Below are 43249 nucleotides of genomic sequence, written 5' to 3'. Positions count from 1 at the left end.
TGCAGCCACCGCGCCCGCTGTTCCTCGGTGGCGAACAGGTGCAGCGTCTCCATGTTGCCGGTGTCGGGGGCCGCGCAGTTGATCGCCTCCGGGGCGATCTCGGTGCTCCACCCCGAGATCTCGGCCAAACCGGCATACTCCAGGTTGGTCAGACCCGACTCCGAGGGCAAAAACAGGTTCCACAGGCCCCGCTCACGGGCCAGAACCTTGAGCTCCTCGACCACCGGAGGCACCGTGAAATCCTGCGGGCCGGCCTGCGCGCGGTACTGCTCGTAGGAGACCTCCGCGGGCAGGACATGCTCAACCATGAACTCGGTGAACCGTTTCTGATAGTCCTGAGCCTTGGCCGACAGCGCGAAGTCCATACAGCGTCCCTTCGTTGTGCGATAACGACACCTGCCGGTGTGCATTCGGATGATCCGCCAGCCGGGCCCGCTCCGATCGGATCCCTTTGGTGTGCAGCACTTCCGGAGGGTCCAGGACCATACCGCGCCATCACCGGCGCGACGACCCACCGTCGCCGCGGCGGCCCAGCCGGCGACGCCAGTCGTGAGCGCCGAGCAACCGGGAGACCCTCGCCACCACACGTGATTTCGCCGGGATGATCGGGTACCAGAGCGGCTCGGTCTTCAACGAGACACGGTCTTGCACCACCGACTGTTGCCGGCAGTATTTCAGCACTCCCTGCGCCCCGCCGAATCGGGTTCCCAGGCCCGAGTTCTTCCAACCACCCATCGGCACCGGCAGTTGGAACGTCGCCACCAATGCGTTGTTCACCGACACGGAGCCGGCCTCGATCCGGCGGGACAGCCGGTCCGCACGCCGGGGATCACGAGTCCAGAGACTCGAACTCAGCCCGTAGTCGGAATCATTGGCCAACGCGATGGCCTCGTTCTCGTCGCCAACCTCCATGATCGCCATAGTGGGACCGAACGTCTCCTCGCGCATACACCTCATCGAATGGTCGACGTCCACGAGCACGGTCGGTTCGAAGAAGTTGCCGTCCGTCCGGCGCTGTCCGCCGGTCAGCACGCGCGCACCCTTGTCCAGCGCATCCTGTACGTGGTCGGCCACGATGTCGACCTGTTCGGCCGTCACCATCGCGCCGATGTCAGTGGTGAAGCTCCCCGGCGCGTCCATACCCTGGCGCAGCGCGGCCACCTTCTCGGTGACCTTGGCGACGAATTCGTCGTAGACCGGCGCCTCGACGTAGACACGTTCGACTCCGATGCACGCCTGGCCCGAATTGGTCATCGCGCCCCACACGGCGGCTGTGGCGGCCCGCTCGACATCGGCGTCGGCCAGGACGATGAAGGCGTCTTTTCCGCCGAGTTCCAGGCTGCAGGGGATGAGCCGTTCGGCACAGCGCACCGCGATGTTCCGGCCGGTACGGACCGACCCGGTGAACATCACCATGTCGACCCGATCGACAACTGCCGCACCCGCGGCACCGCCTCCGGTCACAACATCGAGCACCGGCGGGGCGCCGATGTCCTCACGCCAGCCACGTACCACCTCGCGCCAGGTCAGAGGCGTGACCTCCGAGGGCTTACTGGCCACCGCGGCGCCCGCAACCAGGGCGCCGACCACATCCATCATGGGTCCGGCCAACGGACCGTTCCACGGCGTAATGAGACCGACCAGCTGGTGGGGACGAACCTGAACACGAAGACGGCGGATCGCGTTGGCGAGGCCGGCGGGCCTGACGGCGCGGTCGGCGAGGAAGGATTCGGCGTTGTTGGCGAAGTAGTTGATCACATCGATGGCCACCGCCATCTCCATCGACGCATCCGCCCACGACTTGCCCGCCTCCGCCTGGACCAGCCTCAAGAGCCGCTCTTCATTATCGAGCAGCCAGTCCAACCAGCGCAGCAGGTACCCGATGCGCCCTCGGGGACCCAGCGCTTCCCACTCCGGCTGCGCGGTGCGCAACTCCTCGCAAATCCGTGCCACCTCAGCGGCATCGAGGTCGTCGACGGCTCCCACGATTCGCCCGTCCGCCGGACAACGCACAGCTATCTGCGGCCGGTCGTCGTCGCGATGCCCGGGCGCAGCGTCTGACACGGTGCGGTCGATCGTCATTGACTTCCCTCTCCATGCGGTGGTGACTTACCTAACACGATAAGATTCGTCGTCGCCGTCATGCAATGCACGAAACCTCCGCCGCTCCCGACGATTCGGTCCGGACGGCCTCTGCACCAGATCACTATAGTCGACATAAAGCTAATGACAATAGGTTTATTGAGCCGGTTCGCGCGTCCCCGGCGCGACGCACGTGCGCCGGCGCCAGGCCCGGTGCTATGTCCTGTGTATGTCCAGGATCCCGGGCAAACTCCCCACGGATGATTTTCCGCCCGGGCGGCTCACGTCGTGGACCCCGCCGCCGGAGAACCCAGATCAGTCGAACACCGCCGTGCCGTCGGGGTTGACCCGCACCGGGACGCCCGCCAGGTCGCGGTGGACGGCATCGGCCACCACGGCGAGGTCGTCGAGGGTCGCCAGGGTGCGCCCACCGTCGGGAGTGCAGACCGCGACGAACAGCCGCTGCGGACGCCCTTCGCGGTCGAACTGCGCGGTCCAGCTCTCGACGTGTCCCGCGCCCTGCCACGTCGTGTGCAGCACTCGGACGCTTTCCCGGTCGACCTCTGCTTGCACATCTTCCCAGCGGAATTCGCCGCGGGGAGGTTCCGTTCCATACACACCGAAGCTGTGCTTGGTCAGATAGCCGCCATTGGCGGTCACCAGCGCCCGCCGGCCCGCGCCGTTCCTCAACCGATCGGCGACCGTCGCGATCGAATGCGTGACGTAGTTGTTCCAGGGACCTCCGGCGAACGTCAGCCCGCCCGTCACCGTCACGGGACGCCCGGGATCGTCCAACGACAACCCGAGTTCGTCCGCGGCCACCTGCACCGCCGACGGGAAACACGAGTAGATGTCGATCAGGTCGATCTCGTCGGCGTGGAGCCCGCTAAGCTCCTGAACCCGCGCACCGGCGACACGGATCGCCGGCGAACGGTGCAGCTGCGCACGCTCGCCGACCGCACAGGTGTCATGGGCATCGCTGCCGGCATAGGGGAACACCCACCGATCAGACGGGATCCGCAACCGTCGGGCCATCTCCGCCGACGCGAGGATGACGACGGCCGCCTGATCGACCATGTTGTTCGAGTTCATCAACTTGGTGTACGGCCACGCAACCATGCGGTTGTCGGGGCGTGGCCGCCAGATCTGCTCCGCGGAGAGCTTTTGCCTGGACCAGGCATGGGGATTGTGCTGCGCCACGAAACTGAATCGCGACCACAGTTCGCCGATACGCCGCCGATGAGCGTCCATCCCCTCCCGGTTGGCGATCCGCAGCGCCTGTTCGAACAGGGGGTACACGTAGGCCGGGCGATCCAGCCCGATCCGCTCGTCCGCCTCCCCGACGAACGGAACGTCTGCTCCCCGCTCGGCCGGAGCGACCGCGTCGTCCTGCCGCGGCCAGTCCGGTCTGCGGCCTTCGGCACGCAGTTTCATCCTCGTCCGCCACGCTTCACCACCGGCCACCAACACCACATCGACACGTCCGGACTGGATGTCGAGGCATGCCTGGTTGACCAGGCTCTGCGGCACGTTACCGCCGACGCCGCTGTAGGTCGTCCTGTTCGGGCGGGCCCCCAGCAGCTCTGCGAGCAACCTGCCGGGGTCGCGATATCGCCACGACAGCAGGTTCACGACATGGACCGTCTGGACCGACTCCAACAGGTGCGCCGGTGCGGCGGCCCGCGCCGCCAACTCCATGAGGCCCACCGGGTCGAGCGCCTCGTCGGGAGCCGAGCGCTGATTGACCTGACCGGTGCCCACGATCACGGGCGTGCGGTTGTCCATGGCCGATTTGTCCTTTCTGCCGCGAGGCAGTCATGCCGAACGTCGGCATCGAGCTTGTTGTTTCTGCGAGAGAGCGAAGCACGATCGCGAACCGGGCTGCGAGGCACCGGATACGCCTCCATCGGCATGTTTCGACGGTCGACCCTATCAGCGAGCGTCGGGTGATTGACGGCATATACCTATTCACGTAAGGTTTATCGGCGAGGTGGTACACATCACACGCGCGGTCCGCTGAGTCCCCCGCCACAGACACGTCGGTGCGAGAACACCGACAGCGCAGCGGTCGCCGATCCCGAAGGAGAACGATGAAGCTTGACGGCAAAGTTGCGGTGATCACCGGCGCCGGATCCGGACTCGGTCGACACTGCGCACAGCTGTTCACCGCCGAGGGCGCCAAGGTCGCCATCGTCGACATCGACGGCGACCGCGCCGAGCAAACCCTCAAGCTGGTCGAGGAACAGGGCGGCCAGGCGATTGCCCTCACCGCCGACGTCGCACAGCACGATCAGATCGCCAGCGCGATCGACGCCACGGTGGAGAAATTCGGAAAGCTCGATATCGCCTGGGCCAATGCGGGAATCGTGTCGCGTGGTGGCGTTCCCACCGTGGCCGGTGGCGAATTCGTGGCGTTCGAGGATCTGACCGAGGCGGACTGGCAGCACGTTCTGGGCGTGAATCTCAGTGGTGTCGTCTACACCGCACAGGCGGCCGTACCCCACCTGAAGACAAACGGCGGCGGCACGATTCTGGCGACTTCATCAGCCGCATCCCTTGTCGCCTACCACAACATCGCGATGTACTCGGCGACCAAAGCCGGGGTCAACGGACTGGTGCGCGGCCTGAGCCTCGATCTGGGGCGCTGGGGAATCCGGGTGAACGCGATCGCCCCGACCCATGGCATGTCACCCAACTTCCTGATGCCGCCGGGCACACCCGTCGTCGGCCAGTCCTACGAGGAGGTGGCCGGGCCCTGGAACCCGACGGTCTCGCCGATTCCGCTCAAGCTTGCTCGTCCACCGTCACTGTCCGACAACGCGAAGGTTGCGTTGTTCCTGGTGTCCGACGACTCTGCCTACATCTCGGGTGCCACCATCGGCGCCACCGACGGCGGCACCCTTGCCCGTGTCGGCATGTGGTTCGACGAAGACCTCAACCCCGAATCCGTGACATAGGTACCCGAACGGAAGCCACGCCCACTGCGGAACGTGTTCCCTCGAACCTCGACTTCGACTTCGATGCCGATGTCGATGTCGATGTCGATGTAAATGTCGATGTAAATGTCGATGTCGATGTCCACCACCGACCCCGAGACATTCTCACGCCACCCCGACAACCCGGTCACCAGCGATATCGGCAGGGGCGTCCCGGCGGCAGGATCGCCAGGGCAACCATCCACGGTGACCATCGCGATACCGCCGAACGGTTTCGGCGAGCCCGGTGACGCTCGACGCGCGGCCCGCAGGGGCGGGCCGCGCGGCGTCGGTCAACGATCGGCATCAACGGTCGGCATCAACGGTCGGCATCAACGATCGGCGCAGTAGATCGACTTCACCGCCAGGTAGGCATCCAAGCCTTCCGGCCCCAACTCGCGGCCCAGGCCGCTGTCCTTGACTCCGCCGAACGGGGCACGCACATCCAGCTCGTAGCCGTTGACGCCGATCGAACCGGTGTCGATGCCGCGCGCGACATCGGTGGCGCGTGCGGCATCGGCCGACCACACGGTTCCGGCCAGGCCGAACGGACTGTCGTTGGCGATCCGCACGGCGTCCTCGTCGTCGCGGTAGGGCGTCACCGTGACAACGGGTCCGAAGATCTCCTCCTGGGCTATCCGCTGCGCGTTGTCGACGTCGGCGAAGACCGTCGGCTCGACATACCAGCCACGTGTCGTCTCAGGCGGAATCGAGCCACCGACAACGCATCTGGATCCCTCACGCCTACCGATGTCGATATAGTCGAGCACCCGGGCACGCTGACGCTCGCTGACCAGTGGACCGATTTCGGTCTCCTCGTCGAGCGGGTCGCCGATGACCAGGTCCGCGGCCATCGCGGCCACCGCCTCGACGATCTCGTCGTATCGCGACCGAGGAGCGAGGATTCGTGAACTGATGTGACACGTCTGACCGTTGTTGACAAAGGATGCCTCGCGAAGTCCGGCGATCGTCGAGTCGAGCTCGGCGTCGTCGAGGACGATCGCCGCCGATTTGCCACCCAGTTCCAGGGTGACCGGGCGGATCAGACGCCCACACACCTCGCCGATCGCCCGGCCCGCCGCGGTGGAACCCGTGAACGCCACCTTGTCGACACCGGGATGAGAAACCAGATGCGCGCCCGCCACGGTGTCACCCGGAACCACGTTGAGCACTCCCGGCGGCAGGCCCGCCTCGATGGCGGCCTCGGCGAACACCAGCGCATCCAGGGCGGTTTCGGGCGCGGCCTTGAGAACGACGGAGCAGCCGGCGGCCAGCGCGGGAGCCAGCTTCATGACCGCCAGCGCCTGTGGATAGTTCCACGGCGTGATGGCCGCCACCACGCCCACGGGTTCGCGGCGCACGATGGTCCGGCCGATTCTGCTCGGACGGACGTCCTCGATGGCGGTGTTGGCCATGAGCTTCCCGTAGTAGGCCACCAGCGCGGCCGGAAACACGCCGTTGACCGCGCGCGACAACGTGATCGGCATCCCGTTCTCGCGGCTGACCAGCTCCGCGGTGGCCTCCGCCCGGGAATGCAGCGCCCCCGCGAACCGCTTGAGCACCTCGGCGCGCTCGGCAGGCTGGCAGCGCCGCCACTGCTGCGCCGGGGCAGCACGCGCGGCGGTTACCGCGGCGTCGATATCGGCCTCGGTCGCGCACGGGCCGTCGGCGAGCAGCTCACCGGTCGATGCCTCGAGAACCGGTATCGACCCGGCCGCCTCGCGGAAACCGCCGTCGATGAACAGTCCAGTGGTCGTCGTGGTCACAATTGGCTCCCTGCGGTGGATGTCGGGAGCGGGTCCTCGAAGAGCGCTCCGTCTGCTACGAGTTGATCGATCTCGGGATCCGGCAGTCCCAGCAGCCGCCTGCAGACCTCCCGAGTCTGTTCCCCGGGCATCGGTGCGGGAGACAGTCGCGCCGGTGCGATGCCGCCGAACCCGGCCGCAGCCGTCTCGGTCGGCAGCGGTGATTCCAGCAGGGGATGCACCATGTCGGTGTAGAGGTTGCGTGCGCGCAGGTGCGGGTCGTCGAGCACATCACCGGCCCGGTTCATCGGCGCGGCCGGTACGCCGGCGCACTGGAGTTCTTCGGCCAGCGACCGCCAGCAGTGTCTGGTGGTCCAGTGCGCCAGGACGTCGGGCAGTTCGATACGCGAGACCCATCGGTCGTGCTGCGTTCGCCACCGTGGATCGGCCAACAGTTCGGGTGCCGAGAGCACCGAGGCCAGCGCGCGCCAGTCGGCGTCGTCGCGGACGGACACCACACCCCAGTCATCGTCGCCGCTGCCGGCGACGACAAGATGAACGCCTTCGTCGTCGCGGACCGGGATTCCGGAGAGGCGTGCCGACTCGGCCGCATAGACGACGTCGAGCTGGTTGATGGCGACCTCGGCCTGCGAGACGTGAACGTGGCCGCCGAGACCGGTGCGTTCGCGGCGGATCAGTACCGCCAGGGCGGCTGTCGCAGCGACGCGTGCGACGACGTGGTCCGGGAAGACCGTGGTGGAGTCGCAGAAGGCAACGTCGCCCGACCGCTCCCGATCGGTCCACAGCCTGGTGATGCCCGTGCTGGCACGGACCAGCGGCCCGTAACCGAGGTGGGTTCGCCATGGTCCACCGTCGCCGTAGGCGCTGCTTTCGGCCAGGACGATCTTCGGGTTCAACGCGCGCAGTCGCGGATACGAGAAACCCAGTGAGGCCAGTGTCCCCGGTTTGAAATTGGCCAGCACCATGTCTGATTCGGCAACCAACCGTCCGAACAGTCGGGCACCGGCGCGATCGCGCAGGTTCAGTCCGATGCTGAGCTGGTTGCGGTGCGTCCACGCGAACGATTCACTGATGGCCTGACCTGCCCGGGTTTGTCGCAGTCCGTCCGGGTAGGCGGGACTCTCCACCTTGATCACTTCGGCCCCGAGATCTGAGAACAGCCGTCCCAGCTCACCGCCGGCCACGATGACACCGAGATCGAGAATCCGCAGGCCCTCGAATGGCCGCGATACACCGTCGCCGCGGCCGGCCACGGGTTGGTCGGGTCGTGTGGCAGCCCAGCGCGCCTGCCCCGCTTCGGCCGCGGGCATCATGTGACGCACACCGGTTCTCACACCGTCGACAACCGTGCATCCGTCGGGAGCGGTGACTGTCGTCGCCGGGTCGAGGTCGAGATCGGCAAGGGCCCCGGTCGCGCGGAAGTGCTCGTTGTGGAGCACCTCCTCCGGGGTGGCCACCGCTGCGATCGGTACGCCGAAAGTCAAACCCTCGTTGACCAATTCGTCCATTGTCCGGTCGGCGAACTTCGTCGATACCAGCCTGCCGATCTCATCGAACACCGCGAACCGAGCCCCGATCGCATCGTATGCGGGGTCCTGGAACTGCTCGGGCTCGCCGAGCCAGGCCCGCAGTCCACGCCACTGCCGCGGGGCAAGTACACAGATCCGAACCCAGCCGTCGGCGCAGGCGAAGACCGGATACGGGTCCGGTCGGCGGCTGCCCCGCCGGGGCGGGCCGCCGAGCCTGCGTGCGGCGGCGGCCTGCCCCTGGGAACCGAAGGGGGGGTCCAACGCCTGCAGCACGGCCTCATAGCGCGAGAAATCGATGTAGTCGCCCCGACCGCACCGTAACCGGCGGTGGTACGCGGCCAGGCCGGCCCAAGCGGCTTGCGCTGCCGCGGTAGCCGTGGCAATCCCCGTGGGCGGCAGCACGGGCCGTCCGTCCCGCCGGCGCGACCTCGTCAAGGCCGTGGACAACGCGTAGTACACCGCATCGGTGGCCCGCCAGTCCGACTTGGGGCCGCTTCGTCCGAAATCGGTCACCGACATCGCGACCAGATGTGGATAGCTGGTCACCAGGTGGGCGCATGACAGCGCGAATGCCGCCACGTTGCCCGGGTCACCGCTGTCGACGACGATGTCGGCGCCGGCGATCAAGTCCAGCAGGCGGTTCCTGTCGCCCTCGCTGCGAGGGTCCAGAGCGGTGGCCCGTTTGTTCGCATTGTGCAACGCGAACGGCAGGCTGACCACGTCGGCGAACGGCGGGCCCGGGGCCGGTGACCGGCCCGAGATCTCGACCTTGAGCACGTCGGCACCAAGATCGGCCCACGCACGGGTGATCAGGTCGGCATCGGGGTCTGCGAGGTCGAGTACGCGCACCCCGCGCAGTGGTAGTTCCGCACCACGGTTCGGTTCCTCCACGCTTATGCCTTCAGGACAACGTGGTTCTCGTCGGCCGAGAATCGGCCGTGGTGTTCGCGGGATGCGGTGGACGGCAGGCAGCGGCGACAGGACCACGAAAACTCATGTCACTAGGTTAAAGAGCTGGCCGCAAACGCGTCAATACCTTATTTGGTTAGGTTTATTGCCGGCCTCTCGGCCCGTGCGCCGCCTGGAGCCGAGTGCCGGACCCGCCCGCTCGTGGCCGCAGTCCCCGGCGGTGTCGGGGCGCTGTCATACAGCTGCCCTACAGTGGCTGCTGTGCTCGTCGCCGACGGCCGCGTCCTCTACAGCGCATCCGACCTCGCCGCAGCCGCGCGCTGCGAGTACGCGCTGCTGCGGGCCTTCGACGCCAAGCTGGGGCGCGGTCCGGCGGTGGCCGAGGGCGACGCCCTGCTGGCCCGCACCGTCACGCTGGGCGAGGAGCACGAGCGCGGACGCCTGGAGGTGCTGCGGGAGAGCTCGGCGCGCGGTGAGCACGACGTCGCCGTCATCGGCCGGCCCGCCTACACCCCGGCCGGTCTGACCGCGGCCGCCGAGGCCACCCGGCGCGCCGTCGAGGACCGCGTCCCGGTCATCTACCAGGCCGCCGTGTTCGACGGCCGGTTCCTCGGCTTCGCCGACTTCCTAGTCCTCGACGGCGACCGCTACCGGGTCGGGGACACCAAGCTCGCACGGTCGGCCAAGGTCGAGGCGCTGCTGCAGCTGGCCGCCTACGCCGACGCGCTCACCGCCGCGGGTGTCCCCGTCGCTCCGGAGGCCGAGCTGGTCCTGGGCACCGGCGTGGTGCGCCGCTACCGCGTCGACGAGATCGCCCCGGTCTACCGGCGCCGCCGCGCGGCCCTGCAACGCCTGCTCGACACCCACCTCACCGGGGGCCACCCGGTGCGCTGGGAGGACGACCGGATCCGCGCCTGTTTCCGCTGCCCCGAGTGCGCCGCCAAGGTTCGCGAGACCGACGACCTGCTGCGGGTGGCCAACATGCGGGTCAGCCAGCGCGCCCGGTTGATCGACGCCGGGATCACCACCATGTCCGCCCTGGCCACGCATCGCGGCCCGGTACCGGGATTGCCCGTCCGCGCCGTGGACGGCCTCACCGAGCAGGCGCGGCTGCAGATCGCGCCCCGCGACGACGACCGGCCGCCCTACCGGGTGGCCGACGCCCAGCCGCTGATGGTGTTGCCCAACCCGGACCGAGGTGATCTGTTCTTCGACTTCGAGGGCGACCCGCTGTGGACCGACGACGGCCACGACTGGGGCCTGGAGTATCTGTTCGGGGTGCTCGACGCCGGCGACGGATTCCACCCGCTGTGGGCGCACGACCGTGCCGGCGAGCGCCGGGCGCTGCTGGACTTCCTGGCGCTGGTGCGCAAGCGCCGGCGCCGCCACCCCGGCATGCACATCTACCACTACGCGCCCTACGAGAAGACGGCGCTGCTGCGGCTGGCCGGCCGGCACGGCGTCGGCGAGGACGACGTGGACGACCTGCTGCGCAACGGTGTGCTCGTCGACCTTTTCCCGCTGCTGCGCAAGAGCATCCGCGTGGGAACCGAGAACTACAGCCTCAAGTCGCTGGAACCGCTGTACATGGGCGCCGAGCTGCGCTCCGGCGAGGTCACCACGGCCACCGATTCGATCACCGAGTACGCCCGCTACTGCGAGCTGCGCGACGGCGGCGCCGACGACGAGGCGGCCACGCTGCTCAAGGACATCGAGGAGTACAACCGCTACGACTGCCGGTCCACCCGCAGACTGCGGGACTGGCTGCTGGCCCGGGCGATCGAGTCCGGGGTACCGCCGCTGGGCGCGGTCGCCGTCTCCGGGGCGGTCGCCGGCGCCGGCCCCGGAGAGGCACGGGGCGGCACCGAGGATCCGCTGAGCCGGGCCCTGTCCGGATTCGCCGGCGAGCACGGCGCCGAGCGCTCCCCCGAGCAGACCGCGGTCGCGATGCTCGCCGCCGCCCGCGGCTATCACCAGCGCGAGAACAAACCCTTCTGGTGGGCCCACTTCGACCGGCTGAACAACCCGGTGGACGAGTGGGGCGACCAGAGCGACGTCTTCCTCGCCGAACACGCCGAGGTGGTCGCCGACTGGCAGGTGCCCGACGGGGCGCGCAAGCTGCAGCGGCGGGTGCGACTGACGGGGGCCATGGCCGCCGGTGAGCTGCACCACCGCCCCTTCGCTCTCTACGAGCCACCCGCGCCGGCCGGCCTCGCCGAGGACACCGAGCGACGCGGCTGCGGCTCCGCCGAGGTCGCCTGGTGCGATGACCCCGACACGCCGACCGAGGTGGTGATCATCGAGCGAGAACCCAAGGGCGCGGGCGTGTTCGACCGGCTGCCGTTCGCGCTGACTCCGGGACCGCCGATCAAGACCGACGCCCTGCAGGCCTCCATCGAGGCCACCGCGGCCGGGGTGGCCGCCGCGCTTCCGGTGGTGCCGGCCACCGCCGTGACCGACATCCTGCGGTGCGCCCCGCCGCGCACCCGCGGGGGCGCCGCTCTACCCCGCAGCGCAGATGCCGTGGCGGACATCACCGGAGCACTGCTGCAGCTGGACGGGTCGTATCTGGCGGTGCACGGGCCGCCCGGCACCGGCAAGACCCATACCTCCGGCCGGGTGATCGCCCGGCTGATCAACGACCACCACTGGCGGATCGGCGTGGTCGCCCAGTCCCACGCGGTGGTGGAGAACCTGTTTCGCGACGCCGTCGCCGCCGGAGTGCCCGCCGACCTGATCGCCAAGAAGGACAAACAGGACCGTGACGCGGCCTGGCAGGAGATCGCCAAGAACGCCTACGCGTCGTTTCTCGATGAGCACCGCGGCTGCCTGGTGGGCGGCACCGCATGGGATTTCGCCAACGCCGGGCGGATTCCGCGGAACTCGCTGGATCTGCTGGTGATCGAGGAGGCCGGCCAGTTCAGCCTGGCCAACACGATCGCGGTGGCCTCCGCGGCGCACAACCTGCTGCTGCTCGGCGACCCCCAGCAGCTGCCCCAGGTCAGCCAGGGCACCCACCCCGAACCGGTCGACGAGTCGGCGTTGGGCTGGCTGGTGGCCGGGCACGACACCCTGCCCCCGGAGCGCGGCTACTTCCTGGACCGCTCCTACCGGATGCATCCGGCGGTGTGTGCGGCGGTCTCGCAACTGTCCTACCAGGGACGACTGCGCTCGCACGACGCGGTGACCGCCGAGCGCCGGCTGGCCGGGTGCCCGCCCGGCGTGCGGGTGCTTCCCGTGACCCACGACGGCAACTCCGTGGAAAGCCCGGAGGAGGCCCGCGCCGTGGTGGCGGAGGTCCGACGCCTGCTGGGGCGGGACTGGACCGAGGCACCCGGACGCACCCGCCCCCTGACCCAGCGCGACGTCCTGGTCGTCACCCCCTACAACGCCCAGGTGGTGACGCTGCGCCACCACCTCGACGCGGCCGGGCTCGACGGGGTTCGGGCCGGCACGGTGGACAAGTTCCAGGGCCAGCAGGCCCCGGTCGTGCTGTTCTCCATGACGGCCTCGTCGATCGACGATGTGCCGCGGGGAATCTCCTTCCTGCTGAACAGGAATCGGCTCAACGTCGCGGTCAGCCGCGCCCAGTACACCACGGTGATCGTGCAGTCACCGACGCTGACGGAGTATCTGCCGGGCACCCCCGACGGACTGCTGGACCTCGGGGCGTACCTGCGTCTGATCGAACCGGACCCGTCGGCGGCCGCCGACGTTCACAGCGAATTCTTCACCGGAGATAGCCCGGCACTCATGTCGAGTCGACATCCTGGCTGACATGTCTGCGGTGCGGATCGTAGCGTCCCGTCGGGCCGGCCGTGGTGTGGTGAGCGGCCCCGCTCCCGCACACCGCACCGAGCCGCACGTCGGGCGCCTCGTCGTGCAGCTGGTCGTCACGGCAACGCTGCTGGTCGCCGTCCTCGCCTGCCTGCTCGCGCTTCTGTAACGCCGACGGCCCGGTATCGGTCGGCAACCTAAGGCCTTTCGCGTGCGCCCGGCCGGCCGCGCGGGCGTGACGGCCGGCAGGGTAGGGACTTCCGGCCCTTCCCTCCCGGCAGCGCGCCGGTGTGGAATTGAATCCGATGATCACCGGCACGAACACAGCGGCGCACCGGGCTCCGCGCGGGCCTCTGCCATCGGGTCTGCCATCGGGTCGACCTTCGGGTTCGGCCGCAGACTCGCCCCACCGACCGATGCCGCCGAGCGACCGACGGGGGGCGTGCTGAGATGTCGATCACCGGCCCCGGGCGGGGCGTCGTCGTCGGTGTCGACGGATCCGCAGCGTCGACGGCGGCGACCACCTGGGCCGCAGACGACGCGGCCCGGCGCGGGGTTCCGTTGACCGTGGTGCACGCGGTGGACCCGCTTCCGCCGCCGTCGGCGACCTGGGGGCAGGTTCCCGTGCCGGCCGGCTTCACCGAATGGCGCGACAGCGAGGCCACCAGGATCGCGCAGGACGCGATGGACGCCGCCCGGCACCGTCTGCAGCCCGACGCCCCGGTGCCGCTCTACAGCGACATCGCCTACGGTGCCGCGGTGCCGACGCTGGTCGAGCGATCGGAGCACGCCGAGTTGGTGGTGATCGGCGCCCACGGACGCGGGGTCGTCGGGGCCGCCGCACTCGGGTCGGTGGCCTCCGGTGTGCTGCACCGAGCCCACTGTCCCGTCGCGGTGGTACACCCCCGGGAGTCTGCCGCTCCGGTGTCCCCGCAGGCTCCGGTGCTCGTCGGCGTCGACGGCTCCCCCTCGTCCCGGCTGGCCACCGACATCGCCTTCGGTGAGGCCGCGCGGCGCGGGGCCGGCGTGGCCGCCCTGCACGCCTGGAGCGACCTCGGCGAGCTGGGCCCCCCGTGGATGGGGTGGTCGCCGGCGGAATGGCTGGACATCTCCGAACGGGAGGACGAGACGCTGGCCCGCTGGCTGGCACCGTTCCAGGACCGCTACCCCGCCGTCACGGTGCACCGCCTCGTGGTCAGCGGCCGACCGGCGCGGCGCCTGATCGAGCACTCCGCCGCCGCACAGTTGACCGTGGTGGGCAGCCGGGGCCGCGGCGGGTTCGCCGGCCTGTTGCTGGGGTCGGTGAGCCGGGCGGTGGTCACCACCGTGCAGACCCCGGTGATCGTCGCCCGCCCACCCGCCGACGATCCGGGACCGGCGGCGTGATCGCGACGCCGCGAGGAGGTCGCCGTGCCGCAGTGGCGTGACTTCCTCGAACGCTTCCGCCCGGCGGGCGCCCCGGGCGCCGCGGCGCGGCCCGGAGTGCCCGCCGACCGGATCGCCGACGCATCCGCCGAGCTGACGCCCGTCCTGGGGCTGCTCGACGACGCCCAGGAGGAGGCGGAGAACATCCGCCGCCGCGCCGCCGAGCGTGCCGAGGAGATCCGCCGCGACGCGCGCCGCCGCGCCGAGTCGATGGTCGCGGAGACCCGCGGGCAGGCCGAGCGGTTGCGCGCCGAGACCGAGGCCCGCACCCGGGGCCGAGCCGAGGCCACCAACAACGGGATGCGCTCCGACACCGCCGCCGAGACCGAACGCCTGCGCGAGCGGGTGGCCGAGCGGATGCCGCGCTATGTCGACGACGTGGTGGCCGACGTGCGGGCCTGGCTCGATCGGACGGCAGATCCGGGGACCGGGGCCGAGCGACGGTGAGCGCGGGATGGGTGGCGGGCAATGTCCGCGCCAAGGGTCTGCTGCGGCGGCGGCTCGGGGTTGCCGGGACGCGCGCGGTGGCCTCGATGTCCTCACTGGCCGACGCCCAGCACGCCCTGGCCGAGGGCCCGTACGGGCGCGGTGTCGTGGCGGGGCAGACACCAGCGCAGACCGAGCACGCGGTGAGCGCCACCGTGCTGTGGCATCTGCGGGTGCTGGCGGGCTGGCAGCCGCGCGAGGGGGCCCGCGCGCTCCGTTGTCTGGCCGCCGGCTTCGAGGCCGCCAACATCGTCGCGCACGCCCGCACGCTGGCCGGCGCCGACCCACTACCGGTCTTCGACCTGGGTTCCCTGGCCACCGCGTGGCCACGGCTCGCCCAGACCGGGTCTCCGGGCGAACTGCGGATGGCGCTGTCGGAGTCGCTGTGGGGTGACCCGGGCGGGGAGTCGCCCGCCGATATCGCAGCCGCCGTTCGGGTTTCGTGGGCGGTGCGCGTGGCGACCACCGTCCCCGAGGCGGCGTCGTGGGCCCGGGGCGGGTTGGCTCTGCTCATCGCTCACCGGACCCTCGTGCAGGGGCGCCGGCTGCCCGAGACGGTCGCCACCCGCTCTGCGCGGGTCGTCGGTGCGGCCGCCGCGACCTCGAGCGATCTGGTGTCGCTGGTCGCGGCGCTGCCCCGGGCGGCGCGCTGGTCGATCACCGGCATCGACGACGTCGACGAGTTGTGGCGGGCCGAGGCCCGGTGGTGGGCCCGGCTGGACCGCGACGGCCTTCAACTCCTGACCGGCACGGGTTTCTCCCGCGCGCGTCCGGTGGGGGCGGCCGCGGTGCTGGCGGCCGACGCGTGGCGGTGCCGGGCCGCACTCGGCATGGCCGCCCGCGGCGGCGGACCGATGGATGCCTACGATGCCATCGCCTGAGACGCCATCGCCTGAGACGCCACCGCCTGAGACGCCACCGCCTGAGGCGCCACCACCTGAGATGCCACCGCCTGAGATGCCGGCCCCGAACACCGGCCCCGGACCGGTGCGGCAACGCCGCTGGACGCCGACCCGGATGCAGCGCATCGCCGTGGTCGCTCCGAACGAGTCGCTGCGCGGCGCGCTGGTGCGGGTGGCCGAGGCCGGTGTGGTGCAGCTGGACGACCCCGCCGAAGCCCCGGGTAGCGACCTCGGCGAGGCGGCGCAGTGCCTGCAGCGACTCGGTGGCCTGCCCACCGCGGCGACCGGCACCGGCGCGGCGCGGCTGTCGGCGGCCGCGCCCGACCTCGCGGGGTGGGAACACGACGGCCGTGCCGACCTGGTGGCCGGCGAGGCGCAGCTGCAGCACTACGCCGCCGCGGCGGTGCACCGCGGCGGCGTGGCCGCCGTGGCCGGTTGGTGTGCGTCGCAACAACTCCCGACCCTCGACGCGGCCCTTGCCGACGCCGACGCCGCGGTGGTGGAGCTGCCGATGCCGCGCTCCGTCGACCCGCCGACACTGCTGGCCGGGGGCGGGACGCTGCGCCGCAGCTTCGCCACGCTGGTGCAGACCTACGGGACGGTGCCCTACCGCGACCTGGACCCGTCGATCTGGGCGGGCCTGGTCTACGTGGTGATGTTCGGGATGATGTTCGGCGACGTCGGCCACGGCCTGCTGCTCGTCGGTGGGGCGCTGGCGATCAGGCTGGGCTGGATCGCCCGGCTGGCCTGGGCGAAGCGCGCCTGGGCCTTCCTCGCCGCCGCCGGTCTGTTCGCGATGGTGTTCGGCGCGCTCTACGGCGAGTTCTTCGGCCCGACCGGGGTGATCCCGGTGTTGTGGCTGGCGCCGCTGGAGCAGCCGCTGACGCTGCTGCTGGCGGCGCTGGCCCTCGGTGCGGTGCTGCTGGGGCTGGCCTACGCGGTCGGCGCGGCCAATCGGTGGCGCGAGGGCGGCCTGAAGCTGGCGTTGTACGCGCCGACGGGTATCGCCGGCGCCACCGTGTTCCTCGGCGTCGGGGTGGTGGTGGCCGGCGTGCTGCTGACGACACCGCCGGTGATGATCCTCGGCGCTGTGCTGTCGGGGCTGGGGCTGGCGCTGGCCGTCGTCGGGCTCTACGCGGAGGCCGGCGGCGGGGCGGCGGCGGCACTGCAGGCGGTGATCGGCGGATTCGACCTCGTGATCCGGCTGGGATCCAACGTGGTGTCGTTCGCGCGGCTGGCCGCCTTCGGGATGACGCATGCGGCGCTGGGCTGGGTGGTGTGGCGCGGCGTGGCGGCATTGTGGCCCAACGGCTGGGCCGGAATAGTGGCGGCAGTGCTGCTGTTCGTCGTCGGCAACATCGTGGCCTTCGTGCTGGAGGCCCTGGTGGCGGGCGTGCAGGCGCTGCGGTTGGAGTACTACGAGCTGTTCTCCCGGGTCTTCGTCGGCGAAGGCCGGGGGTTCGCACCATGGCAGCTCACCGTCGACCGATCGGAGAACTCGACATGCTGATGTTCCTCATCGCCCTTCCGGCGCTGATCAGCGGTTTCGCGGTGAGTCTGCTGCTGCTGCGGCGCCGCGGCCCACTGGCGCTGCGGCTGTTCTGGACCGTCAACGCGGTCGTGGTCCTCGCCGGGGTCGTGGTCCTGGCCGCGGCCCTGACCGCCGGGCCCGCCGTCGCCGACTCGGTCGCCGCCGCCGGCGAAGCACCCCCGGGCAGCAACTGGGCGGCCCTGCTGGGAGCGGCGATCTCCGTCGCCGGTTCGTCGATCGGGGCGGCGATCGCCGTCGCCTACACCGGCGCCGCGGCGCTGGCCGCGCTCAGCGAGCGACCCGAGCTGTTCGGCCGCGCGATGGTGATCGTTGGGCTGGCCGAGGGCATCGCCATCTACGGCCTGGTGGTCGCGATCATCCTGATCCAGCAGGCCTGAGATGGGAACGGTTGCCGTGATCGGGGAGCCCGGGCTGGTCGGCGGCTACGCGCTGGCCGGCGCGCTGGTGGTGCCGGCCGCCGACGCCGCCGAGGCGCGCCGCGCGTGGCGCGAACTGCCCGAATCGGTGGCCATGGTGATCCTCACCGCGGCGGCCGCCCGGGCCGTGACCGACGAAGCGCGCCGCACGGGGCCGCTCAGCGTGGTGATGCCCGAATGAGCGGCCTGGACACCGAACGCGCCGGGGCCGCCCTGCGGCCCGTACGGGCGGCGATCCTGCGCCGCGCCGACGACGACGCCGCCCGGGTGGTCGCGGCGGCGCGGGCCGAGGCGGACCGTGTCCTCGTCAACGCCGACCACACCGCTCGGCAGATCGAGGAGAACGCCCGCGCCGCGGGCCGGAAGGCCGGCGCCCGGGCGGCCGACGCCGACGCGGCGGGTCTGCGCAGGGGTCTGCGCCGCCAGGTCCTCTCCGCTCGGGACGACGCCTATCTGAGCTGGCGGCGGCGCGCCACCGAGGCGGTGCTGCAGCTGCGCGCCGACCCCGAGTACCGACGGTGGAAGGACGCGCTGGCGCGCACCGCGCGCGAGGCCCTCGGCGAGGAGGCGCGCGTGGTGGAGCATCCGGACGGCGGCGTGGTCGCCGAGCTGGGCGGGCGCCGGCTGGACCTGAGCCTGCCGGCGATCGCCGCGCGAGCCCTCGACCGGGCCGCCGTGGACGTCGACGGCCTGTGGTCGTGACCGCGCCGCCCCGGGTCGTTCGGGTGTCTGGTCCCCTCGTGGAGGTGGATTGCCCCGTCACGGTCGCCGTCGGCGAACTGCTCAGTCTGGGACCGCAGGGCATTCCCGGTGAGGTGGTGGCGATCTCCGAACGGCGCCTGACCGTGCAGGCCTACGAGTACACCGGAGGGCTCAAGCCCGGGGATGACGCCGCGCCGCAGGGGACGCCGCTGTCGGCGCTGCTGGGGCCGGGTCTGCTGGGCGGGGTGTTCGACGGGCTGCTCAGGCCGCTGGCCACGGCGCCGACCTGGTTGGGGCCCGGGAGCTACACGCACAGCGACGGCCGGCGCTGGCGGTTCGAACCCGGCCACGCGCCCGGCGCCCGGGTCGAGGCCGGCGCGGTACTCGGCGTCGTCCGCGACGCCGGATCGGTCGAACACCGAGTCCAGGTTCCGCCGGGGGTCTCCGGGGTGCTGCACGGCATCGCCGCCGCCGGTGACTATCCGGCCGATGAGACCATCGCGACCGTCGGGGACACGCCGGTGTCGATGACCACGACGTGGCCGGTTCGCCGGCCACGGCCCTACCGCGCTCGCCGCGACGACGTGGCCGCACTCAACACCGGTCAGCGCGTGGTGGATCTGTTGTTTCCCATCGCGCGTGGCAGCACGGCCGGGGTGCCCGGCGGTTTCGGAACCGGAAAGACGATGCTGCTGCAGCAACTCGCCAAGTGGTGCGACGCCGATGTCATCGTCTACGTGGGGTGCGGGGAGCGCGGCAACGAGATGGCCGAGGTCGTCGGCGACATGCTGGACCTGACCGACCCCCGCACCGGCGGCCGCCTCGCCGACCGCAGCGTCATCATCGCCAACACCTCCAACATGCCGATGATGGCGCGCGAAGCGAGCATCTACACGGGGGTGACGGTGGCCGAGTACTTCCGCGACATGGGACACGACGTCGTGGTCATCGCCGACTCGACGTCACGGTGGGCCGAGGCCCTGCGGGAGTTCGCCTCCCGGGTGGGCGAACTGCCCGCCGAGGAGGGCTATCCGGCGACGCTGGCCACCGAGCTGGCGGCGTTCTACGAACGCGCCGGGGTGGTGGACACCCTCGGCGGCGGCGCGGGTTCGGTGACGGTGATCGGCGCGGTGTCGCCGTCGGGCGGGGACATGTCCGAACCGGTCACCGTGCACACCGAGAGATTCGTCCGCTGCCGCTGGACCCTCGACCGCGATCTGGCCTACTCGCGGCACTACCCGGCGGTGTCGTGGTCGGCGTCGTTCTCCCGTGACGCCGAGCCACTGGCCGGGGCGTACGCGGCGACCGGGGACCTCGACTGGGGTGTTCACCGGGCCCGGGTGTTGACCCTGCTCAACGAATCCGATCGGCTGGCCGCGCTCACCGAACTGGTCGGCGTCGCCGCCCTGGCCGACACCGAACGGGTCGAGCTGCTGGGCGGCCGGCTGCTGCGCGAGGGCGTGCTGCAGCAGAACGCGTTGAACCCCAACGACGCCCACTGTTCGGCCGCGAAGACCGCGGCGTTGGTCGACGCCGTGCTGGCGGTGATCGACACCTGCCACGATCTGGTCGCCGCGGGCGTGCCGGCGGAGCTGGTCGAGCAGGTCGATTTCGGTCCCCTGATCCGGGCCCGTGACGACGCCGACCCCACCGACACCTCCGTGGCGGTGGCCCGCCGCGACGAGCTGGTGTCCCGACTACACGAGCTGAAGCGATGAAACCGACGAACTGGATCGATTACACCGGGGTGCGCGAACTGCGCGGGCCGCTGGCCGTGGTGACCGGTGTGGCCGGCGTGGGCTGGGACGAATACGTCGCGATCACGGCGGCCGACGGGACACCGCGGCACGGCGTGGTGCTCGACGTCGCCGACGACGTGGCCGTGGTCCAGGTGCTGGAGGGCACCGCCGGTATGGACACCTCCCACACCAGGGTCCGCTTCACCGGCGAGCCGCTTCGTGTCGTGATCGGCACCGACTGGCTGGGCCGAACCTGCAACGGGCGCGGCGAACCCATCGACGGCGGACCGCCGATCACCGGCGACAGCACCGCCTCGGTCAACGGCGACCCGCTCAACCCGGTGCGTCGGGACCCGCCTGCCGAACCGGTGCTCACCGGGGTCTCGGTGCTCGACGGATTGACCACGCTGGTGCGCGGCCAGAAGCTGCCGGTGTTCTCCCTGCCGGGGCTGCCGCACCTGCAGCTGGCCTGCCAGATCGCCGCCCAGGCCACCACCGGTGGCGAGCCGTTCAGTGTCGTCTTCGCCGGCATCGGCCTGACCCACCCGGACGCGGCCTACGTCCGGAACATCCTCGAATCACGCAGCGCCGCAGGTGAACTGGTGATGCTTCTCAATGCCGCCGACGACCCGGTCATCGAACGCATCCAGACGCCGCGGATCGCGCTGACCATCGCCGAACACCTGGCCTTCCGGGCCGGCCGCCACGTGCTGGTGATCCTGACCGACATGACCAGCTACGCCGAGGCGCTGCGGCAGGTGTCCTCCGCGCGGGGCGAAATCCCGGCCCGCAGGGCGTATCCCGGGTACCTGTACAGCGATCTGGCCTCGCTGTACGAGCGCTGCGGACGCATCACCGGCGAGCCCGGCTCGGTCACCGTGCTGCCGGTGCTCACCATGCCCGGCGGCGACATCACCCACCCCGTGCCCGACCTCACCGGATACATCACCGAGGGCCAGATCATCTTCTCCGCCCAGCTGCACCTGCAGGGCGTCTATCCCCCGGTCGACGCCCTGTCCTCGCTGTCGCGGCTGATGCGCAGGGGCGCCGGGGCCGGCCGCACCCGCGAGGACCACCTGGCGCTGGCCGGCCAGCTGCTGGCCGCGCTCGCGAAGGCCCGTCAGGTCCGCGAACTGGCCGAGCTCATCGGGACCGAGGCGCTGACCCCGATCGACCGCAGCTACCTGTTCTTCCAGGACGGCTTCACCACCGAGATGCTCGACCAGCATCCCGACGAGAACCGCAGCCTCACCGAGACCCTCACGCGGGCCTGGCAGGCCGTGCTGCGGCTGCCGCGCAGCGAACTGTCGATGCTGCCGGAGGAACTGCTGCGCCGTTACGGACAATCCGCCGACTGAAGGAGCCACGGTGCCCACGCTTCAGACACCGCCCGGACGGATGGGGCGGCTCTGGCTCACCGACCGCCTCGAGCTCGCCGAACGGGGCGTCTCGATCCTTGAGCAGAAACTCCGGCTGCTCGCCGAGCGGCGTGATGCGCTGCGCACCCGGGTCGAACAGTCCCGCCGGGACTGGCACGCCGCCTGCCGCCAGGCCGACCGATGGGGCCTTCGGGCCGTGCTGCTGGGCGGCCACCGCGCGATCGACCTGGCCGCCCCGCTCCAACGGGCCACCGTCACCGTCGAGTGGACCACCACCACGGGGGTGCGCTATCCCGAGCGGGCCCGGTGCGCCTTCCCGCCCGACGACGACACGACGATCGTCGACACCGGATCGGCGACCGTGCCGGCGGCCCGGGCCCACCGCGCCGCGCTCGTCGCGGCCGCCGAACATGCCGTGGCGCAGGCCGCTCTGGCCACGGTCGAGCAGGAATACCGCACCACCCAGCTGCGCGTGCGGGCGCTGAGCAAACACTGGTTGCCCCGGCTGCGCGACGAACTCAGGCGCGTCACCCTGGAGTTGGAGGAACAGGATCGCGCCGAGTCCAGCCGACTGCGGCTGGCCGGGATGGGGTACGGCACGTCGGCGGACGCCGCACGGGCCCCGGGAGACGCCCCGGAATCCCGGTGACTCAGTCCGGGTGCCGACGCGTGTGCCGTCCATAGCCGACCCCGTCGTCGGAGTCGGCGCGGTAGTGCCGGCCCGGCCGCGGGTTGTCGACCTCGGAGAGCCGGTGTTTCGAGCGGGACTGACCCGGCGCCGCGTCGGTCGCATCGGGCGCGTCGGGCGCGTCGGGCGCGTCGAGGCGCTCGTGCCGGGCCCGCCCGTCCCCCACCGCATTCGGGTGCGCACCGCTGTGGGAGCCGGCCTCGGGATCACCGCCCTGGTCGCGCAGCAGGTCGGCGAAGCTGGCCGCGAAGCTGTCGATCTGGCTGGCCAGCCTGTCGAAGCCGTCACCGGCGCCGTCGTGCGCGCCGGCGGGACGCCGTGTCGGCTCGGAGTGCTGCGCGACGGGCTGGAAAAGCTCGCTGTCATCGACGTGGAATCCGTTGTGGGCAAATCCGATCGGCTCCGCCGCCGGCGCCCTGGGCACCTCGAAGGACTCCTCGTCGAGCAGTGAGTGCCAGGCCTCGACGGGCGCGCTGTGCCACGTCCCGGCCGGGGCGGGGCGGGGATGCTCCACCCGCGTCCGCAGCGGCTCGGTATCACCCTCGTCGAGGTCCCCGTACTCGTCGAAGTCCCCGTACTCGTCGGCGTCCTCCCCGGCGGGGCCGTACCCGGCGCCCTCGTGCTCGGCGTGGGCGTCCGGTTCGTGGCTGACGGTGAATTCGACGTAGGCGTCGTCGTCGTCATTATCGTCCCGGTAGCCGTCCCGGTAGTCGTGCCCCAGCCCCGCGGCGTGGTCGGGACCCCACCCCCGGAGGTCATCGCGGAACTCGTCACCGTGATCGCCACCGTGATCGCCACCGTGATCGTCGTAGAAGCCACCGAACCAGCCCGAATCACCGGCGGCCGAACGCACCGGCGCCGGCGCATCCCGGAACTGTCGGCGGTAGGCGCTGTCGCCGACCAGGTCGGGGTCGACCACCGGGAGGATGTCGGTCGGCGCGGCACTGCGGTCCCGCAGCGATGCGGCGGCGCGGCCCGCCTCGGGCGCCGGGGCAGGGGCCGGCGCGTTCAACGCCCGGGCAAGGCTGAGCAGGAACAGCGCGGCAACCACACCGAACAGCGCGATGAACGCGGGCAGCAGCATCGACTGCGACAGCGCGGCCGAGAACGGCGCCCGCAGGAACTCGGGCAGCTCGATCGACGCCCCCTGCCCTTCGGGCCGGGTTGCGGCCCCCGGCATCTCCGCGGCGATCCGGGATGTCATGAAGGCCGCGATGCCGGCGCTGCCCAGCACCGCGCCGATCTGACGCGTGGTGTTGTACACCCCGGACCCGGCCCCGGCCAGGTGCGGCGGCAGGTTGCGGGTGGCGGTGGCGGCCAGCGGCGACCAGATGAAGGCCATCGACGCACCCATGGCGGTGATGGGCAGCACCAGTCGCCAGATCGGCGTCTCCGGCGTCATCTCGATCGACAGCCAGGTCAGGGCGACCGCCAGCACGGAGAAGCCGAACCCGATGACGGGGCGCGGATGGACCCGGTCGACGATCCGCCCGACCAGCGGCGCCAGCACGCCGGTGGCGATCGCCATGGGCGCGGTGAGCAGGGCCGCCCGGGTCGGCGAGAGATCGCAGACCACCTGGGCGTAGAACATCAGCGGCACGATCATCGCGGTCACCACGAACCCGATCACCGCCACACCCACGTTGGACAGGCTGAAGTTGCGGTCGCGGAAGATGACCAGCGGCACCAACGGCTCGGAACGGTTGACCGCCTGCCAGTAGACGAACCCCGCCATCACGGCCGCCCCGGCGGCGATCATCGCCCAGATCCACCCCGCCCAGCCGTTCGCCTGCCCCTCCTGCAGCGCGAACACGATGAGGAACATCGCCGCACCGGAGAGCAGCACACCCAGCAGGTCGAACCGGTGCACGTGTGTGGGCAGCACCGGTACCAGCCACCAGGCCAGCGCCAGGCCCACGATGCCGACCGGCACGTTCACGAAGAAGATCCACTGCCAGCCGAGGTGGTCGACGAGCACGCCCCCGGCCAGCGGGCCGACCAGGGTGGCAACCCCGGCGGTGGCACCCCAGACGCTCATCGCCACCCCGCGCCGGTAGGCCGGGAAGATCCGGGTGATCGTCGACAACGTCTGCGGGGTCAGCAGCGCCGCCCCCAGGCCCTGAACGACCCGCGCGGCGATGAGCATCTCGATGGTCCCGGCGAAACCACACCAGGCCGAGGCCGCGGTGAAGACGAGCAGGCCGATCAGATAGAGGTTCTTCGGGCCGAACTGGTCGCCGAGCCGGCCCGCCACCAGCAACGGCACCGCATAGGCCAGCAGATAGGCGCTGGTCACCCAGATCACCGCGTCGTAGTCGGTGCGCAGTTCCGTCATGATGCTCGGATTGGCGACGGCCACGATGGTCGAGTCGACCAGGATCATGAAGAACCCGATCATCATCGCCCACAGGGCGTTCCACGGATTGCCTGTGGCCCCGGCCGCTTCCTGCGTCCCGGGCAGGGCCGGCGACGGGTCCGAGCGCCGGCCGGCGGCGGGTCCGAGCGACAGACTGCCACTCGACCGCCCCTGGGGCACAGACATCTCGCTACCTCGCTGCTGTGTTTCTCGACGCAGTCGGTTCACCGGGCACGATGGCACCCGAACCTGCACGCTGCGCCGAGCCGGCACGCACCTCTGCACTCAACCATGTGCGCACACCCGCCTCAGCAGACTAGCCCGGCGCGAACCAGCGCGACGATACGGAGCGGCGTGGCAACGCACAACCCCGCGAAGGCGCCGCAGCTCAGGCCGGTTCGCTGAGCATGTCGCCGGCGGTGACGGGATCGCTCACCGCCGCCGAACCGGGCCGCACGGCCAGGTACAGCAACAACGCGACGACGACGCTGGCGGTCATCACCAGCGCCAGCGCGGACTCGTCGTTGCCGAGCACCCCGACCAGCGGCGCCACCCCGGCTCCCAGGCCGAACTGGCCCGCACCCAGCAACGCGGCCGCGGTGCCCGCGGCCTCCTGATGCCGCGACAGCGCCACCGCGGGGGCATTCGGGATGACCAGGCCCATCGCGGCGAGGATCACCCACACCGAGCCCAGGAACCCCACGATCCCACCGGTGTGGGTGGTCGCCAGGGCGATGAACACGAACCCGGCCAGCGCCGCGGCCACCAGCGCCCACCGCACGATGACCTCGGGGGTGAACCACCGCAGCAGCACGACGTTGAACTGGGTCGCACCGATCAGTGAGACAGCACCCGCACCGAACACCAGGGCGAAGGTCTGCTGATCGAGCCCGTACCGGCCCTGCAGCACGAAGGAGGCACCGGCGATATAGGCGAACAGCCCCGACATCCCCAACGCGGCCACCAGCACCAGCGTGACGAACCGGCCGTCGCGCAGCAGTTGGCCGTAGGTGGCGATGATGCCGCGGACCTGCAGGGGCCGCCGGTGCTCCTGCGGCAACGTCTCCGGGAGCGCCAGGACCGCCATCACCAGCAACCCGCCGGCCAACACCACCAGGGCGGCGAACACCCAGTGCCAGGAGGCCTGCAGCAGCACCGCGGCCCCCAACGAGGGCGCGATCACCGGGGCGACGCCCAGGACCAGCATCAGCCGGGACAGTACGGTGGCGGCCGCCGAGTCGGAGAACAGGTCGCCGACCACGGCGATGGCGACCACCATGGTGGCCGCGGCACCCATGCCCTGCAGTGCGCGGGCGATGCCGAGGGTGACGATGTCGGGCGCCAACAGGCACAGCACCGAGGCCACCATGTGCAGGGCGATGCCGGCCATCAGCGGCCGTCGCCGGCCCAGGGAATCCGAGAGCGGCCCGATGATCAACTGGCCCAGCGCCAGCCCGGCCAGCGTCCCGGTGAGGGTGAGCTGCGCGACCGAGGAGGTGACCCCCAGTTCGTCGGCGATCCTCGGCAGCGCGGGCAGATACATGTCGATGGTGAGCGGCCCGAGAGCCACCAACGCACCGAGGACGATGATCATCCGTACCCGACCGGGCTCCTCCCGCACTACCGCCACATCTCCCACCAGCGCAGCAAAACACAGGTTTCTTCCCGATCGCGAAGACAGTGAGCGGGGTCACCCCGGGTTCGCGGTGCCCCGCCGTTCCCGACGGGGCGGGTCCGCCGTTCCCGACGGGGCGGGCCCGCCCGTGACCCGGCGCCCGCCGGGCAGCGTGTTAGCTAGCCTGGATTGCGGGTAGGCACAGCGCTGTGGAGGCTGACATGCGTTTCGGAGATACCGCGGGTGCGGTGGACAAGTCCCCGGCGGCCGGGGCAGAGCAACCCAGCCACTCCGCCCGCATCCTGTCGCGCGTCATCGAGACGAGTTCGCGCCTGCAGACGCCGGCCATCCGCACGTATGTCCAGCGGCTGCGGGACCGCAGCCCGGGCGCGGATCCGGCGGAGATCGTCGGCCGGATGGAGAAGCACTATCTGGCCGCGGTGACCGCCAGCGGCGCCGCAATCGGGTCGGCGGCCCTGATCCCCGGCGTCGGCACCCTGCTGGCGCTGACGCTGGTGGCCAGCGAGACGGCGCTGTTCCTCGAGCTGACGGCGGTCTACATCCTGGCGGTCGCGGAGGTGCACGGGGTCGAGCCGCACGACCGCGAGCAGCGCCGGATGCTGGTGCTGGCGGCCCTGGCCGGCGACGACGGCAAGCACACCGTGGCCCGGTTGCTGGGCCCCGGCCGGACCAACGGCGCCTGGCTGACCGAGGGTGCCGCCGCGGCACCGCTGTCGACGCTGTCGGCGGTGAACTCGCGGTTGATGAAGTACTTCGTGAAGAAGTACGCGCTCAAACGCGGCGCGCTGGCGTTCGGCAAGGTGCTGCCCGTCGGGATCGGCGCCGTGGTCGGCGCCGTCGGCAACCGGATCCTCGGCAAGAAGATCGTCCAGAACGCCCGCTCGGCGTTCGGGCCGCCGCCGGCCCGGTGGAAGGGCGATCTGCATCTGCTGCCCGTCGACCTGCCCGACGATGCGCCGGCGGCGCCCGGGGCCGGCAACCGTACCCGAAACGACACCGGGAGCGGCGGCTGAGCCATGCTCCGCGGCACGGGTGTGAGAATCAACGGAGATGCCCTGCTCTCGTGGTCCTAGTCGCGTACGAAGCGCTAGCCTTGATGCGGCGGCACGGCCGGGCCCCGCTGTCACGCCCAACTCCCGGCGACGACAGCCCGGAGACGACCGGAGACGACACTGTGGCAAGCAGCCGCACAGGGCATCGCTTGCCGAATGAATACGAATGAATCGAGGCGAGCAGCTCCTGTGAGCAGTACAAGTTCCCCATTCGGACAGAACGAGTGGTTGGTCGAGGAGATGTACCGCAAGTTCCGCGACGACCCCTCCTCGGTCGACCCGAGTTGGCACGAGTTCCTGGTCGACTACAACCCGGAACCGGTCACCGACACCGCTACCACCACCGGCAACGGGCAGGCCGCCACCGCGACGGGCACGACCACCAGGACGAGCACCGCCACCAGGGAATCCGGCGGGGAACCCGCATCCCCGTCCACCTCGCCGTCCACCCCGCCGTCCACCTCGAGGTCCACCTCGACGTCCACCTCGAGGTCCACCTCGACGTCCACCCCGGGGTCCACCTCGACGTCCACCCCGGGCCCCACCTCGACCGCCCCGCCGAAGGCTCCGCCCGAACCCAAGCCGGCGCCCCCGCCGGCCAAGCCGGCGCCGCCGGCGAAGACGCCGGCGACGAGCCGGGCCGCCGACAAGCCGAAGGCCGCCGAGTCGGCCAAACCCGCCGAACCGGCCAAGGCCGGCTCCGAGGACCAGAACCAGGTGCTGCGCGGCGCCGCGGCGGCGGTGGTCAAGAACATGAACACCTCGCTGGAGGTGCCGACCGCCACCAGTGTCCGCGCGATCCCGGCCAAGCTGATGATCGACAACCGGGTGGTCATCAACAACCACCTCAAGCGGACCCGCGGCGGCAAGATCAGCTTCACCCACCTGCTGGGATACGCCATCGTGCAGGCGGTCAAGAAGTTCCCCAACATGAACCGGCACTTCGCCGAGATCGACGGGAAGCCCAACGCGGTCACACCCGCGCACACCAACCTCGGCCTGGCCATCGACCTGCACGGCAAGGACGGCAAGCGCTCGCTGGTGGTCGCGGCGATCAAGAACTGCGAGACGATGGCCTTCGGCCAGTTCATCGCCGCCTACGAGGACATCGTGCGGCGCGCCCGCGACGGCAAGCTGACCGCCGAGGATTTCTCCGGCGTCACGATCTCGCTGACCAACCCGGGCACGCTGGGCACGGTGCATTCGGTGCCGCGCCTGATGGCCGGCCAGGGCGCGATCATCGGCGCCGGCGCCATGGAGTACCCCGCCGAGTTCCAGGGGGCCAGCGAGGAGCGGATCGCCGAGCTGGGGATGGGCAAGCTGATCACCCTGACCTCGACCTACGACCACCGCATCATCCAGGGCGCGGAGTCGGGTGACTTCCTGCGGACCATCCACCAGCTGCTGCTCGACGACGACTTCTTCGACGAGATCTTCTTCGAGCTGGGTATCCCCTACGAGCCGGTGCGCTGGCGCACCGACAACCCGGATTCGATCGCCGACAAGAACGCCCGGGTGATCGAGCTGATCGCGGCCTACCGCAACCGCGGCCATCTCATGGCCGACACCGATCCGCTGCGCCTGGACAAGACCCGCTTCCGCAGCCACCCCGACCTCGACGTGCTCACGCACGGGCTGACCCTGTGGGACCTGGACCGCGAATTCAAGGTCAACGGTTTCGCCGGCAAGGAATACAAGAAGCTGCGCGACGTGCTCTCGGTGCTGCGCGACGCCTACTGCCGGCACGTCGGCGTGGAGTACACCCACATCCTCGAGCCCGAGCAGCAGCAGTGGCTGCAGGAGCGGGTGGAGGTCAAGCACGAGAAACCCACTGTCGCCCAGCAGAAGTACGTCCTGAGCAAGCTCAACGCCGCCGAGGCCTTCGAGACCTTCCTGCAGACCAAGTACGTCGGGCAGAAGCGGTTCTCGCTGGAGGGTGCGGAGACCATCATCCCGATGATGGACGCGGCCATCGACCAGTGCGCCGAACACGCTCTCGACGAGGTGGTCATCGGCATGCCGCACCGCGGCCGGCTCAATGTGCTGGCCAACATCGTCGGCAAGCCCTACGTGCAGATCTTCAACGAGTTCGAGGGCAACCTGAACCCGTCGCAGGCCCACGGCTCCGGCGACGTGAAGTACCACCTGGGGGCCTCGGGCAACTACATCCAGATGTTCGGCGACAACGACATCGAGGTGTCGCTGACCGCCAACCCGTCCCACCTGGAGGCGGTGGATCCGGTGCTGGAGGGCCTGGTGCGGGCCAAGCAGGATCTGCTGGACAAGGGCGACGGCGACAGCGAGACCTCGGGGGCCTTCTCCGTGGTGCCGCTGATGCTGCACGGCGACGCGGCCTTCGCCGGTCAGGGTGTGGTCGCCGAGACGCTGAACCTGGCGCTGCTGCGCGGCTACCGCACCGGCGGCACGATCCACATGATCGTCAACAACCAGGTCGGCTTCACCACCTCCCCGGAGCATTCCCGCTCCAGCGAGTACTGCACCGACGTGGCCAAGATGATCGGCGCGCCGATCTTCCACGTCAACGGCGACGATCCCGAGGCCTGCGTGTGGGTGGCGCGGCTGGCCGTGGACTTCCGGCAGAAGTTCAAGAAGGACGTCGTCATCGACATGCTGTGCTACCGCCGCCGCGGGCACAACGAGGGCGACGACCCGTCGATGACACAACCGGCGATGTACGACGTCATCGACCACAAGCGCGGTGTCCGCAAGAGCTACACCGAGGCACTGATCGGTCGCGGCGACATCTCGATGAAGGAAGCCGAGGATGCCCTGCGCGACTACCAGGGCCAGCTCGAGCGGGTGTTCAACGAGGTCCGCGAACTGGAGAAGCACGAGATCGAGCCGAGCGAGTCGGTGGAGCGCGACCAGCTCGTCCAGAAGAGCCTGTCGACCGCGGTCGAGAAGGCGACACTGGCCCGCATCGGCGACGCCCACCTGCAGGTGCCCGACGGATTCAGCGTGCACCCACGCGTCCGGCCCGTGCTGGACAAGCGCCGCGAGATGGCCTACGAGGGCAAGATCGACTGGGCCATGGGCGAGTTGCTGGCGCTGGGATCGCTGGTGCAGGACGGCAAGCTGGTCCGGCTGTCGGGTCAGGACAGCCGGCGCGGCACGTTCAGCCAGCGGCACTCGGTGATCATCGACCGCAAGACGGGCGAGGAGTTCACCCCGCTGCAGCTGCTGGCGGTCAACGAGGACGGCACCCCCACCGGTGGCAAGTTCCTCGTCTACGACTCCGCGCTCTCGGAGTTCGCGGCCGTGGGCTTCGAGTACGGCTACTCGGTCGGCAACCCCGACGCCCTGGTGCTGTGGGAGGCGCAGTTCGGCGACTTCGTCAACGGCGCCCAGTCGGTGATCGACGAGTTCATCAGCTCCGGCGAGGCCAAGTGGGGCCAGACCTCCGATGTGGTGTTGCTGCTCCCCCACGGCCACGAAGGTCAGGGTCCCGACCACACGTCGGGCCGCATCGAGCGGTTCCTGCAGCTGTGCGCGGAGGGTTCGATGACCGTCGCACAGCCCTCGACCCCGGCGAACTACTTCCACCTACTGCGCCGGCACGCGCTCGACGGCATCCACCGCCCCCTGGTGGTGTTCACGCCGAAGTCGATGCTGCGCAACAAGGCGGCGGTCAGCGACGTCAAGGACTTCACCGAGGCGAAGTTCCAGTCGATCATGGAGGAGCCGACGTACCAGGACGGCATCGGCGACCGCGGCAAGGTCACCCGGATCCTGCTGTGCAGCGGCAAGCTCTACTACGACCTGGTGGCACGCAAGCAGAAGGAGAAGCGCGAGGACGTCGCGATCGTGCGGATCGAGCAGCTCTACCCGCTGCCGCCGCGCCGGCTGCCCCGCGTGCTGGGCGAATACCCCAACGCCAGGGAGTTCTTCTGGGTGCAGGAGGAGCCGGCCAACCAGGGTGCGTGGCCGACGTTCGGTCTGGCGCTGCCCGAGCTGATGCCCGACAAGCTGGCCGGCATCAAACGCATCTCCCGGCGGGCCATGTCGGCGCCGTCATCGGGGTCGTCCAAGGTGCACGCCGTCGAGCAGAAGGAGATCCTCGACGAGGCGTTCGGCTGAGCCGGTCGGGGCCGGTCGGGGCCCTCAGATGCCGAACAACGGCAGCGGTATGGGTGAGCGGCCGTCGGCCAGCGACGTCACCACCGCCGGGCAGAAGACCGAGATCGCCAGGCCGGTGAACATGGTGGCCGGGCCCAGCGGACGGCCGAGGGCGTCGGCGACGTCGGCGGCGACGTCGGCGACCCGCTGACCGGGCTCGGAGAGCAGCGGGCAGACCTGCTGACCCACCGCGGCCGCCCGGGCCGGATCCAGCCCGCCCAGTCCGCTCACTCCGGTGTCGGACAGCGCGCCCAGAAACGTGCTGACCTGCCCACCGACGTCCGGGTCGGCGAGCAGCGGCTCGGCCTGGGCCGGGCCCGCGGCCAGCAGGCCCACGACGGTGGCCGACGCGGTCAGTGCGGCGATCGACGCGATCCGGGTGCGCTTCATGATGAAAAGATCGTGGGACCGCGCACCGGCGTTACCCGATACGTCCGCGCGGGTCACCGGTTGGACAGTTCGCACCACACCGGCGCGAACGAGTGGCAGATTGCCTCTGGCTTTCCGGCGCTCCCGCTGCCCATCATCGGTAGGCGATTCCCGATGTAGGGGCAGAGGTACGGGCAGAGGTACAGGCAGGTGCACAGGCAATGGAGCAGGTGATGAGAACCGGCGATTCCCCGTTCGGGCGCCCGGCCACCGGACGGGCACAGAGGGCCGTGGCCGCATGAGCGAGCCGCAGTTCATCACCGTCGCCGGCCGGCCCGCCCGGGTGCGGCTGGACGGCGACCCCGCCAACCCGCCGGTGCTGCTGCTGCACGGCATCACCCGCAGCCTGGAGGACTGGTCGGCGCAGGTCACCCGGCTCTCGCAGCGCTACCGGGTCATCGCGCCCGACCTTCCCGGGTTCGGCTACTCGGCGCGCAAGCCGGGCCCGGCCACTCCACTGGCCCTGGCCGACGGGGTGGCCGAGACGCTGGACGCCCTGGCCGAGACCCGCGCCTGCCACGTCATCGGCAACTCACTGGGTGGCACGGTGGCGATGCAGCTGCTGGCCGCCCACCCCGACCGCGTCGGCAGCCTGGTGCTGGTCAACAGCGCCGGTTTCGGGTCCTCGGTCACGCCCCTGCTGCGGCTGCTCACCGTGCCCGGCGTGGGGCGCTACGTCGCCACCCACACCACCGCGGCCGGTGCGCGGCTCATGGAGCGGCAGATCTTCGCCGACCCGGCGCTGGCGACCACCGAGCGCATCGAGCACGCGCTGGCCCTCGGCGCCCGGCCCGGCAACGGCGCCTTCGTCCACGAGCTGGCCAACGTCCTGGGCACGCCGCGCGGTGTGCGGGCGCCGTGGCGGCGCACGCTGCTCGGTGCCGTCACGCGGCATCCGCGGCCGACGATGATCATGTGGGGCGACCGGGACAGGATCCTGCCGGCGCGGCATTTCGATGCCGCGCGCACCCATTTCCCGCACGCACGCACCCACATGTTCGCCGGCGTCGGCCACATGCCCCAGATCGAACGGCCCGACGAGTTCGCCCGCCTGGTGTTGCCCTTCCTGGCGGACGCGACAGCCCCGGCCGATACCGGTACCGCCGGTTCCGTCTAAGCTCGACGGCACCCCACACGCGAGGAGAACACATGGACGGCTTCGCCGGAAAAGTCTGCGTCATCACCGGAGCCGGCTCCGGGATCGGGCGTGCACTGGCACTGGAACTGGGCCGCTCGGGGGCCAAGCTGGCGATCAGCGACGTCGACACCGAGGGGCTGGCGGCCACCGAGGCGGCGCTGAAGGAGATCGGCGCCCCGGTCAAGGCCGACCGGCTCGACGTCACCGAACGCGAAGCCTTCCTGCTCTACGCCGACGAGGTCAAGGAGCACTTCGGCACCGTCAACCAGATCTACAACAACGCCGGTATCGCATTCTCCGGCGACGTCGAGATCAGTGCCTTCAAGGACATCGAACGGGTCATGGACGTCGATTTCTGGGGCGTCGTCAACGGCACCAAGGCCTTCCTGCCGCACCTGATCGCCTCCGGTGACGGCCACGTGGTCAACGTCTCCAGCCTGTTCGGCCTGATGGGGATTCCCGGGCAGTCGGCGTACAACGCGGCCAAGTTCGCCGTCCGGGGCTTCACCGAGGCGCTACGGCAGGAGATGCTGCTGTCCAAACACCCGGTCGCGGTGACCGCGGTGCACCCCGGCGGCATCAAGACCGCCATCGCCCGCAACTCCACGGCCGCCGAGGGACTCGACGCGCAGGCCATGGCGGCCGAATTCGACAAGAAGCTGGCCCGCACCACCCCGGAGCGCGCCGCCGAGATCATCCTGGACGCGGTCCGCAAGAAGAAGGCCCGGGTGCTGGTCGGTCCGGACGCCAAGCTGCTGGACCTGATCGTGCGGATCACCGGATCCGGGTATCAGCGCCTGGTGACCCTGGCGCTGCCGAAGAGAATCCAGATGCACTGACCCGGGACCCCCGAGCGGATGCCCGCGCTCAGCGGCCCAGTGGGTTCTCCGCCAGCCAGGCCTCGGCCACCTGACGCGGGTCGGCACCGTCGTCGACCTGCCCGCGCATCCGATTGAGCGCGGCGGTGTCGAGCACGCCGGCGACCTCGTTGACCGCCAGCACCTGCTGTTGGTCCAGTTCGTGCCGGCGGTACAGCGGCACCACGTTCTCGGCGCCGATCAGGCTGGGATCACCATCGGCGAGCACCACCACATCCGGGGGCGTGTCCGGGTCGGCGGTGGACGTCCACGCGGCGTTGATCCGACCGGCGCGCAGCGCGTCGAACAGTTCGGTGTCGTCGCCGAACTCCTCGGCCGGCGACAGCCGGCAGTCTCCCAGCGTCGCCGGGGGCTCGGCGCCGCGCACCGCGCCCGGTTCGACCCGGGTGCACCGCGCGACCAGGTCGGTGAGGTCCCGCCCACCCCAGGCCCGCGCGGTCGGCTCCGTGACCGCCAGCGCCGGCTTGTCCTCGGCGGCGGTGGTGTAGTCACCGGCGGCGATCCCCTCCGGCAACGCCCCCACCATCGCGCGGTACACCTGCTTGTCCGAGGTCTGACGCGCCGAGGGGTCGAAGGTGTGCAACAGCCGCCCGGTGAACCCCGGCACCACCCCGAACCGCCCGGCGTCCAGCTCGGCCAGCGGATCGTCGGCGGTCTTCGCCTCCGCGGGGGTGCCGTAGAACCGCAGCGCGGCCGCATACAGGTTCGCCAGCAGCACCGACTCCCCGTCCGGGCGGGACCCGACCGCCAGGGTCGCCGACTCCGGCGAGGAACCGCCACAGCCGACCGGCGCCAGGACCGTCAGCGCGGCCAGCAGCGCGAGCGCGGCGCGTCGGATCGTCAGGCCCCGTCGCCCTGCGAGGCCGCCGCCGTCGAGGCGACCGCCGCCGCCACCGCCGGGCCCACCCGCGGGTCCAGCGGGCTGGGCACGATGTAGTCGCGGGCCAGATCGTCGCCCACGACCGAGAAGATGGCCTCGGCCGCGGCCACCTTCATCCGCTCGGTGATGCGGCGCGCGCCGGCGTCCAGGGCGCCGCGGAACACACCCGGGAACGCCAGCACGTTGTTGATCTGGTTCGGGAAGTCGCTGCGGCCGGTGGCCACCACGGACGCGTAGCGGTGCGCGATGTCGGGGTGGATCTCGGGATCGGGGTTCGACATCGCGAACACGATCGCCCCGGCGGCCATCGAGGCGATCAACTCCTCGGGCACCACGCCCGCCGACAGCCCGATGAACACATCGGCACCGTCGAGCGCCTCGGCCAGACCGCCGGTGCGTCCAGCCGGGTTGGTGCGCCCGGCCAGTTCGGCCTTGAACGGGTTCAGGTCGCTTCGCCCCGTGTGCACGATGCCCTTGGAGTCCAGCACCGTGACGTCGGAGATGCCGGCGGCCAGCAGAATGTTCGCGCACGCCACCCCGGCCGCGCCGGCCCCGGAGATCACCAGGCGCAGCGAGCCCATCTCCCGGTCGAGCGCCTTGGCGGCACCCATCAGCGCCGCGAGCACGACGATGGCGGTGCCGTGCTGGTCGTCGTGCATGACCGGGCAGTCCAGCGCCTCGATCACCCGGCGCTCGATCTCGAAACAGCGCGGCGCCGAGATGTCCTCGAGGTTGACCGCGCCGAAGGTGGGCCGCAGCCGGATCAGGGTCTCGACGATCTCATCGGGATCCTTGGTGTCCAGCACGATCGGGATGGAATCCAGCCCGCCGAACGCCTTGAACAGGGCGCACTTGCCCTCCATCACCGGAAGGGAGGCCGCCGCGCCGATGTCGCCGAGGCCCAGCACCGCGCTGCCGTCGCTGACCACGGCGACCAGCCGGTTGGCCCACGTGTACCGCTTGGCCAGGGTGACATCGCCGGCGATGGCCCGGCTGACCTGGGCCACCCCGGGGGTGTAGGCGATGGACAGCGCCCGCTGGGTGTCCAGTGGGGCCTTGAGCTCGACCGACAGTTTCCCGCCGACGTGCGCGTCGAAGATTTCCTCGTCACCGATGACGAGATGGGAGGTGCTCACCGTTTCGGCCACGGCGTCAGGGTACTTCACCGGCCGACCTCACCGAAGGGGGTTCCCGGGCGGTGAGCAGCCGTTGTCCCGTGCCGCGCGTAGCATTCTGCGCAGCCCGCCGGGCTGCACTCACCGGGGACGCTTACCAGGGAGGCGTGGGGATGCCGACGTTTCGCGCACTGCCGCCGTCGCTGCTCGGGACCCGCGGCGCGCGGCCCTCTCCGGACGTCGACGCCAAGCGGATCCACGTGCCGGTGGCCCGGGCGATGGTCGACTGCGCCATCTACGTCGACGGCGCCCGGCTGCCGGGCAAGTACACCCACTCCGGGGCGATGACCAAGGTCCGGGAGCTCGAGGAGTCCGGGCAGCAGGCGTTCGTCTGGGTGGGACTGCACGAGCCCGACGAGCATCAGATGCACTCGGTCGCCGAGGTGTTCGATCTGCATCGGCTGGCCGTCGAGGATGCGGTGCTCGCCCATCAGCGCCCCAAGCTGGAGCGCTACGACAACACCCTGTTCCTGGTGTTCAAGACCGTCAACTACGTGCCCCACGAGTCGGTCGCGCTGGCCCGCGAGATCGTCGAGACCGGCGAGATCATGGTGTTCACCGGCCCCGATTTCGTGGTCACCGTGCGCCATGGCGAGCACACCGGGCTGGCCGGGGTGCGCAGGGCCATGGAGGATCAGCAGACCCAACTGGCGCTGGGCCCCTACGGGGTCCTGCACGCGATCGCCGACCACGTCGTCGACAGTTATCTGGCGGTCACATCCCTGATGGAGTGCGATATCGACGCCATGGAGGAGGACACCTTCTCCCCCAGCAAGCAGACCGAGGTCGGCCAGATCTACATGCTCAAGCGGGAGGTGGTCGACCTGCGCCGCGCGGTGGCCCCGCTGACCGAGGCACTGGGACGGCTGCACTCCGATCACAAGGACCTGCTGTCCAAGGAGGTGCTGCGGTATCTGCGCGACGTCGTCGATCATCAGACCCAGGCCGCCGACCGCATCGCCTCCTACGACGAGATGCTCAGCTCCCTGGTGCAGGCCGCACTGGCCAAGGTGGCGATGCAGCAGAACACCGACATGCGCAAGATCTCAGCGTGGGTGGCGATCGCCGCCGTGCCCACGATGGTCGCCGGCATCTACGGGATGAACTTCGAATACATGCCGGAGCTGGACGAGAAGTGGGGATATCCCTCGGTGCTGGCCGGCATCGCGATCGTCTGCTACTTCCTCTACCGGACCTTCCGCAGGAACGGCTGGCTCTGACACCCCCGTCCCGGGGTCGCGTCCGGAGTTGCAGTCCCGCCGGCTACAGCCGGCCCGGATCGGTGAGGTCGACCCCGTCCCGGGCCCAGGTGTTCCGCAGTTCCTCGACACCCTTGATGCGCATCCAGGCCGCCTCGTTAGCCGACACCGGCACCGCGCGCAGGAACACCACGGGGTCGTGCGGCGGGTCCAGCGCCAGCTCGGGAATCCCGGAGGGCTCCAGCACCACCGCGCTGAACGGGGCGCGTCCGGGCTGGGGCGCCCACAACGCGGAGCCGAGGTCGATCAGCGCATCGGCCACCAGCACCACGCCGTCCACCGCGGGTGTGGCCGCGAGCACCGCCACGGTGCGGGCCAGCCCCGGCGTCTCCACACCCGCCCGCAGGGTCACCACCACCTCGGCGCGCGGTCCGTGCACCGGGTCGGCGGCGACGGCCGACGGATCTCCCATCGGGTGGCGCGAACAACCCAGCGACACATAGTGATACAGGCTCTCGGGGTCGGGGCCGAAGCGCAGTACCTCGATGCGCTCCACCCCCAGGAAGGTCACGCTGGCCGAATCGGGTTCGGCCGCGCCGCCCGTGGCGGCGAAGTGCCGGCGCAGATGCTCACGCACCTGGGTGAGAACGGGTGTCACGGTGCACCGGGCGGCGGAATCATCAGGTTCACACCCGTGTCCGCGTCGAAGAGCACCAGTTTGGCCGTGTCGAAGGCCAGCTCGAGGTCGCGACCGGCGGCCGCGCGCGAGTCGGCGGAGACCCGGGCCACGTATTCGGCGCCGCCACCGGATCCGCCGGCCCCCTGGGTCAGCTCGGCGAGCTGGTCGGAGCGCACGCCCTCGCCCGCGGTGGTGAAGTAGACGTAGCGCTCCGAGCCCAGTGATTCGCTGAGGTCGACGGTCACCGGGAAGGTCAGCGCACGGATCCGGGCGTAGCCGTCGAGCAGGGCCGCGTCTTCGAGGTGCTCGGGGCGCAGCCCGGCGATGACGTTGCGGGGCCGGCGGTGGCGGTGCACCGCGTCGAGGGCTTCCTGCGTGAGCGTGACCTCGCCGAAGGGCAGCAGCACCCCGACGTCGGTCAGGGTGGCCGGGAAGAAGTTCATCGCCGGTGATCCGATGAAACCGGCGACGAACAGGTTGGCGGGCCGCGCGTAGAGCTCGTCGGGGGTGTCGATCTGCTGGGCCACCCCACCACGCATCACGACCACCCGGTCGCCGAGGGTCATCGCCTCGGTCTGGTCGTGGGTGACGTAGATCGTGGTGGTGCCCAGCCGCCTCTGCAGGCGGGCGATCTCACCGCGCATCTGGACCCGCAGCTTGGCGTCCAGGTTCGACAGCGGCTCGTCCATCAGGAAGGCCTTGGGGTTGCGGACGATCGCGCGGCCCATGGCCACCCGCTGCCGCTGGCCGCCGGACAGCTGCGCGGGCTTGCGGTCCAGCAGTTCGGTCAGATCGAGAATCTTCGCGGTCTCCTCGACCTTCCGGGCGATCTGGTCCCTGCTCATCCTGGACCTGGTCAGGGTCAGCGGGAAGGCGATGTTCTGGCGCACCGTCATGTGCGGGTACAGCGCGTAGGACTGGAACACCATGGCGATGTCGCGGTCCTTGGCGGACTTCTCGTTGACCCGCTCACCGTCGATCCGCAGTTCCCCCGCGGAGATCTGCTCCAGCCCGGCGATCATGTTCAGCGTGGTGGACTTTCCGCACCCCGACGGGCCGACCAGGATGATGAACTCGCCGTCGGCGATCCTCAGCGACAGGTCGGCCACGGCGGTCACCCCGTCGGGGTAACTCTTGGTCACGTGATCCAGCACGATCTCGGCCATAAACGAACCCCGCTATCCCTTCACCGCGCCGGAGGTCAGTCCGGCGACTATCCGCCGCTGGAACACGAGTACGAAGACGATGATCGGAACGGTGATGACCATCGCGCCCGCGGCGATCGAACCGGTGGGCTCCTCGAATTGCGAACTGCCGGTGAAATTGGCGATCGCGACGGGAGCCGTGATGGCGGCCTTGGTCGCCGTCAGCGACAGCGCCAGCAGCAGATCGTTCCAGGCGAAGATGAAGACCAGGATGGCCGCGGTGACGATTCCGGGGGCCGCCAGCGGCGCGATCACCTTCCGGAAGGCCTGCCCGGGTGTGGCACCGTCCATCTTGGCCGCCTTCTCCAGGTCCCAGGGGATCTCACGGAAGAACGCCGAAAGCGTGTAGATCGCCAGTGGCAGCGCGAACGTGATGTAGGGGATGATCAGGCCCGGCCAGGTGTCGAACAGCCCGATCCGGCGTTCGATGTTGAACAGCGGTGTCACCAGGGAGATCTGGGGAAACATCGCGATCAGCAGTGCGGCACCGACGAGGACCTTCTTGCCGGCGAAGCTCAGCCGCGCCACCGCGTAGGCCGCCATCCCACCGACCACGACGGCGATCACCGTGGTGATCAGGCCGATCCCGATCGAGTTGAACAGCGCGTAGTTGAACGCATCCCCGGAGAAGATCGCCTTGTAGTTGTCGAACGTGATCGACGACGGAATCAGCCTGCCGTCCTTGACCGTCGAGGTCGGCTTGAGCGACAGCGACAGGATCCACAGCACGGGCAGCAGCGCGTAGGCGACCACCAGGACGTCGATCACGCTCCAGAAGGCGGCGCGGCGCGCCCCGATCCGCTCGGTCGGCCTACCCACGCTCGGCCTCCGCTCCCGGCGCCGCGGCACCGAACAGCTTGATGAAGACGAACGCGATGAGCGCCACGCAACAGAAGACCAGGACGCTGATCGCCGAGCCGAGTCCCAGACTGAACCCCTTGAACAGGTTGTCGTAGCCCAGGATCGACACCGACGCGGTGCCGTTGGAGCCGCCGGTCAGGATGTAGATGTTGTCGAAGATCCGGAACGCGTCCAGTGTGCGGAACAGCAGCGCGACCAGGATCGCCGGCTTCATCATCGGCAGGATCACCCGGGTCAGGCGCCGCCACGGTCCGGCCCCGTCGACCTGCGCGGCCCTGAGCAGATCGTCGGGCACCAACGCCAGGCCGGCCAGCAGCAGCAGGGCCATGAACGGTGTGGTCTTCCACACCTCGGCGAGCACGATCACGCCCAGCGACGGGATCTGTTGGGTCAGTGGGGCGCTGCCGTCGGGCAGTAGATTGGCCAGGTATCCGGTGCCCGGGGTCCACGCGTAGTACCAGCTGTAGGAGGCCGCGACCGTGACGATTCCGTACGGGATGAGGATCGCGGTGCGCACCACGCCCTTGCCGAAGAGGGTGCGGTGCATCACCAGGGCCAGGGCCAGCCCGAGCGCGAACTCGATGGCCACCGAGACCACCGTGATGGCCGAGGTCACCGCCAGCGCCGACCACCAGTAGCCGTCGGTGAGCACGGTGACGTAGTTGCTCAGGCCGACGAACGCGGTGTCGTTCGGCTGGGCGAGGTTGTAGCGCTGCAGACTGAGCCACACCGCGTAGCCGATCGGATAGGCGGTCACCGCGAGCATCAGGACGACCGCCGGCGCGATCAGCAGATAGGCCAGGCGCCGTTCGGATCTGACATCGTCGGAACGCGGCGCGCGGGTGGGATCGGCCATCGGAGTGGTCGCGGGGGTGGTCACGGGATGAGTCCCCTGCCGTCGATGGCCTTCTGCACCTGTTCGGTGAGCCGGTCGGCGGTGCGTTCGGGGTCGATCGCGCTGATCGGGGCCAGCGTCGCCGACATCATCGTCGACACGGCCTGGTAGAGCGGGGTGGCCGGGCGCACCGCGGCGTTGGTGAGCTGGTCACGGATGATCGCGTACTGCGGGTACTTCGCCTGGAACGCCGGATCCGAATACAGCGAGGTCCGCACCGCCGGCAGCCCGCCCTCCACCGAGGTGTAACGCTGGTTGTCCACGTCGCGCAGGCAGCGGATGGCCTCGAACGCCTCCGCCTTGTGGCGGGTGGTGCGCGCCACCGCGAGGTTGAGTCCACCGAGCGTGACGCGCGCCGGCTCACCCTGGCGCACAGCGGGATAGGGGGCGAAGCCGAACACCTCGCGGCTAGCGGCATAGGCCTGTGTGAACTGGTCGTCGGTCGGCGAGAAGCTGCCCACGTCATTGATCGCACTCTGCAGGTCGGGCCGCTCGTCGAGCGGCAGGAACTCCACGCCGCCCTTGACGGCGTTCTCCAGCATGGAGGGCAGCACGAAGGGCCAGTTGACCTCGAGCGCGGCGTTGCCCTGTTCGAGCGCGAGCCGCGCGGTGCCCTCGTCGGTCTGGGTGATCGACGGGTCGTGTCCGGGCGCGGTGGCGACGGCCTTCATGATCGACAGCGCCTCGACGGTGGCCGCGCGGTGTTCGGGGGTGTCGGTGAGGGTCACCTGCCGACCGTCGTCGGAAAGCACCTGTCCCCCGGCGCTTTCCAGCAGGGTGTTGAACCACACGACCAGGCCCTCGTACTGCTTGGCCTGCACCGCGATCCAGCTGGGTTCGCCCGCGTCGTGCAGCCGGGTGGCCTCGGCCACCATGCCGTCCCAGGTGCTCGGCGGTCGGTTCATCAGATCGGCTCGGTACCAGAGCAACTGGGTGTTGGTCGTGATCGGCGCGGCATACAGCCGGCCCTGCCAGCGGGCGGTCTGAAGCGGGCCGGGGAGGGTGTTGGCGGTGGCGTCGGCCACGGCGAGCCCGGCCGGGTCGTCGGTCAGTGGCAGCGCCCAGCCGGCTTCGGCGAACTCGGCGGTCCACACCACGTCCAGGGCCATCACGTCCAGCGTGCGGTCGTTGCCGGTGAGCCGCCGCGCCAACTGGAGCCGCTGGTCGTCGGCGGATTTGGGCAGGCTCATCTGCTGGATGGTGAACCGGCCGCCCAGTTTCTCGTTGCAGCGCTGGGCCACGGCGGTGAACGTCGCCATCTCGTTGGCCGGGGTGTAGTAGCTGATGACCAGGCCGCCGGACTTCGCGCCGCAACCCGACAGCAGCGACGCCGCGGTCAGCACCGCCAGCGCGGCCCCGCCGAACCGTCTCGCGCACCCCGCTGCGAACAACGGCCGACCACCCGCCTTCCGGCTCCCGAGCGGGATTGTCCCGCGCGTGAACCGTAAAGGCATGCGCGCGTGTGACGCAACACCGGCCCCGTGCGACACACGCTGGTCAGCACCCCCACCGGAGCGCCGGCAACGCTGCGGCGCCCCGCCTACAGCGTCAGCCGCGCCAACATGTCGCGGGCCTTCTCGGCGTTCTGCGGGTCACACAGCACGTCGTAGCGCCCGGCGACCAACTGCATCGTGGAGCTGAAATCCCTTGTCCCGCGTGCCATCGCGTACGGGATCGCCGAGGTGATCAGCCCGAAGAAGATACCGGCGACCAGGCCGGTCAGCAGCGACGCCCACGGGTTGGGGCTGAAGAACCCGAGCACCAGGCCGATGAAGATGCCCAGCCAGGCACCGGTGAGTACACCGCCGCCGAGGACCTTCGGCCAGGTCAACCGGCCCGTGACGCGCTCGACCTGCATCAGGTCGACGCCGACGATGGTGACCTGTTCCACCGGGAACTGCTGGTCGGACAGGTAGTCGACGGCCTTCTGAGCCTCGGCGTAGGTGGGGTAGGAACCGATCGGCCAGCCCTTGGGCGGCGTGGGAAGGCCGATCGGCCCGCGGCGCCCTGCGGGGTTTCGGCCCGGAGTCGGGGACTGTCCGGGTTGGAAGGGACTGGTCATGTGTGGTCATTCTGCTCTTTCGGCGCCCCGCTGTCAGCGAGCTGGGGTGAACGGCCCGGCGCGCCGCGGAGCGACCCGCCCGAACGCTCCCCCTCGTCCGCCTGCCCGACCGGCCTCCGGCGGGGCTGGGCGGCGGGCGACGCCCCCCGCGGACCGGCCGCGATCCCACCGTAAGACCTGCATCTCCGCTAGGTTGTGGGCATGACTGATCCCGGCGGCCGCTCCGGTGAGGAACCGCGCGCCGAGACCGGGCAGGACCGCGAGGAGGGCGGCTGGGACGCCCCGCCGGCCTACGGCGCGCCCGGGGCCGGCCCCCCGCCCGGCCAGCCACCGCCCGGAC

Annotated in this window: 31 protein-coding genes and 2 pseudogenes; 17 read left to right on the top strand and 16 right to left on the bottom strand. The window is 70.4% G+C overall.

Annotated features, from left to right (window positions below; genetic code table 11):
• The 3 genes and pseudogenes from CSR00_RS18830 to CSR00_RS18820 form a co-directional block, all read right to left on the bottom strand.
• Positions 1-365 (bottom strand): annotated as a pseudogene (locus tag CSR00_RS18830) (acyl-CoA dehydrogenase); the annotation flags it as partial.
• Between the two features lie 130 nt (positions 366-495).
• A complete protein-coding gene (locus tag CSR00_RS18825) occupies positions 496-2082 on the bottom strand; it encodes an aldehyde dehydrogenase family protein (protein WP_099023944.1) in 1587 nt (528 codons plus the stop codon).
• Between the two features lie 315 nt (positions 2083-2397).
• Entirely contained in the window at positions 2398-3867 is a 1470-nt protein-coding gene (locus CSR00_RS18820) for an acetyl-CoA acetyltransferase (protein ID WP_099023943.1), read from the bottom strand.
• Between the two features lie 305 nt (positions 3868-4172).
• On the opposite strand from CSR00_RS18820, the gene CSR00_RS18815 reads away from it, so the two are divergent.
• On the top strand, positions 4173-5039 hold the full coding sequence (locus tag CSR00_RS18815) for an SDR family NAD(P)-dependent oxidoreductase (RefSeq protein ID WP_099023942.1): 867 nt from the start codon (positions 4173-4175) through the stop codon (positions 5037-5039).
• A 350-nt stretch (positions 5040-5389) separates the two neighbouring features.
• Here the strand turns inward: CSR00_RS18815 and CSR00_RS18810 are convergent, their stop codons facing one another.
• Together CSR00_RS18810 and CSR00_RS18805 are read right to left on the bottom strand one after the other, a co-directional pair.
• Positions 5390-6823 (bottom strand): aldehyde dehydrogenase, encoded by a 1434-nt coding sequence (locus CSR00_RS18810; protein WP_407662475.1) that lies wholly within the window; start codon positions 6821-6823, stop codon positions 5390-5392.
• Positions 6820-9243, bottom strand: coding sequence for a CaiB/BaiF CoA-transferase family protein (locus tag CSR00_RS18805; RefSeq protein ID WP_245906243.1), 2424 nt, complete (start codon positions 9241-9243; stop codon positions 6820-6822). Before CSR00_RS18805 ends, CSR00_RS18810 begins: the two co-directional genes overlap by 4 nt.
• 279 nt (positions 9244-9522) lie before the next feature.
• Here CSR00_RS18805 and CSR00_RS18800 point away from each other — a divergent pair, with 279 nt between their 5' ends.
• The 11 genes from CSR00_RS18800 to CSR00_RS18750 all read left to right on the top strand — a co-directional run bounded on the left by CSR00_RS18800 (position 9523) and on the right by CSR00_RS18750 (position 22288).
• Entirely contained in the window at positions 9523-13038 is a 3516-nt protein-coding gene (locus CSR00_RS18800) for a TM0106 family RecB-like putative nuclease (protein ID WP_099023940.1), read from the top strand.
• Between the two features lie 450 nt (positions 13039-13488).
• A complete protein-coding gene (locus tag CSR00_RS18795; protein ID WP_099023939.1) occupies positions 13489-14424 on the top strand; it encodes a universal stress protein in 936 nt (311 codons plus the stop codon).
• Between the two features lie 24 nt (positions 14425-14448).
• Positions 14449-14910, top strand: coding sequence for a hypothetical protein (locus CSR00_RS18790; RefSeq protein ID WP_099023938.1), 462 nt, complete (start codon positions 14449-14451; stop codon positions 14908-14910).
• Positions 14907-15830 (top strand): hypothetical protein, encoded by a 924-nt coding sequence (locus tag CSR00_RS18785; RefSeq protein ID WP_099023937.1) that lies wholly within the window; start codon positions 14907-14909, stop codon positions 15828-15830. The genes CSR00_RS18790 and CSR00_RS18785 overlap by 4 nt, the downstream gene beginning before the upstream one ends.
• Positions 15831-15891: 61 nt before the next feature.
• On the top strand, positions 15892-17361 hold the full coding sequence (locus tag CSR00_RS18780) for a V-type ATPase 116kDa subunit family protein (RefSeq protein ID WP_245906241.1): 1470 nt from the start codon (positions 15892-15894) through the stop codon (positions 17359-17361).
• Entirely contained in the window at positions 17319-17780 is a 462-nt protein-coding gene (locus CSR00_RS18775; protein WP_245906239.1) for an ATP synthase subunit C, read from the top strand. Before CSR00_RS18780 ends, CSR00_RS18775 begins: the two co-directional genes overlap by 43 nt.
• 1 nt (position 17781) lies before the next feature.
• Positions 17782-18000, top strand: a complete 219-nt coding sequence (locus tag CSR00_RS18770; RefSeq protein WP_099023935.1) for a V-type ATP synthase subunit F — start codon at positions 17782-17784, stop codon at positions 17998-18000.
• The gene (locus CSR00_RS18765; protein WP_099023934.1) at positions 17997-18521 is read left to right on the top strand and encodes a hypothetical protein; all 525 of its coding nucleotides are present in this window, start codon (positions 17997-17999) and stop codon (positions 18519-18521) included. The genes CSR00_RS18770 and CSR00_RS18765 overlap by 4 nt, the downstream gene beginning before the upstream one ends.
• A complete protein-coding gene (locus CSR00_RS18760) occupies positions 18512-20239 on the top strand; it encodes a V-type ATP synthase subunit A (protein WP_328514734.1) in 1728 nt (575 codons plus the stop codon). Before CSR00_RS18765 ends, CSR00_RS18760 begins: the two co-directional genes overlap by 10 nt.
• Positions 20236-21618 (top strand): V-type ATP synthase subunit B, encoded by a 1383-nt coding sequence (locus CSR00_RS18755; protein WP_099023933.1) that lies wholly within the window; start codon positions 20236-20238, stop codon positions 21616-21618. The genes CSR00_RS18760 and CSR00_RS18755 overlap by 4 nt, the downstream gene beginning before the upstream one ends.
• Before the next feature lie 10 nt (positions 21619-21628).
• The gene (locus CSR00_RS18750) at positions 21629-22288 is read left to right on the top strand and encodes a V-type ATP synthase subunit D (protein ID WP_141564400.1); all 660 of its coding nucleotides are present in this window, start codon (positions 21629-21631) and stop codon (positions 22286-22288) included.
• 1057 nt (positions 22289-23345) lie between these two features.
• Here the strand turns inward: CSR00_RS18750 and CSR00_RS18745 are convergent.
• Both CSR00_RS18745 and CSR00_RS18740 read right to left on the bottom strand, forming a co-directional pair.
• Positions 23346-24728, bottom strand: a pseudogene (locus CSR00_RS18745) (DHA2 family efflux MFS transporter permease subunit); the annotation flags it as partial.
• Positions 24729-25071: 343 nt separating this feature from the next.
• Complete coding sequence (locus CSR00_RS18740; RefSeq protein ID WP_099023931.1) at positions 25072-26277, bottom strand: multidrug effflux MFS transporter; 1206 nt, start codon at positions 26275-26277, stop codon at positions 25072-25074.
• A 242-nt stretch (positions 26278-26519) separates the two neighbouring features.
• Between CSR00_RS18740 and CSR00_RS18735 the strand changes: the two genes are divergently transcribed.
• Entirely contained in the window at positions 26520-27332 is an 813-nt protein-coding gene (locus tag CSR00_RS18735) for a hypothetical protein (protein WP_099023930.1), read from the top strand.
• A gap of 228 nt (positions 27333-27560) precedes the next feature.
• Complete coding sequence (locus tag CSR00_RS18730; protein ID WP_245906235.1) at positions 27561-31469, top strand: multifunctional oxoglutarate decarboxylase/oxoglutarate dehydrogenase thiamine pyrophosphate-binding subunit/dihydrolipoyllysine-residue succinyltransferase subunit; 3909 nt, start codon at positions 27561-27563, stop codon at positions 31467-31469.
• A gap of 24 nt (positions 31470-31493) precedes the next feature.
• Here CSR00_RS18730 and CSR00_RS18725 read toward each other — a convergent pair whose 3' ends face one another.
• Complete coding sequence (locus tag CSR00_RS18725; protein WP_099023949.1) at positions 31494-31898, bottom strand: DUF732 domain-containing protein; 405 nt, start codon at positions 31896-31898, stop codon at positions 31494-31496.
• A gap of 277 nt (positions 31899-32175) precedes the next feature.
• Here CSR00_RS18725 and CSR00_RS18720 point away from each other — a divergent pair, with 277 nt between their 5' ends.
• Both CSR00_RS18720 and CSR00_RS18715 read left to right on the top strand, forming a co-directional pair.
• Positions 32176-33054, top strand: a complete 879-nt coding sequence (locus tag CSR00_RS18720) for an alpha/beta fold hydrolase (RefSeq protein ID WP_099023928.1) — start codon at positions 32176-32178, stop codon at positions 33052-33054.
• A 32-nt stretch (positions 33055-33086) separates the two neighbouring features.
• Positions 33087-33914, top strand: coding sequence for an SDR family NAD(P)-dependent oxidoreductase (locus CSR00_RS18715; protein WP_099023927.1), 828 nt, complete (start codon positions 33087-33089; stop codon positions 33912-33914).
• 28 nt (positions 33915-33942) lie between these two features.
• Here CSR00_RS18715 and CSR00_RS18710 read toward each other — a convergent pair whose 3' ends face one another.
• Both CSR00_RS18710 and CSR00_RS18705 read right to left on the bottom strand, forming a co-directional pair.
• Positions 33943-34797 (bottom strand): glycine betaine ABC transporter substrate-binding protein, encoded by an 855-nt coding sequence (locus CSR00_RS18710; protein WP_407662476.1) that lies wholly within the window; start codon positions 34795-34797, stop codon positions 33943-33945.
• Entirely contained in the window at positions 34794-35981 is a 1188-nt protein-coding gene (locus CSR00_RS18705) for an NAD(P)-dependent malic enzyme (protein ID WP_099023947.1), read from the bottom strand. The genes CSR00_RS18710 and CSR00_RS18705 overlap by 4 nt, the downstream gene beginning before the upstream one ends.
• A 140-nt stretch (positions 35982-36121) precedes the next feature.
• Between CSR00_RS18705 and CSR00_RS18700 the strand changes: the two genes are divergently transcribed.
• The gene (locus CSR00_RS18700) at positions 36122-37228 is read left to right on the top strand and encodes a magnesium and cobalt transport protein CorA (protein ID WP_099023926.1); all 1107 of its coding nucleotides are present in this window, start codon (positions 36122-36124) and stop codon (positions 37226-37228) included.
• A 43-nt stretch (positions 37229-37271) separates the two neighbouring features.
• Here CSR00_RS18700 and CSR00_RS18695 read toward each other — a convergent pair whose 3' ends face one another.
• From CSR00_RS18695 to CSR00_RS18670, 6 genes are all read right to left on the bottom strand, one after another.
• Positions 37272-37865, bottom strand: coding sequence for a suppressor of fused domain protein (locus tag CSR00_RS18695; RefSeq protein WP_099023925.1), 594 nt, complete (start codon positions 37863-37865; stop codon positions 37272-37274).
• Positions 37862-39052, bottom strand: a complete 1191-nt coding sequence (locus CSR00_RS18690) for an ABC transporter ATP-binding protein (protein WP_099023924.1) — start codon at positions 39050-39052, stop codon at positions 37862-37864. Before CSR00_RS18690 ends, CSR00_RS18695 begins: the two co-directional genes overlap by 4 nt.
• A gap of 12 nt (positions 39053-39064) precedes the next feature.
• Positions 39065-39889, bottom strand: coding sequence for a carbohydrate ABC transporter permease (locus CSR00_RS18685; RefSeq protein WP_099023946.1), 825 nt, complete (start codon positions 39887-39889; stop codon positions 39065-39067).
• A gap of 13 nt (positions 39890-39902) precedes the next feature.
• Positions 39903-40808, bottom strand: coding sequence for a carbohydrate ABC transporter permease (locus CSR00_RS18680; protein WP_099023945.1), 906 nt, complete (start codon positions 40806-40808; stop codon positions 39903-39905).
• A 20-nt stretch (positions 40809-40828) separates the two neighbouring features.
• The gene (locus CSR00_RS18675; RefSeq protein ID WP_245906234.1) at positions 40829-42238 is read right to left on the bottom strand and encodes an ABC transporter substrate-binding protein; all 1410 of its coding nucleotides are present in this window, start codon (positions 42236-42238) and stop codon (positions 40829-40831) included.
• A 149-nt stretch (positions 42239-42387) separates the two neighbouring features.
• The gene (locus CSR00_RS18670) at positions 42388-42909 is read right to left on the bottom strand and encodes a YflT domain-containing protein (RefSeq protein WP_099023922.1); all 522 of its coding nucleotides are present in this window, start codon (positions 42907-42909) and stop codon (positions 42388-42390) included.
• Positions 42910-43249 lie beyond the last annotated feature (340 nt).

Source organism: Mycolicibacterium palauense (assembly GCF_002592005.1).
GTDB lineage: Bacteria > Actinomycetota > Actinomycetes > Mycobacteriales > Mycobacteriaceae > Mycobacterium > Mycobacterium palauense.
Note: the sequence above shows the minus strand (reverse complement) of the source record. Positions and strands in the feature narration are given on the sequence as shown.

Excerpts from the sequence above, each read along its gene's own strand:
- CSR00_RS18815 (WP_099023942.1), top strand. The coding sequence starts at position 4,173 with ATGAAGCTTGACGGCAAAGTTGCGGTGATCACCGGCGCCGGATCCGGA.
- CSR00_RS18680 (WP_099023945.1), bottom strand. The coding sequence starts at position 40,808 with ATGGCCGATCCCACCCGCGCGCCGCGTTCCGACGATGTCAGATCCGAA.
- CSR00_RS18740 (WP_099023931.1), bottom strand. The coding sequence starts at position 26,277 with ATGATCATCGTCCTCGGTGCGTTGGTGGCTCTCGGGCCGCTCACCATC.
- CSR00_RS18670 (WP_099023922.1), bottom strand. The coding sequence starts at position 42,909 with ATGACCAGTCCCTTCCAACCCGGACAGTCCCCGACTCCGGGCCGAAAC.
- CSR00_RS18765 (WP_099023934.1), top strand. The coding sequence starts at position 17,997 with ATGAGCGGCCTGGACACCGAACGCGCCGGGGCCGCCCTGCGGCCCGTA.
- CSR00_RS18735 (WP_099023930.1), top strand. The coding sequence starts at position 26,520 with ATGCGTTTCGGAGATACCGCGGGTGCGGTGGACAAGTCCCCGGCGGCC.
- CSR00_RS18715 (WP_099023927.1), top strand. The coding sequence starts at position 33,087 with ATGGACGGCTTCGCCGGAAAAGTCTGCGTCATCACCGGAGCCGGCTCC.
- CSR00_RS18780 (WP_245906241.1), top strand. The coding sequence starts at position 15,892 with ATGCCACCGCCTGAGATGCCGGCCCCGAACACCGGCCCCGGACCGGTG.
- CSR00_RS18725 (WP_099023949.1), bottom strand. The coding sequence starts at position 31,898 with ATGAAGCGCACCCGGATCGCGTCGATCGCCGCACTGACCGCGTCGGCC.
- CSR00_RS18775 (WP_245906239.1), top strand. The coding sequence starts at position 17,319 with ATGGCAGCTCACCGTCGACCGATCGGAGAACTCGACATGCTGATGTTC.
- CSR00_RS18690 (WP_099023924.1), bottom strand. The coding sequence starts at position 39,052 with ATGGCCGAGATCGTGCTGGATCACGTGACCAAGAGTTACCCCGACGGG.
- CSR00_RS18720 (WP_099023928.1), top strand. The coding sequence starts at position 32,176 with ATGAGCGAGCCGCAGTTCATCACCGTCGCCGGCCGGCCCGCCCGGGTG.
- CSR00_RS18825 (WP_099023944.1), bottom strand. The coding sequence starts at position 2,082 with ATGACGATCGACCGCACCGTGTCAGACGCTGCGCCCGGGCATCGCGAC.
- CSR00_RS18795 (WP_099023939.1), top strand. The coding sequence starts at position 13,489 with ATGTCGATCACCGGCCCCGGGCGGGGCGTCGTCGTCGGTGTCGACGGA.
- CSR00_RS18770 (WP_099023935.1), top strand. The coding sequence starts at position 17,782 with ATGGGAACGGTTGCCGTGATCGGGGAGCCCGGGCTGGTCGGCGGCTAC.
- CSR00_RS18755 (WP_099023933.1), top strand. The coding sequence starts at position 20,236 with ATGAAACCGACGAACTGGATCGATTACACCGGGGTGCGCGAACTGCGC.
- CSR00_RS18700 (WP_099023926.1), top strand. The coding sequence starts at position 36,122 with ATGCCGACGTTTCGCGCACTGCCGCCGTCGCTGCTCGGGACCCGCGGC.
- CSR00_RS18820 (WP_099023943.1), bottom strand. The coding sequence starts at position 3,867 with ATGGACAACCGCACGCCCGTGATCGTGGGCACCGGTCAGGTCAATCAG.